Source organism: Pseudomonas sp. CFBP 13727, from assembly GCF_014841915.1.
GTDB lineage: Bacteria > Pseudomonadota > Gammaproteobacteria > Pseudomonadales > Pseudomonadaceae > Aquipseudomonas > Aquipseudomonas baltica.
In genome coordinates this window covers 282,937-340,607 of the sequence record NZ_JACYUT010000004.1, presented here as the reverse complement: position 1 = coordinate 340,607, position 57,671 = coordinate 282,937, and the positions used below count along the sequence as shown (strand labels likewise).

General features: G+C 63.4%; 48 protein-coding genes and 1 riboswitch (2 of these 49 only partly in view). Of the genes, 18 read left to right on the top strand and 30 right to left on the bottom strand.

Going from position 1 to position 57,671, the window contains the following annotated elements; genetic code table 11:
* Positions 1-26 carry the beginning of an NUDIX domain-containing protein gene (locus tag IFT76_RS14830; RefSeq protein WP_192059036.1) on the bottom strand. It extends 592 nt beyond the left edge of the window, so 26 of the gene's 618 nt are visible here — the first part of the coding sequence; its start codon is at positions 24-26; the stop codon falls past the left edge of the window.
* A 197-nt stretch (positions 27-223) separates the two neighbouring features.
* On the opposite strand from IFT76_RS14830, the gene IFT76_RS14825 reads away from it, so the two are divergent.
* Entirely contained in the window at positions 224-970 is a 747-nt protein-coding gene (locus IFT76_RS14825; RefSeq protein ID WP_185794968.1) for an RsiV family protein, read from the top strand.
* Here IFT76_RS14825 and cytX read toward each other — a convergent pair.
* Together cytX and thiC are read right to left on the bottom strand one after the other, a co-directional pair.
* Positions 939-2,222, bottom strand: coding sequence for a putative hydroxymethylpyrimidine transporter CytX (gene cytX, locus IFT76_RS14820; RefSeq protein WP_197976941.1), 1,284 nt, complete (start codon positions 2,220-2,222; stop codon positions 939-941). The genes IFT76_RS14825 and cytX overlap by 32 nt on opposite strands.
* 135 nt (positions 2,223-2,357) lie before the next feature.
* Entirely contained in the window at positions 2,358-4,262 is a 1,905-nt protein-coding gene (thiC, locus tag IFT76_RS14815; protein ID WP_192059034.1) for a phosphomethylpyrimidine synthase ThiC, read from the bottom strand.
* Between the two features lie 151 nt (positions 4,263-4,413).
* A riboswitch (TPP riboswitch) is annotated at positions 4,414-4,518 on the bottom strand.
* Positions 4,519-4,685: 167 nt separating this feature from the next.
* Here thiC and IFT76_RS14810 point away from each other — a divergent pair.
* Positions 4,686-6,143, top strand: coding sequence for a TolC family outer membrane protein (locus IFT76_RS14810; RefSeq protein ID WP_122480407.1), 1,458 nt, complete (start codon positions 4,686-4,688; stop codon positions 6,141-6,143).
* A gap of 701 nt (positions 6,144-6,844) precedes the next feature.
* Here IFT76_RS14810 and IFT76_RS14805 read toward each other — a convergent pair.
* From IFT76_RS14805 to IFT76_RS14790, 4 genes are all read right to left on the bottom strand, one after another.
* Positions 6,845-8,620: an acyl-CoA dehydrogenase C-terminal domain-containing protein gene (locus IFT76_RS14805; RefSeq protein WP_192059032.1), complete on the bottom strand. Its 1,776-nt coding sequence runs from the start codon at positions 8,618-8,620 to the stop codon at positions 6,845-6,847.
* Positions 8,621-8,710: 90 nt separating this feature from the next.
* Positions 8,711-10,516: a phenylacyl-CoA dehydrogenase gene (locus IFT76_RS14800; RefSeq protein WP_192059030.1), complete on the bottom strand. Its 1,806-nt coding sequence runs from the start codon at positions 10,514-10,516 to the stop codon at positions 8,711-8,713.
* A 194-nt stretch (positions 10,517-10,710) separates the two neighbouring features.
* The gene (locus tag IFT76_RS14795; protein WP_192059029.1) at positions 10,711-11,460 is read right to left on the bottom strand and encodes a TOBE domain-containing protein; all 750 of its coding nucleotides are present in this window, start codon (positions 11,458-11,460) and stop codon (positions 10,711-10,713) included.
* A gap of 9 nt (positions 11,461-11,469) precedes the next feature.
* Entirely contained in the window at positions 11,470-12,201 is a 732-nt protein-coding gene (locus tag IFT76_RS14790; RefSeq protein ID WP_192059027.1) for a ComF family protein, read from the bottom strand.
* Between the two features lie 102 nt (positions 12,202-12,303).
* On the opposite strand from IFT76_RS14790, the gene bioB reads away from it, so the two are divergent.
* The 5 genes from bioB to bioD are packed head-to-tail and all read left to right on the top strand — an operon-like array spanning position 12,304 to position 16,872.
* Positions 12,304-13,362 carry a biotin synthase BioB gene (bioB, locus tag IFT76_RS14785; protein ID WP_192059025.1) on the top strand — a complete coding sequence of 353 codons (1,059 nt, stop codon included), beginning with the start codon at positions 12,304-12,306 and terminating at the stop codon, positions 13,360-13,362.
* A gap of 56 nt (positions 13,363-13,418) precedes the next feature.
* Entirely contained in the window at positions 13,419-14,591 is a 1,173-nt protein-coding gene (bioF, locus tag IFT76_RS14780; RefSeq protein WP_192059023.1) for an 8-amino-7-oxononanoate synthase, read from the top strand.
* Positions 14,584-15,315, top strand: coding sequence for an alpha/beta fold hydrolase (locus IFT76_RS14775; RefSeq protein ID WP_192055795.1), 732 nt, complete (start codon positions 14,584-14,586; stop codon positions 15,313-15,315). The genes bioF and IFT76_RS14775 overlap by 8 nt, the downstream gene beginning before the upstream one ends.
* 34 nt (positions 15,316-15,349) lie before the next feature.
* Positions 15,350-16,198: a malonyl-ACP O-methyltransferase BioC gene (bioC, locus tag IFT76_RS14770; RefSeq protein WP_192059176.1), complete on the top strand. Its 849-nt coding sequence runs from the start codon at positions 15,350-15,352 to the stop codon at positions 16,196-16,198.
* Positions 16,195-16,872, top strand: a complete 678-nt coding sequence (gene bioD / locus IFT76_RS14765; protein WP_192059021.1) for a dethiobiotin synthase — start codon at positions 16,195-16,197, stop codon at positions 16,870-16,872. The genes bioC and bioD overlap by 4 nt, the downstream gene beginning before the upstream one ends.
* 6 nt (positions 16,873-16,878) lie before the next feature.
* On the opposite strand, the gene IFT76_RS14760 is transcribed toward bioD, so the two are convergent.
* A complete protein-coding gene (locus tag IFT76_RS14760) occupies positions 16,879-17,265 on the bottom strand; it encodes a type II toxin-antitoxin system VapC family toxin (protein WP_122480417.1) in 387 nt (128 codons plus the stop codon).
* A complete protein-coding gene (locus IFT76_RS14755; RefSeq protein WP_122480418.1) occupies positions 17,262-17,501 on the bottom strand; it encodes a type II toxin-antitoxin system Phd/YefM family antitoxin in 240 nt (79 codons plus the stop codon). Before IFT76_RS14755 ends, IFT76_RS14760 begins: the two co-directional genes overlap by 4 nt.
* A gap of 217 nt (positions 17,502-17,718) precedes the next feature.
* Between IFT76_RS14755 and IFT76_RS14750 the strand changes: the two genes are divergently transcribed.
* The 3 genes from IFT76_RS14750 to rarD all read left to right on the top strand — a co-directional run bounded on the left by IFT76_RS14750 (position 17,719) and on the right by rarD (position 21,668).
* Positions 17,719-19,620 (top strand): PhoX family protein, encoded by a 1,902-nt coding sequence (locus tag IFT76_RS14750; RefSeq protein WP_192059019.1) that lies wholly within the window; start codon positions 17,719-17,721, stop codon positions 19,618-19,620.
* A 76-nt stretch (positions 19,621-19,696) separates the two neighbouring features.
* On the top strand, positions 19,697-20,671 hold the full coding sequence (locus tag IFT76_RS14745) for a serine/threonine protein kinase (RefSeq protein ID WP_122714579.1): 975 nt from the start codon (positions 19,697-19,699) through the stop codon (positions 20,669-20,671).
* A 109-nt stretch (positions 20,672-20,780) separates the two neighbouring features.
* Positions 20,781-21,668, top strand: a complete 888-nt coding sequence (rarD, locus tag IFT76_RS14740; RefSeq protein WP_192059017.1) for an EamA family transporter RarD — start codon at positions 20,781-20,783, stop codon at positions 21,666-21,668.
* A gap of 224 nt (positions 21,669-21,892) precedes the next feature.
* On the opposite strand, the gene IFT76_RS14735 is transcribed toward rarD, so the two are convergent.
* Positions 21,893-22,339, bottom strand: coding sequence for a response regulator (locus tag IFT76_RS14735; protein ID WP_122480421.1), 447 nt, complete (start codon positions 22,337-22,339; stop codon positions 21,893-21,895).
* A 162-nt stretch (positions 22,340-22,501) separates the two neighbouring features.
* On the opposite strand from IFT76_RS14735, the gene IFT76_RS14730 reads away from it, so the two are divergent.
* From IFT76_RS14730 to IFT76_RS14705, 6 genes are all read left to right on the top strand, one after another.
* Entirely contained in the window at positions 22,502-24,445 is a 1,944-nt protein-coding gene (locus IFT76_RS14730) for a putative nucleotidyltransferase substrate binding domain-containing protein (RefSeq protein WP_192059015.1), read from the top strand.
* Positions 24,442-25,149: an exonuclease domain-containing protein gene (locus IFT76_RS14725; RefSeq protein ID WP_192059013.1), complete on the top strand. Its 708-nt coding sequence runs from the start codon at positions 24,442-24,444 to the stop codon at positions 25,147-25,149. Before IFT76_RS14730 ends, IFT76_RS14725 begins: the two co-directional genes overlap by 4 nt.
* A gap of 143 nt (positions 25,150-25,292) precedes the next feature.
* Complete coding sequence (locus IFT76_RS14720; RefSeq protein ID WP_185794953.1) at positions 25,293-26,417, top strand: PepSY-associated TM helix domain-containing protein; 1,125 nt, start codon at positions 25,293-25,295, stop codon at positions 26,415-26,417.
* Positions 26,414-26,596: a hypothetical protein gene (locus IFT76_RS14715; protein WP_192048076.1), complete on the top strand. Its 183-nt coding sequence runs from the start codon at positions 26,414-26,416 to the stop codon at positions 26,594-26,596. Before IFT76_RS14720 ends, IFT76_RS14715 begins: the two co-directional genes overlap by 4 nt.
* Before the next feature lie 329 nt (positions 26,597-26,925).
* Positions 26,926-28,620 carry an ATP-binding cassette domain-containing protein gene (locus IFT76_RS14710; RefSeq protein WP_192059011.1) on the top strand — a complete coding sequence of 565 codons (1,695 nt, stop codon included), beginning with the start codon at positions 26,926-26,928 and terminating at the stop codon, positions 28,618-28,620.
* A 160-nt stretch (positions 28,621-28,780) separates the two neighbouring features.
* The gene (locus IFT76_RS14705) at positions 28,781-29,395 is read left to right on the top strand and encodes a glutathione S-transferase (protein WP_122480662.1); all 615 of its coding nucleotides are present in this window, start codon (positions 28,781-28,783) and stop codon (positions 29,393-29,395) included.
* A 137-nt stretch (positions 29,396-29,532) separates the two neighbouring features.
* On the opposite strand, the gene rloA2 is transcribed toward IFT76_RS14705, so the two are convergent.
* The gene (rloA2, locus tag IFT76_RS14700; protein ID WP_192055815.1) at positions 29,533-30,036 is read right to left on the bottom strand and encodes a retropepsin-like aspartic peptidase RloA2; all 504 of its coding nucleotides are present in this window, start codon (positions 30,034-30,036) and stop codon (positions 29,533-29,535) included.
* Between the two features lie 143 nt (positions 30,037-30,179).
* On the opposite strand from rloA2, the gene IFT76_RS14695 reads away from it, so the two are divergent.
* Entirely contained in the window at positions 30,180-31,070 is an 891-nt protein-coding gene (locus tag IFT76_RS14695) for an acyltransferase (protein WP_185794947.1), read from the top strand.
* On the opposite strand, the gene IFT76_RS14690 is transcribed toward IFT76_RS14695, so the two are convergent.
* The 9 genes from IFT76_RS14690 to IFT76_RS14650 form a co-directional block, all read right to left on the bottom strand.
* The gene (locus IFT76_RS14690) at positions 31,071-31,643 is read right to left on the bottom strand and encodes a DUF2780 domain-containing protein (RefSeq protein WP_122480429.1); all 573 of its coding nucleotides are present in this window, start codon (positions 31,641-31,643) and stop codon (positions 31,071-31,073) included. It lies immediately after the preceding gene.
* A 229-nt stretch (positions 31,644-31,872) separates the two neighbouring features.
* Positions 31,873-33,072, bottom strand: coding sequence for a formaldehyde dehydrogenase, glutathione-independent (gene fdhA / locus IFT76_RS14685; protein ID WP_122480430.1), 1,200 nt, complete (start codon positions 33,070-33,072; stop codon positions 31,873-31,875).
* A gap of 205 nt (positions 33,073-33,277) precedes the next feature.
* Complete coding sequence (gene purU, locus IFT76_RS14680) at positions 33,278-34,135, bottom strand: formyltetrahydrofolate deformylase (RefSeq protein WP_185794946.1); 858 nt, start codon at positions 34,133-34,135, stop codon at positions 33,278-33,280.
* A 143-nt stretch (positions 34,136-34,278) separates the two neighbouring features.
* Positions 34,279-34,911, bottom strand: a complete 633-nt coding sequence (locus IFT76_RS14675; RefSeq protein WP_122480432.1) for a sarcosine oxidase subunit gamma — start codon at positions 34,909-34,911, stop codon at positions 34,279-34,281.
* A 155-nt stretch (positions 34,912-35,066) separates the two neighbouring features.
* Positions 35,067-38,084, bottom strand: coding sequence for a sarcosine oxidase subunit alpha (locus tag IFT76_RS14670; RefSeq protein ID WP_122480433.1), 3,018 nt, complete (start codon positions 38,082-38,084; stop codon positions 35,067-35,069).
* Complete coding sequence (locus IFT76_RS14665; protein ID WP_122480434.1) at positions 38,081-38,407, bottom strand: sarcosine oxidase subunit delta; 327 nt, start codon at positions 38,405-38,407, stop codon at positions 38,081-38,083. The genes IFT76_RS14670 and IFT76_RS14665 overlap by 4 nt, the downstream gene beginning before the upstream one ends.
* 14 nt (positions 38,408-38,421) lie before the next feature.
* Positions 38,422-39,672, bottom strand: a complete 1,251-nt coding sequence (locus IFT76_RS14660) for a sarcosine oxidase subunit beta family protein (RefSeq protein WP_122480435.1) — start codon at positions 39,670-39,672, stop codon at positions 38,422-38,424.
* A 16-nt stretch (positions 39,673-39,688) separates the two neighbouring features.
* A complete protein-coding gene (gene glyA, locus IFT76_RS14655) occupies positions 39,689-40,942 on the bottom strand; it encodes a serine hydroxymethyltransferase (protein ID WP_122480436.1) in 1,254 nt (417 codons plus the stop codon).
* A 161-nt stretch (positions 40,943-41,103) separates the two neighbouring features.
* Positions 41,104-41,814: a TraX family protein gene (locus IFT76_RS14650; protein WP_192059007.1), complete on the bottom strand. Its 711-nt coding sequence runs from the start codon at positions 41,812-41,814 to the stop codon at positions 41,104-41,106.
* A 211-nt stretch (positions 41,815-42,025) separates the two neighbouring features.
* On the opposite strand from IFT76_RS14650, the gene IFT76_RS14645 reads away from it, so the two are divergent.
* Positions 42,026-43,066: a threonine aldolase family protein gene (locus IFT76_RS14645; RefSeq protein WP_122480438.1), complete on the top strand. Its 1,041-nt coding sequence runs from the start codon at positions 42,026-42,028 to the stop codon at positions 43,064-43,066.
* Between the two features lie 177 nt (positions 43,067-43,243).
* Here the strand turns inward: IFT76_RS14645 and IFT76_RS14640 are convergent, their stop codons facing one another.
* The 10 genes from IFT76_RS14640 to IFT76_RS14595 form a co-directional block, all read right to left on the bottom strand.
* Positions 43,244-44,662 (bottom strand): FAD-dependent oxidoreductase, encoded by a 1,419-nt coding sequence (locus tag IFT76_RS14640; protein ID WP_192059005.1) that lies wholly within the window; start codon positions 44,660-44,662, stop codon positions 43,244-43,246.
* 33 nt (positions 44,663-44,695) lie between these two features.
* Entirely contained in the window at positions 44,696-49,144 is a 4,449-nt protein-coding gene (gltB, locus tag IFT76_RS14635) for a glutamate synthase large subunit (protein ID WP_185794942.1), read from the bottom strand.
* Positions 49,145-49,538: 394 nt separating this feature from the next.
* The gene (locus tag IFT76_RS14630; RefSeq protein WP_192059003.1) at positions 49,539-51,113 is read right to left on the bottom strand and encodes an SPOR domain-containing protein; all 1,575 of its coding nucleotides are present in this window, start codon (positions 51,111-51,113) and stop codon (positions 49,539-49,541) included.
* Positions 51,114-51,183: 70 nt separating this feature from the next.
* Positions 51,184-52,287, bottom strand: coding sequence for a 3-dehydroquinate synthase (aroB, locus tag IFT76_RS14625; protein ID WP_185794941.1), 1,104 nt, complete (start codon positions 52,285-52,287; stop codon positions 51,184-51,186).
* 83 nt (positions 52,288-52,370) lie between these two features.
* Positions 52,371-52,889 carry a shikimate kinase AroK gene (gene aroK / locus IFT76_RS14620; RefSeq protein WP_043191342.1) on the bottom strand — a complete coding sequence of 173 codons (519 nt, stop codon included), beginning with the start codon at positions 52,887-52,889 and terminating at the stop codon, positions 52,371-52,373.
* Between the two features lie 4 nt (positions 52,890-52,893).
* On the bottom strand, positions 52,894-54,996 hold the full coding sequence (gene pilQ / locus IFT76_RS14615; protein ID WP_192059001.1) for a type IV pilus secretin PilQ: 2,103 nt from the start codon (positions 54,994-54,996) through the stop codon (positions 52,894-52,896).
* A 36-nt stretch (positions 54,997-55,032) separates the two neighbouring features.
* Complete coding sequence (pilP, locus tag IFT76_RS14610) at positions 55,033-55,560, bottom strand: type 4a pilus biogenesis lipoprotein PilP (RefSeq protein WP_122480443.1); 528 nt, start codon at positions 55,558-55,560, stop codon at positions 55,033-55,035.
* A complete protein-coding gene (gene pilO / locus IFT76_RS14605; protein WP_122480444.1) occupies positions 55,557-56,216 on the bottom strand; it encodes a type 4a pilus biogenesis protein PilO in 660 nt (219 codons plus the stop codon). Before pilO ends, pilP begins: the two co-directional genes overlap by 4 nt.
* Positions 56,213-56,782, bottom strand: coding sequence for a PilN domain-containing protein (locus IFT76_RS14600; protein WP_122480445.1), 570 nt, complete (start codon positions 56,780-56,782; stop codon positions 56,213-56,215). Before IFT76_RS14600 ends, pilO begins: the two co-directional genes overlap by 4 nt.
* Positions 56,783-57,671, bottom strand: partial view of a pilus assembly protein PilM gene (locus IFT76_RS14595; RefSeq protein WP_122480446.1) — the 3' portion only. Its footprint extends 176 nt past the window's final position; the window shows 889 of its 1,065 coding nt (coding positions 177-1,065); its start codon lies beyond the right edge, outside the window — the gene reads right to left on this strand; it ends in the stop codon at positions 56,783-56,785.

Genomic DNA, 57,671 nt, shown 5'->3' with positions numbered 1-57,671 from the left:
GGCATTGATCGTGATGAATCTGGCATGGAAAAACCTCTTACTCGTGCATGCAGCATGGGGCCATCCTAACCGCGATGGGCCCGTATTGCAGCCCCTTTGAGGTGAAGCCGCGCGCCTCGGGATAGGCGGTTGGGCGAGCAGGCATTAAGATTGCGCAACTGGCGAACCGACGGTTCGACCGACAGTCCAACCACGATAATTCCATTACCCGCCAAGGACCCTCATGTCGTTTCTCAAGTTCGCCTCCGTGGCCTGCGTCGCCCTGACCCTGGGTGCCTGCTCCAGCCTCTTCCAGCCCAACTACCGGGCGCCGCTGGACACCAAGCGCGAGGCTTTCGAGCACCTCAAGCCTGGCTGCGACAATCAGGATTGCCCGCTGGTGAACATCGACGTGGTGCACTTTCCCGACGAGCCGGGCCTGGATGCAGCCATCGACAAACGCTTGCGCGAGATGACCGTCAATACCCCCGACGCCCGCGTGCCCGCAACCCTGAAGGCTTACGAAGAGCAGTTCATGCGCGAGGCCCAGCCACGCTACAGCAGCTACCTGCAAGCCAAGGTACGCGAACAGCATGACGGCATTGTTGTGGTTGAACTGTCCAGCTACGCCATGACGGGCGGCGCCCATGGCATGCCCGGGCGCGGCTTCATCAACTGGTCGCGCCGCGAACACCGCGAGCTGACCCTGCAGGACATGCTGGTCCCAGGCCAGGAGCGTGCGTTCTGGCAGGCCGCAGAAGAAGCCCACCGCGGCTGGCTGGTCGCCAGCAAACTGGACAAGGACGCCGAATTCATTCGCCAGTGGCCCTTCCAGCAAACGCCGAACATTGCCCTGACCTATGGGGGCGTGGTGCTCAAGTACAATGTGTACAGCATCGCCCCCTACGCCATGGGCCACCCGGAAGTGAAGATCGCCTACCCGCGCCTCAATGGCGTGATCAAGCCCGAGCTGTTCCCGGGTCGCGGTTGAGTACTCGCTCGATCAGGTAGTACAGCAACCCGGCCACCAGCAGCGCTGGCAGGGTTGCGCCGATCTGCGGGTACAGATTGGCCAGCACGTGGTACAGGCATACGCCGCCAAGCCAGGCCAGCAGCGCACTCCAGTGCACGGCGCGCGGTTCGACCTGCGCCGAGCGCTTGCGCAGCACGAAGTGGTCCATCAGCACCACGCCGAACAGCGGCGCGAATACCGAGCCAATCAGCAGCAGGAAGTTCTGGTACTGCGCCAGCGGTGCCAGGCAGGCGATCAGCGTGCAGACGATGCCGATGGCCAAGGCCAGGTGTTCGACCTTGAGCCCCGACAGCAAGCTGGTCGATACCGCCGCCGAATGGATATCGGCGAAGGCGTTCTCCGACTCGTCCAGCAGGATCAACAACAGCGGTATGCCCAGACCGGCCCCGGCCAACGCCAGCAGCAGCGCATTGACTTCGCCACTGGGCGCGAACGCCAGGGTGTAGGCGACGCCCAGGCTCATCAACCAGAAGTTGCCTATGAAAAACCCGACGGCCGTGCCGCCGAACACGCTTTTGGCGCGCTTGCCGAATCGCGAATAGTCGGCAATCAGCGGCAGCCACGACAAGGGCATGGCGATGGCGATGTCGAAGCCCGTGGCCAGGTCCATGGAACCGTCCCCAGCGGTGTTCCACAGGGTCGTCAGGTCGGCCTTGGCGAACAGGTTCCAGGTCAGCCATAGGCACGCTGCCAACAGCAGCCAGATGCCCCATTTGCGCAGCACCTTGCGCACGAAGGTCAGCGGTCCGGTGACCGCCAGCAGTGTCGCCAGGCCGCCGAAAAACACGGTCCACAGCCAGGGGTTGCTGCCTAGGCTGCCCTCACCGAACGCGCGCGTGCCCAGCAGGCTGGCCGCATCGCGCATCACGATGATCTCGAACGATCCCCAGCCGATCAGTTGCAACAGGTTGAGCAAGGCCGGAACGCTGCCGGCGCCGCGGCCCAGGGTCAGGCGCAGGGCGGCCATGGCGGACAGGCCGGTGTCGCTGCCGATGACGCCGACCGAGGCGAGCAGCAAAACACCCACCAGGGTGCCCAGGAAGATCGCCGCCAGTGCGCCGGCCAGGCCCAGGCCAGGCGCCAGTAGGGCGCCGGTCTGCAGCACCATGAGGCCCACGCCCAGGGAAAACCACAGGGAGAACAGGTCGCGCCCGCCCAGCACGCGCTGGGCGGCGGACACCGCAGTATCGGGAGAATAGGAGGTTTTCAATGGCTGGGCTCGAGTGGAAATGGGTCGAAGGTTGTTGGGGCATTGGCGGTGCCTGTTCGCGGCCGCTGACCGCTCCTGCGGAGGGATCGCAGGAGCGGTCAGCGGCCGCGAAAACCGCACCACCGAAGATACTGACTAGACCTTTTGGTACAGCTGGCTGCCTTCCTGCTTGAAGCGCTGCGCCTGTTCGCGCATGCCCTCCTCCACGCTCAGGTCGACGGCTTCGATCTTCTGGTTGGCCGCGTACTCGCGCACTTCCTGGGTGATTTTCATCGAGCAGAACTTCGGTCCGCACATCGAGCAGAAATGCGCGACCTTGGCCGAATCCTTGGGCAGGGTTTCGTCGTGGTAGGCGCGCGCGGTGTCTGGGTCCAGCCCCAGGTTGAACTGGTCTTCCCAGCGAAACTCGAAGCGCGCCTTGCTCAAGGCGTTGTCGCGGATCTGCGCGCCCGGGTGTCCCTTGGCCAGGTCGGCGGCATGGGCGGCAATCTTGTAGGTGATGATGCCGGTCTTCACGTCATCCTTGTTCGGCAACCCGAGGTGCTCCTTGGGCGTCACGTAGCAGAGCATGGCGCAGCCGAACCAGCCGATCATCGCCGCACCGATACCCGAGGTGATGTGGTCGTAACCCGGCGCGATGTCGGTGGTCAGTGGGCCCAGGGTGTAGAACGGCGCTTCGTCGCAGCACTCCAGCTGCTTGTCCATGTTCTCCTTGATCAACTGCATCGGCACATGCCCCGGACCTTCGATCATGCACTGCACGTCGTGCTTCCAGGCGATCTTGGTCAGCTCGCCGAGGGTTTCCAGCTCACCGAACTGGGCTTCGTCGTTGGCGTCGGCGATCGACCCGGGACGCAGGCCGTCGCCCAGGGAAAAGCTGACGTCGTAGGCCTTCATGATCTCGCAGATCTCGTCGAAGTGCGTGTACAGGAAGTTTTCCTTGTGATGCGCCAGGCACCACTTGGCCATGATCGACCCGCCGCGACTGACGATGCCGGTGACCCGCTTGGCCGTCAGCGGTACGTAGCGCAAGAGCACGCCGGCATGGATGGTGAAGTAGTCGACGCCCTGCTCGGCCTGCTCGATCAGGGTGTCGCGGAACAGCTCCCAGGTCAGGTCCTCAGCCGCGCCGCCGACTTTTTCCAGGGCCTGATAGATGGGTACGGTGCCGATCGGCACGGGCGAGTTGCGGATGATCCACTCGCGGGTTTCGTGGATGTGCTTGCCGGTGGACAGGTCCATTACCGTGTCAGAGCCCCAGCGAATGCCCCAGGTGAGCTTGGCCACTTCTTCCTCGATGGAAGAACCCAGCGCGCTGTTGCCGATGTTGCCGTTGATCTTCACCAGGAAGTTGCGGCCGATGATCATCGGCTCGAGTTCGGTGTGGTTGATGTTGGCCGGAATGATGGCGCGGCCGCGGGCGATCTCGTCGCGCACGAATTCGGCGGTGATCTCCCGGGGAATGCTGGCGCCGAAGCTGTGGCCCTTGTGCTGGTCCTTGAGCAGGCCGGCAGCGCGCGCCTCGGCCAGCTTCATGTTCTCGCGGATGGCGACGTATTCCATTTCGGCGGTAATGATGCCCTGGCGGGCATAGTGCATCTGGCTGACGTTGGCGCCGGCCTTGGCGCGGCGCGGGTTGCGCACATGGGCGAAGCGCAGTTTGGTCAGTTCGTCGTCGCTCAGGCGTTGCTGGCCGAAGTTCGAGCTCAGGCCGGCCAGGCGCTCGGTGTCGCCGCGGTCGTCGATCCAGGCCGAACGTATATCAGCCAGGCCCTTGCGTACGTCGATGACGACGCTGGGGTCGGTGTAGGGGCCCGACGTGTCGTAGACGGTCACCGGCGGATTGATCTCGCCCGCGCCGTTGCCGGTCGAGAAGTCGGTGGGCGTGACATCCAGGCTGATCTCGCGCATCGGCACGCGGATGTCCGCACGCGAGCCTTGGACGTAGATCTTGCGTGAACGGGTGAAGGGCTGCACGGAGCCGGAATCGACTTGGGCCGATTCGCTCAAATGCACGGTGTTTTTTGCTTTTGTATTCATCACAGGCTCTCCAGACGGCATCCAGCACGGGAATGTCGGAGCGAACCTGAAAGGCACGGATGCACCCTGTGAACGGATGCTGTGCTTGTACGCGAGGTGCTGTGCAGAAAATGCGCGAGACCCCGGACGAAGCACAAGAGGACTCGCCGAAAGGACGAGAAATCTTGTTCCCTACGCAGGCGTTAACCTGATCAGGTTCAACGGGATCCGGATTATCCGATCTCAGCCTCATAGCAAGGCACCCCGACAAGAACGTGCACAGCATAGACGGCCCGCACACGGAACGCCAACTCCGCCTGCAGGTCTTGATATTGGCCGTTGCGCCGGATTGTTGTGCGGCGCGCCGCGCTCTACACTCGCCCTGCCCCACGCCTATTTTCACAGCTGATGCCCAGACCCAGCTTTCAGACCAAGGATTGCCCCATGCTGCGCAGTAGATTTCCCTCGGCAACGGCCCTCGCCCTGGCCGTGTCCGGTGCCATTCCAGGCATGGCCCTGGCGCAGCAGGCACCGCTGGCGAGCATGACCGACCTGGTCAGCGTCTATCAGGAAGCGGTGCTGAACAACGCCGACCTGGCCGCGTCGCGGGCCGACTACGCCGCGCAAAGCGAAATCGTGCCGCAGGCGCGGGCCGGCTTGCTGCCCAACCTGTCGGCGGGCTACGACATCAACGATACCCGCACGGCGCTGGACCAACCGTCGGCGGTGTACAACCGCAGCGGCAATTCCTACCGGGCGCAGTTGAGCCAGCCGCTGTTCCGCGCCGACCGCTGGTTTCAGCTCAAGGCCGCCAAAGCGGTCGACGAGCAGGCGGCCGTGCAGCTGTCGGCCACCGAGCAGAACCTGATTCTGCAGAGTGCCCAGGCCTATTTCTCGGTGCTGCGCGCGCAGGACAACCTGGCCACCGCGCGTGCCGAAGAGAATGCTTTCCGGCGCCAGCTCGATCAGTCGCAGGAGCGTTTCAACGTCGGTCTGTCCGACAAGACCGACACCCTGCAATCCCAGGCCAGCTACGACACCGCCCGGGCCAATCGAATCATCGCCCAGCGTCAGGTCGACGACGCCTTCCAGGCCCTGATCACGCTGACCAACCGCGAATACAACTCGATCCAGGGCATCGTTCACACCTTGCCGGTGCTGGCGCCGATGCCCAACGACGCGAGTGCGTGGGTCGACACCGCTTCCCGGCAGAACCTCGATCTGCTGGCCAGCAACTACGCCGTGGAAGCTGCCGAGCAGACCTTGCGCCAGCGCAAGGCCGGGCATGCGCCCACGGTGGATGCGGTGGCGCAATACCAGAAGGGTGACAACGACAATCTGGGTTTCAGCAATCCCTCCAATCTGCCGGGCGTGAGCTATGGCAGCGACGTGTCGCAGCGCAGCATTGGGGTGCAGTTGAACATTCCAATCTACAGCGGCGGTTTGACCAGTTCGCAGGTCCGTGAGGCCTATGCGCGGCTCACGCAAAGTGAGCAGCAGCGTGAAAGCCTGCGCCGACAGGTGGTGGAGAACACCCGCAACCTGCACCGTGCGGTGAACACCGATGTCGAGCAGGTGCAGGCGCGCAAGCAGTCGATCATCTCCAACCAGAGCTCGGTGCTGGCCACGGAAATCGGCTATCAGGTGGGAACGCGCAACATCGTCGACGTGCTCGATGCGCAGCGCCAGCTGTACAGCTCGGTGCGCGACTACAACAACACCCGCTATGACTACATTCTCGACAACCTGCGGCTCAAGCAGGCGGCGGGCATTCTGAGCCCCGGCGACCTGCAGGACCTGACACGATTCCTCAAGGCCGATTACAACCCGGACCGGGATTTCCTCCCGCCAGACCTGGCCAAAGCGGCCGAAGCGCTGCTCAAGCCGCCAGCGAAACCATGACCTGACGCGCCGCTGCTACAGGGGGTGGGTGAGCCGCGTCCGGCGTCGAAGCGGGGTGTCAGGTGTATCGCGTCGCCAGTGACGCGGCTTGCGCCGCTGCTACACGGGTCGCGCAGCCCGTAATGAGCCCCACGCGTTCCTGTAGCAGCGGCGCGAGCCGCGTCCGACGTCGATGCGGAGTGTCAGGTGTATCGCGTCGCCAGTGACGCGGCTTGCGCCGCTGCTACAGGGGTCGCGCAGCCCGTAATGAGCCCCACGCGTTCCTGTAGCAGCGGCGCGAGCCGCGTCCGACGTCGATGCGGAGTGTCAGGTGTATCGCGTCGCCAGTGACGCGGCTTGCGCCGCTGCTACAGGGCGCGCGCAGCCCGTAATGAGCCCCACGCGTTCCTGTAGCAGCGGCGCGAGCCGCGTCCGGCCTTGATGCAGTGGGTCAGGTGTACCGCGCAGTGGGTGACGCGGCTTGCGCCGCTGCTACAGGGGAAATTATTCGGGAGCGGAAAAAGAAAACCCCGCCGAAGCGGGGTTTTGCAGACTGTTTCCCATGACATCCATTTCCGTCCGCCGTCCTGGCAGAAATCCTACGTGTCCCTGTTATATCTAGGCGCATCCTGCGCAACGTCCTTGGAGTGAAGATTAACTGTGGATCCAATCCGTGGATATAGCTCAAAGACACCACGTGATGTAAGCCAAAGCTTACATCGTCAGAATTGCTCCTCATCCAACAGAAACAGTGACGCGCTGCCGGCATCGACGGCAGCCGCCAGCGAGTGGATCCGCGGCAACAACCGGGCGAAATAAAAGCGCGCCGTGCCCAGTTTGCTGGCATAGAACGCCTCGTCCTGCCTGCCCAGCGCGGCCGCCGCCATTCTCGTCCACATGTAGGCGTAGGCGGTGTAACCAAAGGCCTGCAGGTACTCGACCGATGCGGCGCCGATCTCGCGCGGATCGTTCGCGGCGCGGTCCAGAACCCCTGCCGTCAAGGCGTCCAAGCGATCCAGCGCGTGAATCAGCGGCTGGGCGAACTCCTGCAACGCGGCATCGGCCTGGGCGGCGTAGGCACGCACTTCGTCGGAAAACAGCTGATAGAACGCACCACCGTTGCCCACCACCTTGCGGCCCATCAGGTCCAGTGCCTGGATGCCGTTGGTGCCCTCGTAGATCTGGGTAATGCGCACATCGCGGACCAACTGCTCCTGGCCCCATTCGCGGATATAGCCGTGGCCACCGAATACCTGCTGGCCATGCACCGTGGTTTCCAGGCCCAGGTCGGTCAGGAAGGCCTTGGCCACCGGAGTCAGCAAAGCCACCATGTCTTCGGCGCGCTTGCGCGTGGCCGGCTCTTCGCTGTACTTGGCGGTGTCCAACTGCAGCGCCACGTAGGTGGAGAACGCCCGCCCGCCTTCATTGCAGGCTTTCATGGTCAGCAGCATGCGCCGCACGTCCGGGTGGACGATGATCGGGTCGGCCATCTTGTCGGCCTGCATGGCCCCGGTGGGCGAACGGCTCTGCAGCCGGTCACGGGCGTACTCCACAGCGTTCTGATAGGAGCGCTCGGCCGACGCCAGGCCCTGAATGCCTACGCCCAGACGCTCGTAGTTCATCATGGTGAACATGGCCGCCAGGCCCTTGTTGGCCTCGCCGACCAGGTAACCGGTGGCGCCATCGAAGTTCATCACGCAGGTGGCCGACGCCTGGATGCCCATCTTGTGTTCGATGGAACCGCAGGACACGGCGTTGCGCGCGCCCAGGTTACCGTCGGCATCGACCATGAACTTGGGCACCAGCAGCAGCGAGATGCCCTTGGGGCCGGGCGGTGCGTCGGGAAGCTTGGCCAACACCAGATGGATGATGTTCTCGGTCAGGTCGTGTTCGCCGCCGGTGATGAAGATCTTCGTCCCGCTGACCTTGTAGCTGCCGTCTGCCTGCGGTTCGGCACGTGTGCGGATCAGGCCCAGATCGGTACCCGCATGGGCTTCGGTCAGGCACATGGAGCCGGCCCAGGTTCCGGCATACATCTTGGGCAGGTAGGTGCGTTTCAGCTCTTCACTGGCATGGGCGTTGATGGACAGGCAGGCACCTGCAGTCAGCATCGGGTACAGGCCGAACGCCAGGCTGGCCGAGTTGACCATCTCCTCGACCTGCGCCGAAATCACCTTGGGCATGCCCATGCCACCGTGGGCAGGCTCGCCGCCCACGCCGACCCAGCCACCCTCGGCGTAGGTCCGGTAGGCCTGAATGAACCCGGCCGGAGTCGTCACCGCGGTATCGCGCCAGTGGCAGCCCTCTTCATCGGCCGCACGGCTCAAGGGCGCGATGGCCTGGGCGGTGACCTTGCCGGCCTCCTCGAGAATGGCCTCCATGGTGTCGACATCGACGCTGTCGGCCAGGCCCGGCAGCTGCGCCCAGTGGCTGGCAACGTCGAATACTTCGTTCAGGACAAAGCGCATATCGCGCAGGGGAGCTTTGTAATCCGCCATGGCTGACTCGCAGAAATTCGAGGGCTGAGGTTCGAAAGCCGGGCGGCGCGCTCGGCAAGACGCGCGCCGCCCGGCTGGTTGGCGTACCTGTCAGTAGGACAGGCCGAAGTGCGCTTCGTCCATGTCCATCAGGTTGGCCGCGCCCGAGAGCATGGCGGCAACGTGAGTGCGGGTGCGCGGCAGGATGCGCTGGAAGTAGAAGCGCGCCGTTTGCAGCTTGGCCGTGTAGAACGCGGCATCGCCCGTGCCTTCAGCCAGTTTCTGCGCCGCCACACGAGCCATGTCGGCCCAGAAATAGGCCAGGCAGGCGTAACCCGAATACATCACGTAATCGACCGAGGCTGCGCCGACTTCTTCGCGATCCTTCATGGCGGCCATGCCAACCTTCATGGTCAGCTCGCCCCACTCCTTGTTCAACTGCGCCAAGGGTGTAACGAACTCGGCAACGGCTTCGTTGCCTTCGTTGGCCTGGCAGAACTTGTGCACGATCCGGGTGAAGCCCTTGAGTGCCTCGCCCTGGGTCATGAGCACCTTGCGGCCCAGCAGGTCGAGTGCCTGGATGCCGGTGGTGCCTTCGTACAGCATGGAAATGCGGCTGTCGCGCACGTTCTGCTCCATGCCCCACTCGGCAATGAAACCGTGCCCGCCGTAGATCTGCACGCCGTGGTTGGCGGCCTCGAAACCGACTTCGGTCATGAATGCCTTGGCGATCGGCGTCATGAAGGCAAGCAGGGCGTCGGCACGCTTGCGCTCTTCCTCGTCCTGGCTGAACTTGAGCACGTCCACCAGCTTGGCAGTGAAATAGACCATGGCCCGTGTGCCTTCGGCGAAGGCCTTGATGGTCAACAGCATGCGCCGTACGTCCGGGTGCACGATGATCGGGTCGGCAGCCTTTTCGGGCGCCTTGGGACCGGTCAGCGAGCGCATCTGCAGGCGATCGCGGGCATAGCGCAGGCCACCCTGGAACGCGACTTCGGCATGGGCCAGACCCTGTAGGGCAGTGCCCAGACGTGCCGTGTTCATGAAGGTGAACATGCAGTTCAGGCCCTTGTTGGCGGGGCCGATCAGGTAGCCGGTGGCGCTGTCGAAGTTCATCACGCAGGTGGCGTTGCCGTGAATGCCCATCTTGTGTTCCAGCGAGCCACAGCTCACCGCATTGCGCGCGCCGATCGCGCCATCGCTGTCAGGCAGGAACTTGGGCACGATGAACAGCGAGATGCCCTTGGTGCCGGCCGGTGCATCGGGCAGGCGTGCCAGCACGATGTGCACGATGTTGTCGGCCATGTCGTGTTCGCCGGCAGAAATGAAGATCTTCGTGCCGCTGATTGCATAGCTGCCGTCGGCCTGGGGTTCGGCCTTGGTGCGCAGCATGCCCAGGTCGGTGCCGCAGTGTGGTTCGGTCAGGCACATGGTGCCGGTCCACTCGCCGGACACCAGCTTGGTCAGGTAAGCCTCTTGCTGTTCGGGCGTGCCGTGGGCGGAAATGGTGTTCATGGCGCCGTGGGACAGGCCGGGGTACATGCCCCACGACCAGTTGGCGCTGCCGATCATCTCGCTCACCGCCAGACCGAGGGATTCGGGCAGGCCCTGGCCACCGTGTTCGACGTCGTGGGCCAGGCTTGGCCAGCCGCCTTCGACGAACTGTTTGTAGGCCTGCTTGAAGCCGGTCGGCGTCTTCACGCCGTCTTCGCTCCAGGTGCAGCCTTCGATGTCGCCCACACGGTTCAGCGGCGCCAGTACCTGTTCGCAGAACTTGGCGCCTTCTTCGAGGATGGCATCGACCATGTCCGGGGTCGCATCCTGGCAGCCGGGCAGGCTTTGATAGTGCGCTTCGTAGCCGAGCAACTCGTCGCGGACGAAGCGAATATCACGCAAGGGGGCCTTGTACTCAGGCATAGCGATAAACCTCTGCTGATGAATTCCGATGGGTTCGACCTGCGACAGGTTGTCGCTATCAAACGGCTGTTTGAAACATACGTTTACGCCTGCGCAAAGTCAATACCCGCCCGGCGGCCGTCACGGTGCCGTGGCGGCTGCGGGCTGGCTCGCTGAAAAGGGGGATCGACAGGGTTCGGCGGGTATGGCGCGGGTTAGAGCGGAGTACCGAGTAGAACGTTGGCAGGATCGAGCCACACATTGACCGAGTCGCCCTCACGGATCGAGCAGTGCTCGGAAAGTGCGCACAGGGTCTGCCCATTCGCCAGGCCGATACGCATTTCGCAAGGCCCTCGAGCGTCCTTCAGGACCTGCTCCAGCACACCCTGCAGGCAGCTGTGACCTGGCATGGCGGGAGCATCCAGTGGCAACACGCACAACCAACCCGCCTTGATCAAGGCCACCACACCAGCGCCGGGCACCAGCGTCAGGGTTTGCGTGCTGTCATGGGTGATCTGCGCGCGCAGGCTCAACCCCGCGCCCAGGTCCAAAGTGATTTCGTCGTTGCGCCCTTGAGCGTCGATGGCAGTCACGCGGCCGTGCAGTTGATTGCGGGCACTGGTACGCAGCATGAGTCGGCCCAGCAGGTCGAGGTCGCCGACGTCCTCGGCGGCTTCGAGCACCTGCGCCTGCAAGGCCTGGAGCTTCTGGTAAAGGCGCAGCATGCGCTGCCCTTCCGCGGACAAGCACGCGCCACCACCGCCCTTGCCGCCCACGACCCGTTCGACCAGCGGCGTTTGGGCCAGGTTGTTGAGTTCGTCGATGGCGTCCCAGGCGCCCTTGTAGCTCAGGCCAGCCGCCTTGGCGGCACGGGTGATCGAACCCTGCTCGGCGATATGACGCAGCAGTTCGATGCGTTGCGGACGACGGGCGATGTACTGGGCCAGCAAAGGAGGCAAGGTCATGGCCCAAGGCTACTCGGGCTTGGCCGTGCGCGCCAGACAGTAGACGTCGACCCGCGCGGCGCCGCCCTCGCGAAGCAGCGTGGCCAGGGCCTGCGCGGTGGCGCCGGTGGTCATCACATCGTCGACCAAGGCGACGTGCACTCCGTCGAGCACCGCACCGGGCATCAAGGCAAAGGCTCGTTCCAGGTTGTGCAGCCGCGCCTTGGCGCCCAGTTCCTGCTGCGCCTGGGTCTCGCGCGGTCGTTGCACCAGGGTCGAATCGCAGTCGATGTGCAGTGCCTCGGACAACCACCGAGCGAGCATTTCAGCCTGGTTGAAACCGCGTCTGCGCAGGCGTTTGCGCCCCATGGGCACCGGGATCAGCAACTGCGGGCGTGGCAACCCTTCGTTGAAACGATGATCGAGCCAGTGACTGGTCAACTCGGCCAGCAAACGTCCATAGGGCCACTGGCTGTTGTGCTTGAAGCGGGTGATCAGGCTGTCGAGGGGAAAACCATAGTGCCAGGGGGTTTCCACCTTGCCGAATGCGGGTGGCCGACGCCGACAGGGCGCGCAGGTGAACCCACTCATCGCCAAGGGCAATGCGCACACCGTGCACTGCTCCTCCAGCCAGGGAAGGTCGCATTCGCAGGCCTCGCACAGGGCATAGGGATTGCCCGACGCTTCGTCGCACAGCAGGCAAATCTGATCATTTTCTAGCCACTTGTAGACCCTGGCAGCCGCAGAAGGTTGACAGTGCATGGAGCTTCCTTAATCATGCCCGCATTCAACTCAATAGCCGCGTTGCGCCCATGGACATTCCAGCGTCCCTGCGCGCGCCCAAGCATAAACAAGGAATCGCCGATGAGCGCCAGTACAACTGCAACCGTTCGTCACGACTGGACCCTGGCCGAGGTCAAGGCGCTGTTCGTGCAGCCGTTCAACGACCTGCTGTTCCAGGCGCAAAGCGTGCACCGGGTGCATTTCGACCCCAATCGGGTCCAGGTCTCGACCCTGCTGTCGATCAAGACCGGCGCCTGTCCCGAGGACTGCAAGTACTGCCCGCAATCGGGGCACTACAACACCGGGCTGGAAAAAGAAAAGCTGATGGAAGTGCAGAAGGTGCTCGAGGAAGCCGCCCGCGCCAAGGCGATCGGTTCGACGCGATTCTGCATGGGCGCGGCCTGGAAACACCCCTCGGCCAAGGACATGCCGTACGTGTTGCAAATGGTTGCCGGGGTCAAGGCGCTGGGCCTGGAAACCTGCATGACCCTGGGGCGCCTGGACGAAGACCAGACCAAGGCGCTGGCCCAGGCCGGCCTCGACTACTACAACCACAACCTGGACACCTCGCCGGAGTTCTACGCCAGCATCATCACCACCCGCACCTACAGCGAACGCCTGCAGACCCTGGCCCACGTGCGCGACGCCGGCATGAAGATCTGCTCCGGCGGCATCCTGGGCATGGGCGAGTCGCTGGACGACCGCGCCGGGCTGCTGATCCAGTTGGCCAACCTGCCCGAGCATCCCGAGTCGGTGCCGATCAACATGCTGGTGAAAGTGGCCGGTACGCCGCTGGAAAACGCCGAGGATATCGACCCGTTCGATTTCATCCGCATGCTCGCCGTGGCGCGCATTCTCATGCCCCAGTCCCATGTGCGCCTTTCCGCCGGGCGCGAAGCGATGAACGAACAGATGCAGGCACTGGCTTTCCTGGCCGGGGCCAACTCGATCTTCTATGGCGACAAGCTGTTGACCACGGCCAACCCGCAGGCAGACAAGGACATGCAGTTGTTCGCCCGCCTGGGGATCGCTCCCGAAGCTCGTGAAGAACACGCCGACGAGGTCCATCAAGCGGCCATCGAACATGCCCTGGTCGAGCAGAAGAGCAGCGACCTGTTCTACGACGCCGCGTCCGCCTGACCCTGCGCCGGCCCCAGCGGCCGGCGTTCACCTCCCCCCTGCCATTCGAGGCCTGCATGCCCTTCGACCTCAGCGCGCGCCTGGCCGAGCGCCGCGCCGCCGACCTCTATCGTCAGCGTCCATTGCTGCAAAGCCCGCAGGGGCCATGCGTGGTGGTCGATGGCCAACCGCTGCTGGCTTTCTGCAGCAACGACTACCTGGGCCTGGCCAACCACCCCGAAGTGATCAAGGCCTGGCGCGAGGGCGCCGAGCGCTGGGGCGTGGGCGGTGGAGCATCGCATCTGGTGGTCGGTCACAGCAGCCCTCACCACGCGCTGGAAGAGGCCTTGGCCGAATTCACCGGGCGTCCGCGGGCGTTGCTGTTTTCCACCGGCTACATGGCTAACCTGGGGGCGGTCACCGCCCTGGTGGGGCAAGGCGATACCGTGCTGCAGGACCGGCTCAACCACGCCTCGCTACTGGACGCCGGCTTGCTCAGCGGCGCACGCTTCAGCCGTTACCTGCACAACGATGCCGCCAGCCTGGAAACGCGCCTCGACAAAGCCACCGGCAATACGCTGGTGGTGACCGATGGCGTCTTCAGCATGGACGGTGACCTTGCCGAGCTGCCGCAACTGGCCGCTTCGGCCCGCGCCAAGGGTGCCTGGCTGATGGTCGACGATGCCCACGGGTTCGGTGCCCTGGGCGCCACCGGTGGCGGTATCGTCGAACACTTCGGGTTGGGGTTGGACGATGTGCAGGTGCTGGTCGGGACCTTGGGCAAGGGCTTCGGCACTGCGGGCGCCTTCGTAGCCGGCAGCGAGGAACTGATCGAGACGCTGGTGCAGTTCGCCCGGCCCTACATCTACACCACCAGCCAGCCACCGGCGCTGGCCTGCGCCACGTTGCGCAGCCTGCAGCTGCTGCGCAGCGAGCACTGGCGGCGCGAGCACCTGGCGACCCTGATCGCGCAGTTCAGACGGGGCGCTGCCCGGTTGGGCCTGACCTTGATGGATAGCTTCACGCCCATTCAACCCATTCTCATCGGCGACGCCGGGCGAGCCCTGCATTTGTCGCGGCTGTTGCGCGAGCGCGGAGTGCTGGTGACGGCCATTCGCCCGCCAACGGTGTCTGTCGGCAGTGCGCGATTGCGGGTCACGCTTTCGGCCGCTCACAGCAGTGCCCAGGTGCAGCGACTGCTCGATGCGCTGGCTGAGTGCTACCCGCTGCTGGGAGCTGAACATGCTTGATCGCTTGATCCTGCTACCTGGCTGGGGCCTGGGCAACGGTGCTTTGGATCCCCTGGTCGCCGCCTTGCGAGGGCTCGCTGAACCCGTGCAGGCGCGGATCGAAGCCTTGCCCGAGCCCGGTTCCATCCAGCTTTCCGACTGGCTCGACGCGCTCGACGAACGCCTGCCGGACGGTGTCTGGCTGGGCGGCTGGTCGCTGGGAGGCATGCTTGCTGCCGAACTGGCGGCGCGCCGTGGCGAGCGCTGTCGTGGCTTGCTGACGCTGGCCAGCAACCCCTGTTTCGTGGCCCGCGCCGACTGGCCGGATGCAATGCCCGCTAAGACGTTCGAAGCGTTTCTGGCCGCTTGCGAGGCGGATCCGAAAAACCTGCTGAAGCGCTTCGCGTCGCTCTGTGCGCAAGGCGCTGCTGATCCGCGCGGGCTTTCTCGGCGACTGGCGGTTGCTGAGCCGACTTCGACACAGACGTTGGTGGAGGGCCTGCATGTGCTGGCGGAGCTGGATACCCGGGCCGCGTTGCAGGCGTTTGCCGGGCCGCAACTGCACCTGTTTGCCGGGAACGATTCGCTGGTGCCTGTTGGTGCAGTAAGCGCGTTGCGGGAGCTGCTGCCAGAGGCGGAGATCGGCCTGGTCGAGCAGACCAGCCATGCGTTCATGCTGGAGGACTCGCAAAGGGTCGCCGGTGCAATTCAGGCCTTCCTGCGTGAGCGAGGTTTTGATGAATAACGGCAAGGGTTTTGCGTTTGACGCACGTTTGGCGATGGTAGATGACGCGGCTTGCGCCGCTGCTACAGGGGCCGAGGCGGGGTCTGCGTTGCCGGACAAGCGGCGGGTGGCGGCTTCCTTTTCCAAGGCAGCGGCGAGTTACGACAGCGTCGCGCAGTTGCAACGCGACGTTGGGCACGCGCTGCTCGCACGCCTGCCGACCGGTCTGCAACCCTCGCAATGGCTCGACTTGGGCAGCGGCACGGGCTATTTCAGCCGCGCCCTGGCCCAGAGTTTTCCGGAAGTCGGCGGCGTGGCGCTGGACATCGCCGAAGGCATGCTGACCCACGCGCGCGCCCAGGGCGGCGCCACCTGGCATGTGGCCGGCGATGCCGAGCAGCTGCCGTTGCGCAGTGGCTGCTGTGGCCTGATCTATTCGAGCCTGGCAGTGCAATGGTGCAGCGACTTCGCCGCGGTGCTTGCCGAGGCCCACCGAACACTGCAGCCCGGTGGCGTGCTGGCATTCGCCAGCCTGTGCGCGGGCACGCTGCACGAGCTGCGCCAGAGCTGGCGCGCAGTGGATGGCCGGGTGCACGTCAACCGCTTCCGTGAGTTCGCCGACTACCAGCGCCTGTGCGCCGACAGCGGCCTGGAGGTGCTGGGCCTGGATAACGTGCCCCATGTGCTGCACTACGCCGACGTGCGTGGCCTGACCCATGAACTCAAGGCGCTGGGCGCACATAATCTCAACCCCGGCCGACCTGACGGCCTGACTGGCCGCACGCGCATGCTTGGCCTGCTGCACGCCTATGAAACCTTCCGCACACCGCTGGGGCTGCCCGCCACCTACCAGGTGGTCTACGCTGTGTTGCGCAAACCTGTCGAGCAAGGACAATCCCGATGAGCGCCTATTTCATCGCCGGTACCGACACGGACATCGGCAAGACCACGATCGCGGCCGGCCTGTTGCACGCCGCTATGCTCAGGGGCCTCAGCACGCTGGGTGCCAAGCCCGTTGCCTCGGGCTGCGATGTCACACCCAAGGGCCTGCGCAACAGTGATGCGCTGGCCTTGATGGCGCAGAGTTCGATCAGCCTGGAATATGCGCAGGTCAATCCAGTGGCCTTCGAACCGGCGATCGCTCCACACATTGCCGCTCGCGAGGCTGGCGTGGCGCTGACGGTTGGATCGTTGCTGGCGCCCATGCGCCACGTGCTGGCCCAGCAGGCAGACTTCACCCTGATCGAAGGCGCCGGCGGTTGGCGCGTGCCGCTGTCCGACCAGGCCAACCTGTCGGACTTGGCCATTGCCCTGAAACTGCCGGTGATTCTGGTGGTGGGCGTGCGCCTGGGCGCCATCAGCCATGCGCTGCTCAGTGCGGAAGCGATCGCCCGCGACGGCCTGCAGCTGGCCGGCTGGGTGGCCAACATCATCGAACCGAAAACCTCACGCCTGGAAGATAACCTCGCCACCCTGGCCGAACGCATGCCAGCGCCCTGCCTGGGTCGCGTGCCCTACCTGAAGGACGCCAGTGCCCAAAGCGTTGCCGAGCATCTGCATCTGGAGCTTATTGGGTAGGACGATTCAAACGTGCAATGCGGGTGCGCCGTATTGGCTCAACAATGCGTCGGCCGTCAGTAACTGCATGCTCTCGAGGGTAGCCTGGGCGAATAGCAGGCGATCGAACGGATCGCGATGAATGGGCGGCAGTTTTTCCACGGCCATGCCATGGGCTGCAGTGATGGGTAGCTCGCTGTAGCCATTGAGCAATAGCTGCCGGCGCAGACGCGCCGTATCGATGACCGTGGCGCTGCGGCTCAGACCGTTCTTGATGGCCACTTCCCACAGGCTCGCTGCGCTGAAGTACACCTCGTGATCCATATTGCCGATCAACGATCGAGCACTTGCTGAAAGCATCGGGCTGTCCTTGGCAACCCAGATCAGGATATGCGTGTCGAGCAGTAACTTCACACCTTGCCCTCGAAGAGATTGGCGACCTCAATGTCCAGCTCATCAAAGTCTTCGGGTACCTCCAGGTCAAGCATGAAACCGATACGCTTTGCTTCACCCGCTAGTGGCGTGTCATAAGCCACCAGCCGGGCAACCGGCTTGCCGGCTTTGGCAATGACGACCACTTCACCGGCCGCAGCTTGATCCAGTAGCCGGGACAGATTGCTTTTGGCATCGTGAACATTGTGAATGGCCATCGGTGGCGACTCCTTTGTACAGGTGACTACAGTGTATCTTAGCCCATCTGGTTAGCTAATTCTCTTGTGCGCATTTATGCTGGCTTTGCACCGTGGTTCCCCCCGTATTGCTGTATTCGGAAACATTTCTGCACGCACGCATCGGCACACCCCCTGCCTGCAACCTGTTCGTCATAATCCCTCCTTAAGGTACTCGCTGACCTGAAGGGAGATGATCATGAGCCTATTAGAAGAACATCAAGCCACCGACCTGGAAAAGATCACCGGCCTGAGCCGTCGTCGCTTCATCGGTGCTGGCGCATTGTGCGGTGCCGCAATGTTCATGGGCGGTAACCTGCTGACCCGCACGGCCGTGGCCAGCGCCGTGAGCGCCGGTAACAGCGGCCTGCTCGGTTTCACCGGCATTGCGGCTGCCACCAGCGACACCATCAGCCTGCCGCCAGGCTATCGGGCCAGCGTGCTGATCAGCTGGGGGCAACCCCTGCAAGCCGGCGGCCCTGCGTTCGACCCCAGCGGCAACGGCAGCGCCGAAGCCCAGGAGGTGCAGTTCGGCGACAACAACGATGGCATGAGTCTGTTCCCCTTCCCCAACGACGCCAATCGCGCGTTGATGGCCATCAACAACGAATACACCAACTACCGTTATCTCTACGCCCATGGCGGTAGCCCGCAGTCGGCCGACGAGGTGCGCAAGGCCCTGGCCTGCGAAGGCCTGTCGGTGATCGAGATCCAGCGCAAGGCCGGCCACTGGCACTTCGTCCAGGGTTCGCAGTACAACCGACGTGTTCACGGCAACACGCCGATCCGTGTCAGCGGCCCGGCGGCCGGTGATGCCCTGCTCAAAACTGCGGCCGACAGCACCGGGCAACTGGTGCATGGCACGTTCCAGAACTGTGCCAATGGCAAGACGCCCTGGGGCACCTACCTCACGTGCGAAGAAAACTTTACCGACTGCTTCGGCAGCACCGACGCAACGCTGGCGTTCACCCCGGCGCAGAAACGCTACGGCGTGGTCGCGGCCAGCAAGGAAATCAATTGGCACCCCCACGATCCGCGCTTCGACATGGCGCGCAACCCCAACGAACTCAACCGTCATGGCTGGGTCGTGGAAGTGGACCCGTTCGACCCCACCGCCATGCCGGTCAAGCGCACCGCACTGGGTCGCTTCAAGCATGAGAACGCAGCCCTGGCCGAAACCCGCGACGGGCATGCCGTGGTGTACATGGGCGACGACGAGCGCGGCGAATTCATCTACAAATTCATCAGCCGCGATCGCATCGACCACCACAACCCCAAGGCCAATCGTGACCTGCTCGACCACGGCACACTGTACGTTGCGCGTTTCGACGACGGCGACGGCAACCCCGACCACCCCAAGGGCCGTGGCCAATGGCTGGAGCTGACCCATGGCAAGCACGGCCTGGATGCCAGCAAAGGCTTTGCCAGCCAGGCCGAGGTACTGATCCACGCGCGACTGGCTGCCACCGTCATGCAGGCCACGCGCATGGACCGTCCCGAGTGGATCGTGGTCAGCCCGAAAGATGGCCTGGTCTATTGCACCCTGACCAACAACGTCAAGCGCGGTGACGACGGCCAACCGGTCGGCGGCCCCAACCCGCGCGCGAAGAACGTCTACGGTCAGATCCTGCGCTGGCGCGAAAGCGGCGACGAGCACGGCGCCATGGACTTCGAGTGGGACCTGTTCCTGGTGGCCGGCAACCCCGGCGTGCACCCTGGCCAGGCCAAGGGCGGCTCGTCCAACATCAATCCGCAGAACATGTTCAACAGCCCCGATGGCCTGGCGTTCGACGATGCCGGTCGACTGTGGGTACAGACCGATGGCGATACCACCAACGTGGGCGACTTCGCCGGCATGGGCAACAACCAGATGCTCTGCGCCGACCCTGCCAGCGGCGAGATCCGCCGGTTCATGGTCGGCCCGGTCGGTTGCGAAGTCACCGGCGTCAGCTTCGCTGCCGATCAACGCACCCTGTTCATCGGCATCCAGCATCCGGGCGAAAACGGCGGTTCGACCTTCCCCGAACATCTGCCCAACGGCAAGCCACGCTCGTCGGTGATTGCCATCAGCCGCGAGGATGGCGGGGTGATCGGCGCGTAACCCGGCCACCGCTGTTGCCGCGTCTGCGCTACCATGGCGAGCCGGACGCGGCAGCCTGCCGCGCGCAGGAGTTCGCATGGCCCACCCTTTTGAAACACTCACCCCAGACCTGGTGCTCGACGCCGTGGAAAGCATCGGCTTTCTGAGCGATGCACGGGTGCTGGCACTCAACAGCTACGAGAACCGCGTCTATCAGGTGGGCATCGAAGATGGCCAACCGCTGATTGCCAAGTTCTATCGCCCCGACCGCTGGACCAACGCTGCCATTCTGGAAGAACACGCGTTCACGGCCGAGCTGGCCGATTGCGAAGTGCCCGTGGTTGCACCGATGGTGCACGAGGGCGAAACGCTGTTCGAACACGCCGGGTTCCGTTTCACCCTGTTTCCTCGCCGGGGCGGCCGGGCGCCCGAGCCGGGCAATCTCGATCAGCTCTATCGCCTGGGCCAGCTGCTGGGCCGCCTGCATGCCGTGGGCGCCACACGCCCGTTCGAGCACCGCGAAGCGTTGGGGGTGCAGAATTTCGGCCACGATTCGCTGCAGACCTTGCTCGAAGGCAACCATGTACCGCGCAGCCTGCTGCCCGCCTACGAGTCGGTCGCCCGTGACCTGCTCAAGCGCGTGGAAGAGGTGTACAAGGCCACGCCGCACCAGAACATCCGCATGCACGGCGATTGTCACCCCGGCAACATGATGTGCCGCGACGAGGTGTTCCATATCGTCGACCTCGACGATTGCCGCATGGGCCCGGCGGTGCAGGATCTGTGGATGATGCTCGCCGGCGACCGCCAGGAATGCCTCGGCCAGCTGTCCGAGCTGATGGACGGCTACCGCGAATTCCACGACTTCGATCCGCGCGAGCTGGCGCTGATCGAACCCCTGCGGGCGCTGCGCCTGATGCACTACAGCGCCTGGCTGGCACGGCGCTGGGAAGACCCGGCCTTTCCGCGCAGTTTTCCCTGGTTCGGCACCGAGCGGTATTGGGGTGACCAGGTGCTGGCGTTGCGCGAGCAGCTGGCAGCACTCAACGAAGAACCGCTGAAGCTGTTCTAGCCGGGCGCCGGACCTGAAAGCAGCGTTCGCCTTTTTGTTTCCAATGGTTTGATGTGTAACAGTTACCGACCAGCGATTCGATTTCGAAACCGTGCCAGCAGGGAGCTCCATGCAAGTCGCCAATCCCCGTCGGGGGTACATCCTGGGCCTGAGCGCCTACATCTGTTGGGGGTTCATCCCTCTCTACTTCAAGACCCTTGCGCACTACCCGGCCGTGGAGATCATCGCCCAGCGGGTGCTCTGGTCGGCGCTGCTCGGCTCGTTGCTGCTGCTGGTGTGGAAGCACCCCGGCTGGCTGCGCGAATTGCGCGACAACCCTGTGCGCCTGGCGATCCTGGTGGGCAGCGGTTGCCTGATCGCCGCCAACTGGCTGGTCTATGTGTGGGCGGTGAACAACGGTCGACTGCTCGAGGCCAGCCTGGGCTACTACATCAACCCGCTGCTCAACGTCGTGCTCGGCTTGCTGATCCTGCGCGAGCGGCTGCGCCCGCTGCAATGGATCGCCGTGGCGCTGGCGGCGACGGGGGTGGCGCAGCAGGTCTGGCAGGTGGGCAGCCTGCCATGGGTCTCGTTGGCACTGGCCTTGACGTTCAGTTTCTACGGACTGATCCGCAAGCGGGCACCGGTGGCCGCGTTGCCAGGGTTGGTGATCGAAACCTGGTTGCTGGTACCGCTGGCCGCGGGCTGGCTGCTTTGGCACGGCGATGCCGTCAGTATCCAGCCGGCCTTCTGGACTACCAGCGACGCGCTCTGGTTGATGGCTGCTGGGCCGATCACACTGGTGCCGCTGCTGTGCTTCAATGCCGCGGCGCGCCATTTGCCGTATACCACGCTGGGCTTCTTGCAGTACATCGCACCAACGCTCGTGTTGCTGCTGGCCGTTCAGGTGTTCGGCGAACACTTGGCTCCGGCGACCTTGATGACGTTCATCTTCATCTGGGCGGGGCTGGCTATCTACAGTGTGGATATCTGGTGGAATCGACGCAAACGCGACTGATCAGAAAACGATCAACTGGCTGCAGGCCGCGCCGAGCTTGGTGTACAGCGATCTACGCCAAGGTTATCCACAGCCTGGTCCCCGTGGATTGTGCACAACATGCCGTAAACTGGCTGTTTTTTGAACGATTGCCTGTGGGCCTTGCAGGACGCGGCCTGCAGAGGGGTCGACACAGGTTATCCACAGGCAGGCGCAGGATAACCTTGGATAACCTTGAAGAGGCTTCAGATCAAGCCGAGCTCTTCGCGCGCCAGTTTTACCAGCAGGTCCAGGTCGATCGGCTTGAGGAGAAAATCCACCACGCTCAGGTGCATGGCAGTAATCGCATCCTTCACGCTGGCATCGCCTGAAATGATGATGATCGGCAGCGCCGCACGCTCCGACTCGCGCACTTCACGGATGAGGTCCAGGCCCGACTCGGGCCCCATGCGCAGGTCGGTGATCAACAGCCCGATGCCCCTGTTGGCGCGCAACTGCAGCATTGCGCCCATGGCGCTGTCGGCCTGCAGGCATTCGATGCCATGCAGCGCCAGAATCTGCGCAAGGACGTCCCGCGTGTCGTCGTCATCATCCACTATCAGCACCAGCTGCGGCGGCAGTGCCTGCACCTGGCCCAGTTCGCTGAGCGCTTCACGCTCGGCATCGCTCAACAACAATTCGTGATCGGACATACGCTTCCCGTCATCCAGAACCTATCCATCTGGCCATTGCGCTCGATCCCGCCTTTTAGACTTACGTCCAATGGGCACCTTCGCCCATGCAGTCGACCATGGCCGAACGATAAAGACAAATCTCCCATAACAACAACTTCCGATTCGACCTATCGAGCGGTAATGGCCATGAGCAAAACCGACGCCTTCACCCAGGCGGGCAAGACCGCGGTGCTGCAGAACATCCACGGCACCGTGCAGTTCCTGCAACGTTTCCCACCGTTCAACCAGATGGAAAACGCCCACCTGGCGTACCTGGTCGAGCAGTGCCAGCTGCGCTTCTATGCCGGCGGTGAAAGCATCATCAAACCGGCCGATGGCGCTGTCGAGCATTTCTACATCGTCAAGCAGGGGCAGGTGGTGGGCGAGCGGCCGCACAGTGCGCGTCGCGGCACCGAAACCACGTTCGAGATCACTGCCGGCGAGTGCTTCCCGCTGGCCGCCCTGCTCGGCGAACGGGCCACGCGCACCGAGCATCTGGCAGCCGAAGACACCTTCTGCCTGCAATTGAACAAGCCGGCCTTCATCAAGCTGTTCGCGCTGTCGACGGTGTTCCGCGACTTCGCCCTGCGCGGGGTGAGCAGCCTGCTCGACCAGGTCAACCAGCAAGTGCAGCGCCAGGCCGTGGAAACCCTGGGCACCCAGTATTCGCTGAACACCCGACTGGGGGACCTTGCCATGCGCCACCCGGTGACTTGCTCAGGCTCTCTGCCGCTGCGCGACGCCGTGCGGCTGATGCACGAGCAGCAAGTGGGCAGCATCGTCATCGTCGATGACCTGAAGGCCCCCCAGGGCATTTTCACCCTGCGCGACCTGCGCCAGGCCGTGGCTGACGCGGCCACCGATTTCGGTGCGGGCATCGAGCGCTACATGATCCCGCGGCCCTTCCATCTCAGCCCTGAAGCCAGCGCCTTCGATGCTGCCGTGGCCATGACCGAACGGCACATCGCCCATGTCTGTCTGGTGAAAGACCAGCGCCTGTGTGGCGTGGTCTCCGAGCGCGACCTGTTTTCCCTGCAGCGGGTGGATCTGGTGCACCTGGCACGCACCATTCGCCATGCCTCGCGCCTAGAACAACTGATTGCCTTGCGTGGGGAGATCAGCGCTCTGGTCGAGCGCATGCTGGCCCATGGCGCATCGTCGACGCAGATCACCCAGCTCATTACCTTGCTCAACGATCACACCGTCTGCCGGGTGATCGAGCTGGTGCTGGAAGAGCGCGGTGATCCGGGCGTGCCTTTCAGTTGGCTGTGTTTCGGCAGTGAGGGCCGCCGCGAGCAGACCCTGCACACCGATCAGGACAACGGCATCGTCTTCGAAGCCCGCGACGCTGCCCACGCTGCCGAAATCCGCGGCAAGCTGCTGCCACTGGCGCACCAGATCAACCTGGCCCTGGCGCAGTGCGGCTTCAGCCTGTGCTCGGGCAACGTCATGGCCAGCAACCCCGAGCTGTGCCTGTCGCGTCTGGAATGGGCACGGCGTTTCGCCGGTTTCATTCGCGAAGCGAGCCCGGAGAACCTGCTCAATTCGAGCATCTACTTCGACCTGCGCACGGTATGGGGCGATGATTCGGCGTGTGCGCAGTTGCGCCGCAGCGTGCTGGAGCAGGTGGCCGACAATCGACTGTTCCAGCGCATGCTGGCGCAGAACGCCTTGCGCCAACGCCCGCCGGTGGGGCGCTTTCGCGACTTCGTGCTGACCCGTCAAGGCAGCGACAAGGCAGCCACCCTGGACCTCAAGGTGCAAGGCCTGACGCCCTTCGTCGACGGCGCGCGCCTGCTGGCCCTGGCCAACGGCATCGACACCGGCAATACCCTGGAGCGCCTGCGCCAACTGGTGGCCAAGGAGGTCATCGACGCGCAGGACGGCGCCGCGTACGAAGAGGCGTACCATTTCATCCAGCAGACGCGCATGCAGCAGCATCAGGCCCAGGCTCGGCAGCACTTGCCCTACTCCAATCGCATCGACCCCGCCGAACTCAACCACCTGGACCGGCGCATCCTGCGCGAGTCGCTGCGCCAGGCCCAACGTCTGCAGGCCAGCCTGAGCCTGAGGTATCAACTGTGAATTTGTTCCGGTGGCGACGGCCACGCCCCACCCCGCTGGCAGTCGAGCTGCAGCAGCGCCTGCAAGGGTTGCCAGGCCCGCAGCCTTTGGCTGACTGCAGCCTGCGCGAACAGCGCTGGGTGGTGCTGGACCTGGAAACCAGTGGCTTGAACCTGAACAAGGACCAGGTGCTGTCGATCGGCGCGGTGGTCATCGAAGACGGCGCGGTGGACTTCTCCCAGCAGTTCGAACGCACATTGCTGCGTGAGCAACCGCGGCTGGGCGCCAGTGTGTTGATCCATGGCCTGGGGCCGGAAGCGATCGCCGCCGGCCAGGCGCCGGCAGACGCCCTGCTCGATTTCATGACCTTCGTCGGCGACAGCCCGCTGCTGGCGTTCCATGCACCGTTCGACGAGCACATGCTGGGCCGCGCGCTCAAGGACAGTCTGGGCTACACGTTGCAACACCCCTTCATCGATGTCGCCGAGCTGGCGCCGATGCTCTGCCCCGATGCGCTGCTGCGCGCAGCTGGACTGGACGACTGGACCATGCATTTCGGCCTGCAGGTCGGCGAGCGTCATCACGCCAGTGCCGATGCGCTGGTCACCGCGGAATTGGCCATGCTGCTGTTCAGCCGTGCGCGCCGCCAAGACCTGGACAGCCCCCGCGCCTTGGCCGAGAAAGTGAGCCAGTGGCGGCGGCGCCAGCAGAACCAGGTGTTCTGACCAGCGCAAAGGCGTGTAAGCACATGATCGCTACCCGACAGCGGTCGCCAGTGTCGACTACAGGTGATAACGTCCTGGCACTCAACGCGCCATGACCCAGCCATCCCTGTGGGGACGGCTGGGTTCTTTTTGCAGGCCCTGAAATGAAAAGCACCACCATCCGCCGCTGGTCCTTCATCCACACCTGGACCAGCCTGATCTGCACCCTTTTCCTGCTGATGCTGGCCATCACTGGCCTGCCCCTGGTGTTCCATCACGAGATCGAACACCTGCTGGGCGATGCGCCACAGTTCCGCGAAATGCCTGCCAATACGCCGCAACTGGATCTGCAACAACTGGTGGAAGCCGCCCAGGCCCATCGTGCGGGTGAAGTGGTGCAATACTTCGGCTGGGACGAGGACGAGCCCCACGGTGTGCTGGCGATTACCGCTGCCACCGCCGACACCGAGCCCAATTCGTCGCACACCTTCATGCTCGATGCGCGTACCGGCGAAGCCGTGGAAACGCCCTCGGCCAACGGTGGCTTCATGATGGTCATGCTGCGCTTGCATGTGGACATGTATGCCGGCCTGCCCGGCAAGCTGCTGCTGGCATTCATGGGTCTGCTGTTCGTGCTGGCGATCGTTTCCGGAGTGGTGCTGTATGCGCCGTTCATGCGCAAACTCACGTTTGGCACCGTGCGCAATCAGAAATCCACCCGCACCCGCTGGCTCGACCTGCACAACCTGATCGGCGTGGTCACCTTGACCTGGGCGCTGGTGGTGGGCGTGACGGGGGTGATCAGCGCCTGCGCCGACCTGCTGATCGGTGCCTGGCGGGCAGAAACCCTCAGCGCCTTGATCGAACCCTACCGCGACGCGCCACCGCTCAAACAACTGGCGCCCGCCACCCGCCTGTTGGACATCGCCCACGGCGCTGCGCCAGGCATGACACCCGACTTCATCGCCTTTCCCGGGACGCGTTTTTCCAGCGAACACCATTACGCGGTGTTCATGCAGGGCGGTACCCACCTGACTTCGCACCTGCTGACGCCGGTGCTGATCGACGCCACCACGCTGGACGTCACTGCCGTGGTCGAACGGCCTTGGTACATGGACGCCATGGGCCTGTCGCAGCCGCTGCACTTCGGCGATTACGGCGGCATGCCGATGCAGATCCTTTGGGCGGCGCTGGATGTATTGACCATCATCGTGCTGGGCAGTGGCGTATACCTGTGGTGGGTCCGCCGCCGCGCCGCCAAGGCCTCTGGCGCAGAGGCCACTGCGTGACGAAAAGGAAGAAGTCGACGTTCTGGCCGGTGTTCCGCATTCCGCTGTTGGTCGGCGTGCTCGGCACCACCGGATTGTTCGCCGCCCTGTTGGGGGATGGCGGATGGGATGCCCTGGCGTGGGTGGGGTTGGGGGTTCCTGCGGTGCTGGGGGTGTGGGGATTGGTGAGGAAGGGCTGAGCTGGGAGGAAGGAAGTTACCCCTGGTTAACTAGGCGGTAATGTTTTGTTTAACTTTATCATCCGAGCAACCGAAGTTTCCAAATCCTACACATCAAACCGTTCTACATCAAACAATCGAAGATCACGCCCTACTTTGAAGCTAATTACTCTGATAGCTCACTGTTAAATATCCTACAATTTTTCAGGACGCAGCACTGTGCGTTAACGTTGTATCGAATCAAACATAATGATATCTCTATCTGCCTCGCACTACGCCCACTGGTTTGCTCGGGCTAATTGTGCATTCAGCTCGTGAACAAACCAACATTGAAATGAGGCCCCATCGGTATGAGGCGTTTCCTGGCGCATGCAGTAACGCAAAGGCCAGCCCTGTTCGGGGCTACCTTGATCACGATATTCATCCTCAAGCTTTCGTTGTTTGCGCCTCCACTCTTGCTGGGTTCCATTATTGACAACCTGTCACTCGACAACAGCGCTGAAAACCTGACGATACCTTATCTGCTCGGTGGTTATGCGTTGGTCATACTGGTGACAGCTGCGGTTGCACCCATCCAGACGTATGTCCTGACTCGACTGGTGCAGCAGACGGTCAAGGATCGATCCATCAGCTGGATGGCGGAGATATTCAGAAAAGAATTCAGCATCTTCAATAATCTGAGAATCGGCCATTTGATCAAAGCGACGGATCGAGGCATTACCGCTCATGAGCAGATACTGAATTTCTTTGTCACCGTTGGGCTGCCCCTGATCATCGAAATCCTTGTCGTCAGCGTTCTGTTTGTGCACTTTGGCGGCGCGCAACTCTTTGCAGCGCTGTTGACGGCGTCATGCATCTATTTATATGTGTGCCACAGAATCATCCAGTGGCGGACTCGACATATCAACGACGTCAACGACAGCGAAGACGAAGTCTCTGAACGTCTGTTCAGCACGCTGCGCGCCGCACGGTCGATCAAGCTGGAAGGCGCGGCAGAACAAACGCTATCCCCGCTCAACCTCGCATTCGAGCGCTACGCGCGTTGCGCTACCACCGTCGCCAGTTCTGCCGCAGCGCTGGGGTCCGCGAAAATGCTCTTCATCGGGCTCGCCACCTGTGGACTTCTGGTGTGGGGCGTTCGAAACCAGGGGATGACAAACCCGACATTGACCATCGGCGAGTTGGTTGCCCTGTGCTCGATTGCGGGTGGATTTCTCACCAACATATCGGGCATTGCCGAAGCCTATCGTTCGGCCCACCAGTTCATGGCTGACAGAGTGAAACTGCAGCAGACCCTCAGCCTTCCGCGATTCGATGGACCGGACCGATCACTGGAACCTGGGACACCCCTCATCTACTCCTTGGAGTTGGCAGCATGGGAGGTGTCAGGCCGACATCTGACGCTCGACGCTTCCCTGCGATTCAAGTCCGATGAGAGCGTGGCCATCACGGGCCCCAGTGGTGCAGGCAAGTCAACACTGCTCGAGTTGCTGGCGGGTATGGATGCGGCGTATCGACAATATCTCTCTTTGAATGGTATCTGCGTCCAGCGTATCTGCGGCGCCTTGCAGCTGCGCGCGCTGCGCTACTGCCCGCAAAGTGCGGTATTTCTGCCGGGCGATCTGGAATCGGGCGTGATGTATGGCCATGCCGCTGAACCTGAACTGCTGGAGCACGCCCGAGAGTTGTCATTGGACGCACTCCTGAGCCAACTAAATCTCAACGATACCGCGTCCAACCTCTCCGGCGGACAGGCCAAGCGCCTTAGCCTGCTTCGGCTGCTCAACAGACCTGGGCGCTTCAATCTTTTTGACGAGCCAACCGCTTCACTCGATCAGGAGCTGGCCATGGCTACGTGGGACACCTTGATGCATGCATTCAAAGGTAAAGGGTTGATCTGCGTTACTCACGATATCGAAGCGTTGGCGCGTTTCGACCAGGTTCTGGTTATTCAGCAGGGCAAGATCGTTGCCGATGGGCCATGGCAGCTGTTGAGAAAGGAGGCAGGTCTGCTCAACGGCATAGCGGAAATGGCAGAACGCTGAGCGTCAGCCCTGTGCGTAACTCGAGCTACGCGCCTGCATTCCTGGCCAAGACAATCCAGGTCCGAGAGCTTTGGATCACAATCAAGTTGGGACGGCTTGACCCCGTCTCCACGCTGATACAGGGTGTTTCCTTATCCAAGGAGAACACCTCATGGCCGTCATGACGCTCTACCACAACCCCGCCTCCCCCTTTGCTCGCAAGGTCATGGTGCTGCTGCATGAGACCGGTCAGTTGGAGCGGGTAGCGCTGAAGACGGTGGCGTTGAGCCCTGTCAGTCCGGATGCGTCAGTGAACCAGGACAACCCGGCCGGGAAGATTCCGGCGTTGGTGCTCGAAGACGGCACTACGCTGCATGACAGTCGGGTGATCCTGGAGTATCTGGATCACCAGCATGTGGGCAACCCGCTGATCCCTCGGGAAGGGGCGTCGCGCTGGCGGCGGTTGACGGTGGCGTCATTGGCGGATGCGATGCTCGACGCGGCCGTGCTGATTCGCTACGAGAAGGCCCTGCGGCCGCCTGAGCTGCACTGGCCGTTGTGGCTGGATAATCAGGCGGAAAAGATCGAACGGGGACTGGCGTATCTGGAGGCCACGGCGGTCGCGGAGTTGAGCGCAGCGTTCGATATCGCAGCGATCGGGGTGGCCTGTGCGCTGGGGTATGTTGATTTTCGCATGCCGGAGTCTGGCTGGCGGCAGCGCTATCCGGGGTTGGCAGGGTGGTATGCCGAGGTGAGTGAGCGCGAGTCGCTGCGCTCGACTGTGCCGTCGGCCTGACAGGCCGGGGTGCTCACGCGACCTCGCACCAGTCCTGTACCTCGAGTCCCTCGACAAAACGAAACGCCTTGTCACTGGCGACCAGTGTCATCCCGGTGGCAAGACTATGGGATGTGCCTCGCAAGCCACGCCCCGAATCAGCAGTCGGGCTTGTCGGCGACGAAGCGGCGGGCAGGGTTTACCGCGGCCTTGAATTCACGCAGGCCCTTGGCGCCGATCAGCAGGGGGTAGTTGAAGCTGCTGCGGTCTACCAGGTTGACCTCGATGGTGCGCTTGACGTCGCCCAGGCACAGCTCCAGGTCGACCACGGGGCGTTGCGAGACTTCGGTACCTTCACCATCGTCGTCTTCTTCGGCGCGGTTCTTGATCTTGCTCATGCGCGAGATCTTGTGCTCGTAAATCTTGTTGTCGGCATCCTTGGTGGCCAGGCGAAAGCGTACCCAGTCGTCGCCGTCGCGGGTGAACGTCTGGATGTCCTTGGCCGACAGCGACGCTGTCAGTGCGCCGGTGTCCATCTTGGCCTTGAGCGTCTGCCCGCCAATTTCGGGCAGCTTGATGTATTCATAGCGACCATACAGGGTCGGCTCTGCTGCCAGCGCGGGCAGGGCCAGTATGGACAACAGGGCGAGTACGTTCTTCACCTGGAATTCCTTCGGGGCAGTGTGCAATGCGCGCAGCATACCCAGATAAAAGTGAAACATTTGTTGACGAAACCCTCGGGCAGAATTGGTTACAGGCGCGCTTGTGCTTATCATTGCCTGCTTCATGAAGCCAGAGTAGCCCTATGCGCCGCCTTCTCACCGGCTGTCTCGCGACCGCCCTTCTGCTGCTCAATACGCTGGTGTTGATCGGCCCCTTGCTGGTGTTCGCCTTGGTCAAGCTGGTGGTACGTGGTCGCTGGCGCGACCATGCCTCGGCGGCGGTCATGTGGATTGCCGAGACCTGGTCGGAGATCGACAAACTGATCTTCAAGGTCTGCACCCGTACCGAGTGGGATATTCGCGGAGCACGCGACCTGCGCAAGGGCACGTCCTACCTGGTGGTAAGCAATCACCAGTCGTGGATCGACATTGCCGCCTTGATCCAGGCACTCAACGGTCGCGCGCCGTTCTTCAAGTTCTTTCTGAAGAAGGAGCTGATCTGGGTACCGTTCCTGGGGCTGGCCTGGTGGGCGCTGGACTATCCGTTCATGAAGCGCTACAGCAAGGCGTTTCTGGACAAGCACCCACACCTCAAGGGCCAGGACCTGGAAATCACCAAGGCGGCGTGCGAGCTGTACAAGCGTCAGCCGGTGACCATCGTCAATTATCTGGAAGGGACTCGCTTCACCCAGGCCAAGCGCGAGCAGCAGGCCTCCCCTTTCCGCTATCTGCTCAAGCCCAAGGCAGGCGGCGTGGCCTTCGTACTGGCCGCGATGGGGCCGCAACTGGATCGCTTGCTGGACGTCACGGTGGTGTATCCGCACGGGCGTATCCCGGGTTTCTGGAACCTGTTGTGCGGGGATGTGCGCAAGGTGATCGTGGATATCAAGTCGCGCAGCATCGATCCGGGCCTGATCGATGGCGATTATGAAAACGATGCGGTATTTCGGCTCAAGGTCCAGAACTGGGTCAACCAGCTATGGACCGAGAAAGACCAACTGATCGGCACGTTGCGCACCGAATCGGGACGTTGATCAGCTGCCGGTGGCGCCCCAGATGCTGCCCAGGCTTTGCAGCAACGGGCCGCCGACACCCTGCTGGCCCAGGTACTGAAGAATGACTGGCGCGAACTGACCGACCATGCCGCTGTTCATGCCCAGCGCGCTGAAGGCGCTGTTCATGTCGCTGGTGGTTTTCACGTCGCCAAGGGCGTTGTTCAGTGCGCTGATGTTTTTCTGGTCGGACTTGCCGAGCAGGCCGCTCAGGCCTCCCAATCCACCCAAGGCGTTGTTGCCCGAAAGCTTGTCGATGCCGGGAACGGATTTGCTCAGTTGCGAATAGTCGGCGGTGCTGAGTTGATTCTTGGCCAGGCCCAGCATGGCGCCGGTGCCGCCGATGGCCTGGGTCGGAGTGATGTTCAGGGTCGAACCCAAGGTGTTCAGCAGGCCTGCGGCTTCCGGGGCTGCAGCGACGGCAGCGTTGTTGCCTTGCTTGCCGTTCTGCAGGGTGGAGGCGGCATTGACCGCGTCGTTCAAATTGAAGGCGAAGGCGGGACTGGTGGCAACGGCCATCAGGGAAGCCAGGGCCATGGCGCGAGTGATGTTCATTGTGCAGCAACCTCGGGGACAGATAGACGGACCGTCGTCAAACGGCAGTTCGGTCCCATTATGTTCCTCGGGGGTGAAAATTGTGTAATGGCAAAGATGAAGCCACGTAGGAGCGGCCCATGGCCGCGAAGGGCGCGCTGCGGTCGTGCAGATACACCGCGGTGGCCTCTTCGCGGCCGATGGCCGCTCCTACAGGGGAGTTGTATGCTCGTTGCAGGAGCGGGTCTGGTCAGGCGGCGCTGAACAGCTTGTGCGGGTCGATGACGAATTTCTTCGGTACGCCCGCGTCGAATTCGCCGTAGCCGCGCGGGGCCTCGTCCAGCGAGATGACTTCCACGCCGACGATATCGGCGATCTTGATGCGGTCCCACATGATGGCCTGCATCAGCTGCCGGTTGTACTTCATCACCGGGGTCTGGCCGGTATGGAAGCTGTGTGACTTGGCCCAACCCAGTCCGAAGCGAATGCTCAGGCTGCCCATCTTCGCCGCCGCGTCCACCGCGCCCGGATCTTCGGTAACGTACAGGCCGGGAATGCCGATCTTGCCTGCCACACGCACCACGCCCATCAATGAGTTGAGCACGGTAGCCGGTGCTTCTGCCTTGGCCCCGCTGTGACCGTGACCGCGTGCTTCGAAGCCTACCGCATCGACTGCGCAATCCACTTCCGGCTCGCCCAGCAAGGCGGCGATCTGCTCGTGCAACGGTGTGTCCTGGGACAGGTCGGCAATCTCGAAGCCCTGGGCCTTGGCATGCGCCAGACGTACCGGGTTGACGTCACCGATGATCACCACTGCCGCACCCAGCAGGCGCGCGGAAGCCGCGGCAGCGAGCCCGACAGGGCCTGCACCGGCCACGTAGACGGTACTGCCAGGGCCAACGCCTGCGGTCACGGCACCGTGATAGCCGGTCGGCAGAATGTCGGAGAGGCACGTCAGGTCGCGGATCTTCTCCATGGCGGCATCGCGGTCCGGCAGCTTCAGCAGGTTGAAGTCCGCATAGGGCACCAGCACGAACTCGGCCTGGCCACCGACCCAGTCGCCCATGTCGACGTAACCATAGGCGCCGCCGGGGCGCGCCGGGTTGACGGTCAGGCAGACGCCGGTGTTCTGCTCCTTGCAGGAGCGGCAGCGGCCGCAGGCGACGTTGAACGGTACCGAAACCAGATCGCCGACTTTCAGGTGTTCTACGTCGCGACCGGCTTCGATGACTTCGCCCGTGATCTCATGGCCCAGCACCAGGCCGACCTGAGCGGTGGTACGGCCACGGACCATGTGCTGGTCGGAGCCGCAGATGTTGGTCGAGACCACGCGCAGGATCACGCCATGCTCGATGCGTTTGCCCCTGGGGTCCTGCAATTTGGGGAAATCGATATTCTGCACTTCGACTTTGCCGGAGCCCAGATACACCACTCCACGATTACCAGACATGCTTTCACCTCGCTGTTTGTTGTTTTTGAGCTTGGGTTTTGCGTGCTGCGGTCATGCGTTTGTTCGTGCGATGCCCTGACGCGGCTCGCGCCGCTGCTACAGGAATGCGCGGTCGTCCGTAGCAGCGGCGCGAGCCGCGTCAATGACGGCGCGGTACATCTGACACATCACATCACATCAGGGCCGAACGCGGCTCGCGCCGCTGCTACAGAACTACCGTGCGGTTGGCGTTGAGGAACACGCGGCGCTCGATGTGGTAGCCAATGGCTCGGGCCAGGGTCAGGCATTCGATGTCGCGGCCCTTGGCGATGAGGTCTTCGGGGTAGTGACTGTGATCGACCACTTCTACACCCTGGGTGATGATCGGGCCTTCGTCCAGATCGTTGTTGATGTAGTGCGCCGTTGCCCCGACCAGTTTGACGCCTTTGTTGTAGGCCTGATGATAGGGTTTGGCGCCCTTGAAACCAGGCAGCAACGAGTGATGTATGTTGATCGCCCACCCGTCCAGACGCCGACACAGCTCTGGCGACAACACCTGCATGTAGCGGGCGAGGATCACCAGTTCGGCGCCGGCCTGCTCGATCACCTGCAACACCTTGCGCTCCTGGGAGGGTTTGTCCTTGGGGTCGAGCGGAAAATGGTAATAGGGAATGTCGTGCCAGCGCGCCAGCGGCTCGAGGTCCGGGTGGTTGGAGATCACCGCGACCACGTCCATCGGCAACTGGCCGATGCGCTGGCGGTAGAGCAAGTCGTTGAGGCAGTGATCGGCCTTGGAAACCATGATCACCACCTTGGGCCGGTATTGCGGCGCGGTCAACTCGAAGATCATGCCGAAGCTGGCTCCGCGCTCGGCGAGGCCTTCGCGAAAGGCAACTTCATCGAAGCCGTCGGGCTGACGAAACTCGACCCTGATGAAGAAGCGCGACGACAGTCGGTCGTCGAACGAGTGGTGCTCGGTGACATAGCAGCCCTGCTCGAACAGGTAGCGCGTAACCGCATCCACCGTGCCCAATACGCTGGGGCAATCGGCGGTGAGGATCCAGGTGTCAGGGGCGCGGCTCATGGGTAGTCCTTTGGTGTCGAGGTCGAAACAACTGTAGGAGCGGTCATCGGCCGCGAACGGCGCACGGTGGTATGTCCGATGCACCGCGGCGCCTGGTTCGCGGCCGATGACCGCTCCCACAGGGCTGTGCAATCCCTGCACTGTCAGGCCTGGATGCTCAGCCCATACTCGGCCGAGGCATCCTGCAACCACAGCCACCAGTAATCGGCGAAGCTGCGGCGGATCAACAGCTCCCAGGTGTCCTCGTCGGTGCGGCGGATCACCAGCTGAGACTTGGCGAACACCGTACCCACCGCCTTGCCTACCGGAAAATTGTTCGGGTGCACATCGTAGCTCGTGGACTTCATCAGCACGTCGCGCACGTTCGGCCCGCTGAGTTCGATCAGCGACTGGCCGCCGCTGACGTTGACCACCGCGACATGCAGCCCGGCCAGCGCTTCGCGCAGGCGTTGCTCGGTGGCCAGTTCCTCGCCACCGGGAACGATCAGCAGCCACTCGTCCGGGCCCAGCCACTGCAGCGACGTGTCGCCGCTGCTGACCAGGCTCAAGGCGCCGGGCAATTCCAGGCCGGTTGCCTTGTGCACGGCGCCGGCAAAGATCGGGTCATGGCCGTCGCCGCGCAGGGTCAGGTGACCCAGCAGCTTTTTCTCGCGCAGGGTCACACCGGCGCCCTGGCGACCCTTGCCCACCAGGCTGGCGAGGTCGGCATGGTGGAGCGGGTCTTCGGCCTTGGCGCCCGAAGCGGGGCGTTGCTGGTATACGTTGACTGTGGTCATTTTGCTGCACCTGTCAGTGAATGCTGTTCAAGCCTGGAAGAAGGTGGTGAGCTCCCGCAGGAGCGGTCATCGGCCGCGAAGGGCTTGCTGCGGTAGGCCTAGCACGCCGCAGCGTGCCTTTCGCGGCCACTGGCCGCTCCTACAGGCGCCTTGTGCTAGATGTTCTGCCGCTCGCCCTTCGGATCGAAGAACACCGAGGAGACGATTTCGGCTTCGATCACGCTGCCATCGGCCTGCGGCGAGAACACCCGTTCGCCCATGCGCTTGAGACCGCCCTTGACCACACCCATCGCGAACGAATAACCCAGCGAGTTGCTGGCATAGCTCGACGTTACGTGGCCGACCATGCTCATGGGGATCGCCTGCTTGGGGTCGAACACCAGCTGGGCACCCTCGGGCAACCACTTGTTCGGATCGACCGGCTTGAGGCCGACCAGCTGTTTGCGCTCGTGGCGCACGGTGTCTTCGCGGTTCATGCCGCGCCAGCCGATCCACGAGAAGGGCTTGGTCCGCCCGACACACCAGCCCATGTTCAGGTCGTCGGGGGTCATCGACCCGTCGGTGTCCTGGCCGACGATGATGAAGCCCTTTTCGGCACGCAGCACGTGCATGGTTTCTGTGCCGTAGGGGGTCAGGTTGTACTGCTTGCCGGCCTCGATGATCTTCTCCAGCACGCCCATGGCGTAGTCGGCCTGGACGTTGACCTCGTACGACAGCTCGCCGGTGAAGGAGATGCGGAACACGCGCGCCGGCACACCCCCCACCTGCCCTTCTTTCCAGGTCATGAAGCCGAAAGCGTCCTTGTCCAGGTCGATGTCGGTCACTTCACTCAGCAGCTTGCGGCTGTTGGGGCCGGACAGGGTCAGGGTCGCCCAATGGTCGGTGACCGAAGTGAAGTACACCTTCAGGTCTGGCCATTCGGTCTGCTGGTAGATTTCCAGCCATTGCAGGACCCGCGCGGCACCGCCGGTGGTGGTGGTCATCAGGAAGTGGTTGTCGGCCAGACAAGCGGTGACACCGTCGTCGAAGACCATCCCGTCTTCCTTGCACATCAGGCCGTAGCGCGCCTTGCCCACGTCCAGCTTGGTCCAGGCGTTGGTGTAGATGCGGTTGAGGAATTCGCGTGCGTCCGGGCCCTGGATGTCGATCTTGCCCAGGGTCGAGGCGTCCAGCAGACCGACGCTGTCGCGCACCGCCTTGCACTCGCGGGCGACGGCAGCATGGATGTCCTCGCCACGCTTGGGGAAGTACCAGGGGCGCTTCCATTGGCCGACGTCTTCGAACTCGGCACCGTTCTTCACATGCCAGGCATGCAGCGCGGTGAAACGCACCGGCTCGAACAGGTGGCCACAGTGACGCCCGGCCACCGCACCGAAGGTGATCGGCGTGTAGTTGGGGCGGAACATGGTCGTGCCCATTTCCGGAATGGTGACGTTCAACGAGCGGGCGGCGATAGCCAGGCCGTTGACGTTGCCCAGCTTGCCCTGATCGGTGCCGAACCCCAGCGCGGTGTAGCGCTTGACGTGCTCGACCGACTCGAAACCCTCGCGGGTAGCCAGTTCGATGGCGGCCGCAGTGACGTCGTTCTGCAGGTCGACGAATTGCTTCGGCGCGCGCGCCGTGTCTTTGTCGTGGGGCACCTGGAACAGCGCCAGGGTCGGCTCTTCGACGCGGGTCAAGACATTGGGCAAGGTCCCTTCGACGACGCCGAAGCCTGTTTCCGAGGCCGCTCGGGCACCGCCTTCGAAACCGTCGGCCATGGCATCGGCCAAGGCATACACGCCGTTCACGCCGCCCACGCACAGGCGTTTCTGCGGTGCTTCGCCCGGCACGAAGCCGAGGATGTCTTCACGCCAGACGGGCTTGCCGCCCAGGTGCGAGGCCAGGTGCACCACCGGGCTGTAACCGCCCGAGCTGCCGACCAGGTCGCAATCGAGCCATTCGCCGGGGCTGACTACCCTGTGCGCCTTGACATCGATGGCAGCGACGCGGGCAGCGGTGACATGCTTGCTGCCGCGAGCTTCGATCACCGCGCTCGCGGTGAGGATGCGAATACCCTTGGCCCGTGCTTCCTCGACCAGCGCGCCGCGCGGGTTGTGGCGGGCATCGGCCACGGCGACCACCTTGAGGCCGGCGTCGTGCCAGTCCAGGGCTACGCGGTAGGCGTGGTCGTTGTTGGTCGACAGCACCAGTTTCTTGCCCGGTGCCACGCCGTATCGACGTACATAGGTGGAGATGGCGCCGGCCAGCATGTTGCCCGGCACGTCGTTGTTGCCGTACACCAGTGGCCGCTCGTGGGTACCGGTTGCCAGCACCACGCGCCCGGCGCGAACCCGGTGCATGCGTTGGCGGACCTGGCCCATCGGCGCACGGTCGCCAAGGTGATCGGTGAGGCGCTGGTGAATGGTCAGGAAATTATGGTCGTGGTAGCCGTTGACCGTGGCGCGGGGCAACAGCACCACTTCAGGCATGCCTGCAAGCTCGCTGATCACTGCGGCGACCCATTCGCCGGCAGGCTTGCCATCGAGGCTTTCACGGGTGTCGAGCAGCGAGCCGCCGAACTCTTCCTGCTCGTCGGCCAGGATCACCCGGGCGCCACTGCGCGCGGCGGCCAGGGCAGCGGCCAGGCCGGCAGGGCCGGCGCCGACCACCAGCACGTCGCAGGTGCGGCTCATGTAGTCGTAGGAATCCGGGTCCACCTCGGTCGGCGAGCGACCCAGGCCGGCAGCCTTGCGGATGTACTTCTCGTAGGTCATCCAGAAGGACTGCGGGTACATGAAGGTCTTGTAGTAGAACCCCGGCGGCATCAGCTTGCCACCGACCTTGCCGAGGATACCCATCATGTCGGTATTAACGTTCGGCCAGCCGTTGGTGCTGGTGGCAACCAGGCCCTGGTACAGCGCCTGCTGGGTCGCCCGCACGTTGGGGATCTGAGTGGCTTCGGTGGCGCCGATCTGCAGCACCGCGTTGGGCTCCTCGGCACCGGCTGCGACGATGCCGCGCGGACGCGAATACTTGAAGCTGCGGCCGATCACGTCGACGCCATTGGCCAGCAGGGCCGAGGCCAGGGTGTCGCCTTCATAGCCGATGTAGGTCGTGCCATTGAAGGTGAAGGTCAGCTTCTTGCTGCGCTCCAGACGTCCGCCGGTGGAGAGGCGATTGACCTGGCTCATGGCTTGTCTCCCGAGGCGATCTGCGGCGCCTCATCAATGGTCTTTTCGACGAACTGCGGCTGGCTGCCGATGCGATAGGTTTCCAGGATCTCGTAGGTCACCGTGTTGCGGGTCGCATTGAAATACTGGCGGCAACCGGCGGCATGGATCCACAGCTCGTGCTGCAGGCCGCGCGGGTTGTTGCGGAAGAACATGTACTCGCCCCATTGCGCGTCGGTGCACGCACCCGGGTCGAGCGGGCGGGCAATGTGCGCCTGGCCCGAGCAGTGGAATTCTTCTTCGCTGCGCAGCTCGCCACAGTGTGGACAGAAGATGTTGAGCATGGTGGTTTCTCCTGTCAGTGGGCGACGGCGGCGGCGCCGTGTTCGTCGATCAACGCGCCGTTGTGGAAGCGCTCGATGGAAAACGGCTTGGCCAGCGGGTGCATCTCGCCCGTGGCCAGGCTGGCCGCGAACACATGGCCCGAGCCCGGCGTGGCCTTGAAGCCACCGGTGCCCCAGCCGCAATTGAAGAACATGTTCGGCACCGGGGTCTTGGAGATGATCGGGCAGGCGTCCGGCGTGGTGTCGACGATGCCGCCCCACTGGCGGTTCATGCGCACCCGCGAGAGCACCGGGAACATTTCGACGATGGCCTGCAGGGTGTGTTCGATGATCGGGTACGAACCGCGCTGGCCGTAGCCGACCCAGCTGTCGATACCGGCACCGATCACCAGGTCGCCCTTGTCCGACTGGCTGATGTAACCGTGGACGGCGTTGGACATGATCACGCTGTCGATGATGGGCTTGATCGGCTCGGACACCAGCGCCTGCAGCGGATGGGATTCGACCGGCAGGCGGAAACCGGCCAGCTTGGCCATGTGCCCGGAGTTGCCGGCGGTAACCACACCGACGCGCTTGGCACCGATGAAACCCTTGTTGGTTTCGACACCGATGCACACGCCGTTTTCCTTGCGAAAGCCGGTCACTTCGGTCTGCTGGATCAGGTCCACGCCCAGGGCATCGGCGGCACGGGCATAGCCCCAGGCCACGGCGTCGTGACGGGCCACGCCGCCACGGCGCTGGACGGTGGCGCCGATGATCGGGTAACGGGTGTTCTTGGTGCAGTCCAGGTAGGGGATCTCTTCGGCCACCTGCTTGTTGTTCAACAGCTCGCCGTCCACGCCGTTGAGGCGGTTGGCGCTGACGCGGCGTTCGGAGTCGCGCATGTCCTGCAGGGTGTGGCACAGGTTGTACACGCCGCGCTGGGAAAACATCACGTTGTAGTTGATGTCCTGGGACAAGCCTTCCCACAGTTTCATGGCATGTTCGTACAGGTGGGCCGACTCATCCCACAGGTAGTTGGAGCGCACGATGGTGGTGTTGCGCGCGGTATTGCCGCCGCCCAGCCAGCCCTTCTCGACCACGGCCACATTGGTGATGCCGTGGACCTTGGCCAGGTAATAGGCGGTCGCCAGGCCGTGCCCGCCGCCGCCGACGATGACGACGTCGTAGACCTTCTTGGGGGTCGGTGTGCGCCACATGCGCTGCCAGTTTTCGTGGTGGCTGAGCGAGTGCTTGAAAAGGCCGAAGCCAGAATAACGTTGCATGGTGTTCACTCCACTCTCAGCGGTAGACCGGGAAGTCGCTGCACAGGGCCGTCACGTGACGGGCCACGTTGGCCTCGACGTCGGCATCGCCCAAATTGTCGAGGATGTCGCAGATCCAGCCGGCCAGATCAAGGCACTGGGCCACTTTGAAACCACGGCTGGTGACCGCTGGGGTACCGATGCGCAGGCCCGAGGTCACGAACGGTGACTGCGGGTCATTCGGCACGGCGTTCTTGTTCACGGTGATGTGCGCACGGCCCAGGGCGGCGTCGGCGTCTTTGCCGGTGAGGCCCTGGCGAATCAGGCTGACCAGGAACAGGTGGTTGTCGGTACCGCCGGACACCACGTCGAAGCCACGCTCGATGAACACGCCGGCCATGGCCTGGGCGTTGTCGATGACCTGCTGCTGGTAGGTCTTGAACTCGGGCTCCAGCGCTTCCTTGAAGCACACCGCCTTGGCAGCGATCACATGCATCAGCGGGCCGCCCTGGCCGCCGGGGAATACCGCGGCGTTGAATTTCTTTTCCAGGGCTTCGTTGGCACGGGCCAGGATCAGCCCGCCACGCGGACCGCGCAGGGTCTTGTGGGTGGTGGTGGTGACCACGTCGGCGAACGGGATCGGGTTGGGGTACAGGCCAGCGGCAACCAGCCCGGCGACGTGGGCCATGTCGACGAACAGGTAGGCTCCGACCTTGTCGGCGATTTCACGGAAGCGAGGGAAGTCGAGGGTCTTGGAGTAGGCCGAAAAGCCTGCAATGATCATCTTCGGCTGGTGCTCGACCGCCAGGCGCTCGACTTCGTCGTAGTCGATCAGGCCGGTGTCGGTGTCGATGCCGTACTGCACGGCGTTGTAGAGCTTGCCGGAGAAGCTGACCTTGGCACCGTGGGTCAGGTGACCGCCATGGGCCAGGCTCATGCCCAAGACCGTATCGCCGGCCTGCAACAGTGCCAGGTAGACCGCGGCGTTGGCCTGGGAACCCGAGTGCGGCTGGACGTTGGCATAGTCGGCACCGAACAGTTGCTTGGCGCGATCGATGGCCAGTTGCTCGACCTTGTCCACGTGCTCGCAGCCACCGTAGTAGCGCTTGCCCGGATAGCCTTCGGCGTACTTGTTGGTGAGGCCGCTGCCCTGGGCTTCCATCACGCGCTTGCTGGTGTAGTTTTCCGAGGCGATCAGTTCGATGTGGTCTTCCTGACGCTGGTCCTCGGCGTTCATGGCAGCCAGCAGGACGTCGTCATAACCTTGGATCTGATCTTGTTTGCTGAACATCGCGGTCTCCCCAGCGGCGGCGTGGCGCCTGGCATGTTGGACGAAGGCGACCGGCAACGGCTGCCTCCCTTGATTGCGATGGTAGGGCCGGCGCGATCCGACCAAATGCCTGCGCGCGCCTTGCAGAGGTTCGTTTACGACATGGCGCGATCAGGCCAGCGTCAGAGTGCCCGCAACAGCAGGCGCAGGCCCAGCAGGGCGAGGAAATGCAGGGGGTAGATGGCGTACGCCCAACGGCGCATGGGGACAACTGCCTGGTGTATCCCGACGCGCAGCACCAGCAGGCCCAGCCCTGGTGCCAGCAGACAGGCAACGATGCCGCCGATTGCCGGCCAGTAGAAGTGCCGCGCGGATTCGAACAGGTTGGCCCAGGCGTTGGCGGCCAGGCACAGCACGCCCAGGGGCAACGCCCAGTACAGCGGGCGCTGCCAGGCCAGGACAAACCCCAATGGCAGCAGCACGCCCGCCAGACCGAACATCAGCTGGTGGTCGAACAACGCCGCCACGGCACCCACCGCGCAGCCAAGTGCGGCCATGGCGGGTTGTCGGCGTTGCTGCCAGGCCTTGGCCACGATCAAGCCCAGAGCGAGGGTGGGCAGCACGTTGAGAGTGTCGGCCGGGTAGACGAACAGGCGGTAGGGAATTTCAGACAGAGCGGCGAAGCTCAGCAACCAGGCCAGGTAGCGGCCGCCCAGGGGAGCCTCAGGGCGGCGCGTCAGGTTGGCGGCAATCGCCAGGCAGAACCAGGGGAAAGCCAGGCGGCCCGGCACGTAGAGGAAGTCCAGCGACCAGCCGACATAGCGCAGGTGGTCGAGGACCATGCACAGCATGGCCAGCCATTTGAGCAGATCCAGTGCATGATTTCGGGTCATCCGAGAAAAAGCTCCAGTTTTTGGGTTGTCATACCGGCCTCTTCGCGGCGACAGACCGCTTCCACGCGAGCCTCACACAGCGCAGGAGCTGTCCGCATGGACGACACGTTTCCCGTAGGAGCGGCCAGTGGCCGCGAAGAGGCCCGCCTAGACGACACATCTTTCACAGTTGGTTTACAGTGCCCCCATACCTAACACCAAGGACCCGCCCATGAACGACCAAACCCAACAGTTCGCCAGCGACAATTATTCGGGCATCTGCTCCGAGGCCTGGGCGGCCATGGAGCAGGCCAACCAGGGCCATCAGCGCGCCTATGGCGACGATCAATGGACCGCACGCGCCGCCGATGAATTCCGCCGCCTGTTCGAAACCGACTGTGAAGTGTTTTTCGCCTTCAACGGCACTGCGGCCAACTCCCTGGCCCTGTCGTCGCTGTGCCAGAGCTACCACAGCGTCATCTGCTCGGAAACCGCGCACGTCGAAACCGATGAGTGCGGTGCCCCGGAATTCTTCTCCAACGGTTCCAAACTGCTGACAGCGCGCACCGAGCTGGGCAAGCTGACCCCTCAGGCCATTCGCGAAGTCGCGCTCAAGCGCCAGGACATCCACTACCCCAAGCCTCGCGTGGTCACCCTGACCCAGGCCACCGAAGTGGGCAGCGTGTACCGCCCCGAAGAACTCAAGGCCATCAGCGCCACCTGCAAGGAACTGAACCTGAACCTGCACATGGACGGCGCGCGCTTTGCCAACGCCTGTGCGTTTCTGGGCTGTACACCGGCCGAGCTGACCTGGAAAGCGGGAGTGGATGTGTTGTGCTTCGGCGGCACCAAGAACGGCATGGCCGTGGGCGAGGCCATTCTGTTCTTCAACCACCGGCTGGCCGAAGATTTCGACTATCGCTGCAAGCAGGCGGGGCAGCTGGCGTCGAAGATGCGTTTCCTGTCGGCGCCTTGGGTAGGGTTGCTGGAGAACGATGCCTGGCTCAAGCATGCCGGACACGCCAACCATTGCGCGCAACTGCTCAAGGCGTTGGTCGAGGGTATACCGGGGGTGGAGTTGATGTTTCCAGTAGAGGCCAACGGGGTGTTTCTGCAGATGCCGGAACCGGCCCTGGAAGCCCTGCGCGCCAAGGGCTGGCGCTTCTACACCTTCATCGGCAGCGGCGGCGCTCGCTTCATGTGCTCATGGGACACCGAGGAAGCCCGCGTGCGCGAGCTGGCCCGCGACATTCAGGCCGTAATGGCCGCCTGAGCACCGGGTCGTCCCGTTCGCGGCCACGGACCGCTCCTACATCTCGCTCATGCCACCGCAGTTCCACCGTAGGAGCGGTCATCGGCCGCGAAGGGTGCGCTGCGGTATGGCTGAACACCCCGCGGTGCGCTTTTCGCGGCCGATGACCGCTCCTAGCTCACCACCGCCCAGTCTGACTCAGACTTCCAGGTAATCCAGGATCCCTTCGGCAGCGTTGCGGCCTTCGAAGATGGCGGTCACCACCAGGTCCGAACCGCGGACCATGTCGCCGCCGGCGAAGATCTTCGGGTTGCTGGTCTGGTGCTTGAACTGACCTTGCTCCGGCGCCACCACGCGGCCCTGGCTGTCGGTCTGGATGCTGTGGTCCTGGAACCACGCCGCCGGGCTTGGGCGGAAACCGAAGGCGATGACCACGGCATCGGCCGGGATGATCTCCTCGGAACCCGGAATCGGCTCGGGACTGCGACGGCCACGGGCATCGGGTTCGCCCAGACGGGTTTCGACCACCTTCACCCCTTCGACCTTGTCTTCACCGACGATGGCGATCGGCTGGCGGTTGTAGAGGAATCTGACCCCCTCTTCCTTGGCGTTCTTCACCTCTTTGCGCGAGCCCGGCATGTTCGCCTCGTCACGCCGATAGGCACAGGTCACCGCCTTGGCACCCTGGCGAATGGAGGTACGGTTGCAGTCCATGGCCGTATCGCCGCCGCCCAGCACCACGACCTTCTTGCCCTTCATGTCGACGAAATCTTCCGGCGACTTTTCAAAGCCCAGGTTGCGGTTGACGTTGGCGATCAGGAAATCCAGGGCGTCATGCACGCCAGGCAGGTCTTCACCGGGGAAGCCGCCCTTCATGTAGGTGTAGGTACCCATGCCCATGAACACCGCATCGTATTCCTGCAGCAACTGCTCGACGCTGATGTCCTTGCCCACCTCGGTGTTCAGGCGGAATTCGATGCCCATGCCGGTGAAGACTTCGCGTCGATTGCTCAACACGCTCTTCTCCAGCTTGAACTCGGGGATACCGAAGGTCAGCAGGCCACCGATTTCCGGGTTCTTGTCGAACACCACCGGGGTCACGCCACCGCGCACCAGCACATCGGCGCAGCCCAGACCGGCCGGGCCGGCGCCGATGATGGCGACGCGCTTGCCGGTCGGCTTGACCTTGGACATGTCCGGGCGCCAGCCCATGGCGAACGCGGTGTCGGTGATGTACTTCTCCACCGAACCGATGGTCACCGCGCCGAAGCCGTCATTGAGGGTGCAGGCACCCTCGCACAGACGATCCTGCGGGCACACCCGGCCGCACACTTCGGGCAGGGTGTTGGTCTGGTGCGACAGCTCGGCGGCGGCGAGGATGTTGCCCTCGGCCACCAGTTTCAACCAGTTGGGAATGAAGTTGTGCACCGGGCACTTCCACTCGCAGTACGGGTTGCCACAGCCCAGGCAGCGGTGGGCCTGATCGGCCGACTGCGCGGGTTTGAAGGGCTCGTAGATCTCCACGAACTCTTTCTTGCGTTGACGCAACAGTTTCTTCTTCGGATCTTTGCGCCCGACCTCGATGAACTGGAAGTCATTACTCAGACGTTCAGCCATTGTTAAAACCTCATCAAACTGTTCAGGCGCATATCACTGCGGGTTGGCACGGGTGCTGGACAGCAGCGATTTCAGGTTGGCGGCCTTGGGCTTGACCAACCAGAAGCGACGCAGATAGTCGTCCAGGTTTTCCCAAAGGTTGCGGCCCCATTCGCTGTCGGTTTCGGCGACGTATTCGGCCAGCACGCGCTCCAGGTGAGTACGGTAGGCCTCCATGGCTTCGCCACTGATGCGCTGGATTTCCACCAGCTCGTGGTTGACCCGGTCGACGAAGCTGTTGTCCTGGTCGAGCACGTAGGCGAAACCGCCGGTCATGCCCGAGCCGAAGTTGTAGCCGGTCTTGCCGAGCACGCAGACGAAACCGCCGGTCATGTATTCGCAGCAGTGATCACCCGTGCCTTCCACGACCGTGTGGGCACCGGAGTTGCGCACCGCGAAACGCTCGCCTGCGGTACCGGCGGCGAACAGCTTGCCACCGGTGGCGCCGTACAGACAGGTATTGCCGATGATGGCACTGTCCTGGGTCTTGAACGGGCTGCCCTTGGGCGGCACGATCACCAGCTTGCCAGCGGTCATGCCCTTGCCGACGTAGTCGTTGGCATCACCCTCCAGGTACATGTTCAAGCCACCGGCATTCCAGACGCCGAAGCTCTGGCCCGCAGTGCCCTTGAAACGGAAGGTCAGCGGATTGGCGTTCATGCCCTGGTTGCCATGCAGCTTGGCGATTTCCCCGGAGATGCGCGCGCCGATGGAGCGGTCGCAGTTGCAGATGTCCATCGCGTATTCGCCACCGGTCTTGCCCTGAATCGCCGGCAAGGCCATTTCCACCATCTTCTCGGCCAGCAGGCCCTTGTCGAACGGCGGGTTGCGCTCCACCTGGCAGAACTGCGGCTTGTCGGCTGGAATATGGTCGCTGCCCAACAAAGGGGTCAGGTCCAGGTGCTGCTGCTTGGCGGTTTCACCCGGCAGCATTTCCAGCAGATCGGTGCGCCCGATCAGCTCGCCCAGGCTGCGTACGCCCAGCTTGGCCAGCCACTCACGGGTTTCCTCGGCCACGTAGGTGAAGAAGTTGATCACCATGTCGACCGTGCCGATGTAGTGATCCTTGCGCAGCTTCTCGTTCTGCGTGGCCACGCCGGTGGCGCAGTTGTTCAGGTGGCAGATGCGCAGGTATTTGCAGCCCAGGGCAATCATTGGCGCGGTGCCGAAGCCGAAGCTCTCGGCACCCAGGATCGCCGCCTTGATCACGTCCAGGCCGGTCTTCAGGCCGCCGTCGGTCTGTACCCGCACCTTGCCGCGCAGGTCGTTGCCGCGCAGGGTCTGGTGGGTTTCGGCCAGGCCCAGTTCCCACGGTGCACCGGCATACTTGATCGAGCTCAGCGGCGATGCACCGGTGCCACCGTCGTAGCCGGAAATGGTGATCAGGTCGGCATAGGCCTTGGCCACGCCGGCGGCGATGGTGCCCACACCTGCCTCGGCCACCAGTTTGACCGACACCAGCGCGGCCGGGTTGACCTGCTTGAGGTCGAAGATCAGCTGCGACAAGTCCTCGATGGAGTAGATGTCGTGGTGCGGCGGCGGCGAGATCAGCGTCACGCCAGGCACGGCATAGCGCAGCTTGGCGATCAGGCCGTTGACCTTGCCGCCGGGCAGCTGGCCGCCCTCGCCGGGCTTGGCGCCCTGGGCCACCTTGATCTGCAGCACTTCGGCGTTGACCAGGTATTCGGGAGTGACACCGAAGCGGCCGGTTGCGATCTGCTTGATCTTCGAACTGCGCACGGTGCCGTAGCGCGAAGGGTCTTCGCCGCCTTCACCGGAGTTGGAACGCGCACCCAGGCGGTTCATTGCCTCGGCCAGCGCTTCGTGGGCTTCGGGCGACAATGCACCCAGGGAAATGCCCGCCGAGTCGAAACGCTTGAGAATCGCTTCCAGCGGTTCGATCTGGTCCATGCCCAGCGGCTCGTCGAGCGTCTTGACCTTGAGCAGGTCGCGGATCATCGACACCGGACGGTTGTCGACGATCGCGGTGTATTCCTTGAACTTGCTGTAGTCGCCCTGCTGCACGGCGGCCTGCAGGGTGTTGACCACGTCCGGGTTGTAGGCGTGGTACTCGCCGCCGTACACGAACTTCAGCAGACCGCCTTGCTGGATCGGCTTGCGCGGGCTCCAGGCCTCGGCGGCAAGGGCTTTCTGCTCGGCTTCCAGGTCGACGAAGCGCGCGCCCTTGATGCGACTCGGCACACCACGGAAGCTCAGCTCGCAGACTTCCTCGGACAGACCGATGGCCTCGAACAGCTGGGCGCCGCGGTACGACGCCACGGTGGAGATGCCCATCTTCGAGAGAATCTTGAGCAAACCCTTGGTGATGCCCTTGCGGTAGTTCTTGAACACCTCGTAGAGGTCGCCCAACACTTCACCGGTACGGATCAGGTCGCCCAGCACTTCATAGGCCAGGAACGGATAGACCGCCGAAGCGCCAAAGCCGATCAGCACGGCGAAGTGATGCGGATCGCGGGCGGTAGCGGTTTCCACGAGGATGTTGCTGTCGCAGCGCAGGCCCTTCTCGGTCAGGCGATGGTGCACCGCACCGGTGGCCAGCGACGCATGCACCGGCAGCTTGCCCGCAGCGATGTTGCGGTCACTGAGCACCAGCAAGGTACGTCCGGCGCGCACCGCTTCTTCGGCCTGATCGGCGATGTTGCGCACGGCGGCTTCAAGGCCCATGGCTTCATCGTAGTTCAGTTCGATGACCTGCCGATCGAAGCCCGGCCGATCCAGGTTCATCAGCGAGCGCCACTTGGCGGGCGAGATGACCGGCGAGCTGAGGATCACCCGCGAAGCATGCTCCGGGGATTCCTGGAAGATGTTGCGCTCGGCACCCAGGCAGATTTCCAGGGACATCACGATCGCTTCGCGCAGCGGGTCGATCGGCGGGTTGGTCACCTGCGCGAACTGCTGGCGGAAATAGTCGTAAGGCGTGCGCACGCGACGCGACAGCACGGCCATCGGCGTGTCGTCGCCCATCGAACCCACGGCTTCCTGGCCTTGTTCACCCAGTGGGCGCAACACCTGGTCGCGCTCTTCGAAGGTCACCTGGTACATCTTCATGTACTGCTTGAGCTGGTCGCTGCTGTAGAAGGCCGAACCGTGGTCGTTGTCTTCCATGGTCGACTGGATACGCAGCGCACTCTTGCGCAGCCACTGCTTGTAAGGGTGGCGCGACTTCAGGCGGTTGTCGATGTCATCGGTGTGCAGCACCTGGCCGGTTTCGGTGTCGACGGCCAGGATCTGGCCCGGGCCCACACGCCCCTTGGCGATGACGTCCTCGGGCTGGTAGTTCCACACGCCGATTTCCGAGGCCAGGGTGATGTAGCCATTCTTGGTGGTGACCCAGCGCGCCGGACGCAGGCCGTTGCGGTCGAGCAGGCACACGGCATGGCGGCCGTCGGTCATGACCACGCCGGCCGGCCCATCCCAGGGCTCCATGTGCATCGAGTTGTATTCGTAGAACGCCCGCAGGTCCGGGTCCATGGTCTCGACGTTCTGCCAGGCCGGCGGAATCAGCATGCGCACGCCACGGAACAGATCGATACCACCGGTGACCATCAGTTCGAGCATGTTGTCCATGCTCGAAGAGTCGGAACCCACGCGGTTGACCAGCGGGCCGAGCTCTTCCAAATCCGGGATCAGATCGTTGGCGAACTTGGCGCGACGGGCCAGCGCCCAGTTGCGGTTGCCGGTGATGGTGTTGATCTCGCCGTTGTGGGCGAGAAAGCGGAATGGCTGGGCCAGCGGCCATTTCGGCAGGGTATTGGTGGAGAAGCGCTGGTGGAACACGCAGATGGCGGTCTGCAGACGCTCGTCGGACAGGTCTGGATAGAAGGCCGTGAGATCGGCCGGCATCATCAGGCCTTTGTAGATGATGGTCTTGTGCGAAAAACTGCAGATGTAGTGATCGGTGTCGGCGGCATTGGCCACGGAGGACCGGCGGCGGGCACTGAACAACTTGATCGCGAACTGCTGATCGCTCAGGCCTTCGCCCCCGACGAACACTTGCTGGATTTTTGGCAGGCGCTCAAGGGCCAGGCGGCCCAGCACGCTGGTGTCGATCGGTACGTCGCGCCAGCCGACCAACTGCAGGCCGGCAGCCTCGATTTCGCGGTTCATGTTTTCGCGGGCCGCTTGGGCGCGTACCGGGTCTTGATTGAAGAAGACCATGCCCACGGCATATTGCTTGGGCAGTTCGTTGCCGAAGTGCTGTTGGGCGATGGCACGCAGAAACAGGTCGGGCTTCTGGATCAGCAAGCCGCACCCGTCGCCGGTCTTGCCATCGGCGTTGATCCCACCGCGGTGGGTCATGCAGGTCAGGGCCTCGATGGCCGTTTGCAACAGGTTATGGCTGGGCTCACCCGACATATGGGCAATCAGGCCAAAACCGCAGTTATCCTTGAATTCATCCGGACGATACAGACCTGTTTTCATAGACACATTCTCACCAGGCTGCCTCTTGTTCGAGGCAATTTCTTTTCGATTCAACTAGTTACCACACGCGCCGAACGTTCGCCGGCTTTGCGGGGGCAAAAGGGAGGTCATTGTACACAGCGCTACGGGTGGTCACAAATTCAGCGACGAAATCAATAACTCATTTGTCGCAAATGTGAACGTTTCCAGCAGGCTATTGTGATAGCGACTTGAGCTGGATTCTGAATCCCGCAGCCTGACAGTGCAAGCCCGCATGCCTGCAGGGCCCGTGCTTGAGCCTTTCAGAGCAAACCAGGGAACAGGGACGGCGAAGCCTGCCTCGCAGTGCGGGGCAGGCTCGGGATTCAGATGACGCCGGAGGGTGGGGCGGCGGGGATAGGGTGCCGCCCGACAATCAGCGAGCTGTCGCGAGGTCCTGTTGGACGCTGGCGACAGTGCGTGGCCAAGGTTTACCAGCCTGGACCTTGGCTGGCAAGTTCTTGATGGCGGCAACGGCGGCATCACGGCTGGCGAAACTGCCATAGGTGATCACGTAGAGCGGTTTGCCTTGCAGGATTTTCTTGAAGTAGCGGAACTCGCCACCCTGTTCCTTGACGTAGGCCTGCGCAGCGCCTTCGTTGCTGGTCCCCAGAATCTGCACCACATAATTGCTTGGCGACTGCCCGGCATACCAGCTGCCGCCGGCGGCAGCTTTGCCGGCCGCTGCAGGGGCCGCCGGAGCTGGCTTGGCCGCCACGGTGGGCGCAGGCGCAGGCTTGACGGCAGTGGTCGGCGCAGGTTTGGTGGTTGCTGCCGGAGCTGTCTGACGCGCAGGCGCTGGGCTCGGCGCGACCGCTGCAGGCGAACCTGCAGGCACACCGGCTGGCGGTGCAATGGTGGTCACGGTAGGCGGCTGCGGCGACGTATTCACCGCGTCGCCCGTCTCTTCTCCGTCGCCCATGCCGGTGGACTCGGCCAGCGGGCCACGCATGACCGGCTGCTGCCCATTCATCGGCAACGACTGCGAACTGCCATTGAATTCGACCGATGGATTGCCGTTGTTGGACTGAGCTGCACTTGGCTGCCCCTGCCCCATCGGCAACTGCGCCTGTTCTGTCGTGCTCGGTGCCTTGCCGTCGCGGCTGGGGATCAGCCAGGCGGCAGCCACAGCGACGACGACAACGGCGGAAATCGCCAATACGTGTTTCTTAGGCATCTTAAACCCCATAGCAGGACGCTTCACCGACGAGCGGCTAGCGATCATGGCCTCGATCAGCGCGTCACGAGCAACCTGGTTGATGGCTCCTGGCCAACCATCCGAGTTCTCGTGAATGTCGGCGATCTGATCATTGGTGAGCAACTGGATTCCCTTACCGGCACCCTCCAGACGCAGGGCCAGGTATTCGCGGGTTTCCTCGAGGCTGTACGGTTGCAGCTCGATCACGTGGAACAATTCCTGCCCGGCGCTGAACTGCTCCAGGCCCGCGATCAATGAAGGCTCGCCGAACAGGAACACATGTGGGCGCCCGTCCGCGGTGCCCGCCGCCAACGCCAGCAGGGCTTCGAGTGCGGATTCGTCGAGTTGTTCCGCGTCGTCCACCAGCAGGTAGACTTCCTGCCCGGTCAGCCCCAGCTGGACGATCTGCGCCAGCAGGGCCGGCACTTCCAGAGTATTGAGGTTGAGCGATTGGGCGACCTGGGTCAGCACGCTGGCGGCATCGCCGGCCCCGCGCGCCGACACCACGATGCTTTGCACCGACTGCTTGTTGGTACTGGCGACCAGGGCCTGGCGCAGCAGGGTCTTGCCACTGCCATGGGGGCCGGTAACCACCAGCAACAGCTGGCTATAGCGCGCCAGATGGTGCAATTGGCCCAGTACCGGCTTGCGCTGGGCCGGGAAGAATTTGAAGCCAGGCACCCTTGCGGCGAAGGGGTCATGATCCAATTGGTAGTGGCCGAGAAAGGCCTCATCGGCATGCAGACTTGTCATCGAACTCTCGTAGAACAAAGGTGGATCGTTGATGGGTTGCTGGAAACACGTCCTGCTGGAACAGGCTCCACTAGGCTTCCAGCCCGGCGACGATGGCGCGGTAATCCGCTTCCAGGGTCGCCTGAAGCACATCGTGCGGGTAGTCGGCGGTGATCACTGCTTCGCCGATGCTGCGCAGCAGCACCAGGCGCAGACTGCCATCCAGCACTTTCTTGTCGATTGCCATGTGCTCGAGGAAATCGGTCGGCGTCATTTCCGCCGGCGGCACCACCGGCAGGCCGGCGCGCTGCAGCAGACGAATGCCGCGATCCCGCTCGGCCTGGGTGATCCAGCCAAGGCGCATGGACATCTCCAGCGCCATCACCGTACCGGCCCCCACGGCCTCACCGTGAAGCCACACACCATACCCCATATGGGTCTCGATGGCGTGGCCGAAAGTATGCCCCAGGTTCAGCGTGGCGCGCACACCGGACTCGCGTTCGTCCGCACCCACCACTCGTGCCTTGGCCTCGCAGGAACGGGCAATGGCCAGCGTGAGGGCCGCCTGATCGAGCGCCCGGAGGGCATCGACGTTATCTTCCAGCCAGCCCAGGAACGGTTCGTCGCAGATGAATCCGTACTTGATCACCTCCGCCAGCCCCGCCGACAGCTCGCGCGGCGGCAAGGTGGCCAGGGTGGTGGTGTCGATCACCACCGCCTGCGGCTGATAGAACGCACCGACCATGTTCTTGCCCAGCGGATGGTTGATGCCGGTCTTGCCGCCCACCGACGAGTCGACCTGGGACAGCAGCGTGGTCGGCACCTGGATGAAATCGACACCGCGCTGGTAGCAGGCAGCAGCGAACCCGGCCATGTCACCAATGACACCGCCGCCCAAGGCAATGACCGTAACGCGCCGATCCAGCCGTGCCGTGAGCATGGCATCGAAAATGGTCTGCAGGGTTTCCCAGTTCTTGAACGCTTCGCCGTCCGGAAGCACCACGGGCACCACCGAATAGGCGCCCAGGGTCTGGGTCAGGCGATCCAGGTAGAGCGGCGCCACCGTGGCGTTGGAGATGACCGCCACCTTTCGCCCGGCAATGTGCGGGGCCAGCAGCCCAGCCTGATCTAGCAGCCCTTCGCCAATGTAGATCGGATAGCTGCGTTCGCCGAGGTCAACCTTGAGTGTCTGCATGTGTCCCCACTATTGTTCTGTGAATCGAATGCCGTCAAACGGCGCCCTGCGCCGGTAGCGGATAGCCGCGCGTACGGCCGCCTTCAGCGCGGCGGCAGGCGTTGCAGGCGTTCGAGGATATCGAGGACCACCATGCGCGGTGGGCGCTCGTCGGTCTGCACCACCAGGTCGGCGATCTCGCGGTACAGCGGATCGCGGATTGCCAGCAAGGCCCGCAGCGTGGCCTCCGGGTTGGCGGTGCGCAATAGAGGCCGATTGCGATCGCGTGCCGTGCGACCGACTTGCTGTTCGACCGAGGCGTGCAGGTAGACCACGCGCCCGCCGGCGTGCAATGCCTGGCGGTTTTCATCACGCATGACCGCGCCACCGCCGGTAGCCAGCACCAGGCCGTCGAACTCGCACAGCTCGGCCAGCATGGCCTGCTCGCGGTCGCGAAAGCCGGCCTCGCCTTCCTGATCGAAGATCCACGGGATATTCGCTCCGGTACGGGTCTCGATTTCCTTGTCGGAATCCTTGAACGGCAACCGAAGCTCTTTGGCCAGCAAACGGCCAATGGTGCTCTTGCCTGCACCCATTGGCCCAACAAGTATCAAATTTCGCACAGAATCAACGACTCACAGCAATCGCCTGGTTATTCATGATACGCGGTGTCAAGAATACCAGCAGCTCGGATTTGGCTTCCGACACGACATCCCGACGGAAAAGGCGCCCAACATACGGCACGTCGCCCAAAAAGGGCACCTTGTCCACGGTTTTACTTTGCGTGTTGGAGAAAACCCCACCGATGACGATGGTCTCGCCGTCGTTGACCAGCACCTTGGCGTTGACCTCGTTCTTGCTGATCGGCGGTACACCCAGCACCGCGTTCAGGTAGTCGGGCTCATCCTTGGTGACCTTCACTTCCATGATGATGCGGCTGTCCGGGGTGATCTGCGGCGTCACCTCGAGTGACAGCGAAGCCTCCTTGAACGACACCGTGGTGGCGCCGCTGGAGCTGGCCTCCTGGTACGGCACCTCGGTACCCTTGAGGATCTTCGCGGTTTCCTTGTCCGAGGTCACCACCTTGGGCTGGGAGACGATCTCGCCATTGCCGGTGCTTTCCATGGCACTGAGCTCAAGGTCCAGCAGAACGTTGTTGGTCACGAAGCCCAGGCCGATGCCGGAGGTTGCATCGGCGGCCCCCAGGTCGATGAAGGGCGTGTTGCTGCCGACGTCGGCGCCGGTGTTGCCGGCTTCGTCGCCATTGTTGTCCAGCCCGTAGGCCGTCCAGTTGTTCTTGCCCCTCAGGTTGGTCGAACCGCCCCAACGCACGCCCAGCGCCTTGTTGTAGCCGACGTTGGCTTCGACGATGCGCGCCTCGATCATGACCTGACGCACCGGAATGTCCAGCTGGGTGACGATGCGACGCAGTTCGTCGAGGCGATCCTGGGTCTGGTAGGCAATGATGTTGTTGGTACGTTCGTCGACGGTGATCGAGCCGCGCTCGGTCTCGACGTTCTCGCCACGGGTCACCGACTGGAACAGCTTGGCGATGTCGGCAGCCTTGGCATAGTTGACCTGCATCAGCTCGCGGCGCAGGGGCGCCAGCTCCTGGATCTGCCGCTGCGACTCCAGCTCCTGGCGCTCGCGGGCGGCAATCTCGTCGGCCGGGGCCACCAGCAGCACGTTGCCGACCTTGCGCTTGTCCAGGCCCTTGGTCTTGAGCACCAGGTCCAGCGCCTGGTCCCAGGGAACGTTCTGCAGGCGCAGGGTGATGCCACCCTGCACCGTGTCACTGGCCACCAGGTTGAGGTTGGTGAAATCGGCGATCAGCTGCAGCACCGAACGCACGTCGATGTCCTGGAAGTTCAGCGAGAGCTTCTCGCCGGTATAGACATTGCGCTCGACATTTCGCCGCGCGACGTCCTCGTTGGTCAGCGGCCGCACACTGATGGTCAGGCGGTTTTCGGTCTGGTACGAAGAGTAGTCGAAGCTGCCGCTGGGCTCGATGGTCACGGTCGCGCCAGTGGCGCTCACCGAGGAGTTGACGAACTGCACCGGAGTCGCGAAATCCTTCACGTCCAAACGCACGCGCAACGGGTCGGGCAGCTGGGTCTTGGCGAAAGTGAGCAGGATCTTGCCGCCCTGCTCCTGGATATCGGGGCTGATGGTCGGGTCGCTGAGGTCGATGATGACATTGCCCTCACCCAGCTCGCCGCGCTGGAAATCGACGTTGCGAATGGCCCGGCCGGCGGGCACCGCCGCCCGCGCAGGAGCAGGCACGGCTGCGGGTCGCGGGGCGGGCCGGGCTGCCGTCGGAGCCGGTATCGCCGTGCCCTGCAGGGCCGCGGCACCCTCGCCCACCAGCACGAACAGGTCGTTGCCCTGCACGCGGGTGCTGTAGGGCGCCAGCTTGGTCAGGTTGACGATGATCCGCGTGCGGTCGGTGGCCTCGACCACCACCACACTGCGGGCATTGCCCACGCCCAGGTCGCGACTGCGGGCGCCCAGTTGACTGGTCACACCCGGCAGGTCGAGGGCGATCCGGGCCGGTTGCTCGGTGGTATAGCCGCGTGGCGCCGTGACCGGGCCGTCGAACGAAAGCTTGAGCTCGACGCGATCACCGGGCAGGGAAGCAACGTCGAGCGTCTTCAAGTTCGCGGCCATGACGATCGGTGAAAGCATCGCTATCCCTAGCGAAATACCGAAGGCTGAGAGAATCCTGTTCATTTTCGAGTTCCACTAGACATGCTTGACCCAAGCCCTTTACGAGCGCTCTTTGAGCGGGATGGTGCGAGGCCGCTCCAACCAACCACCATCCCCATCGGGAACGATTTCAACGACATCGACCTGGGCATCGCTGATGGCGATGATCCGCCCGTCGTTGCGACCCAGGTAATCGCCTACCTTCAGGCGGTGCACGCCACCGGCGCCGCGCATCAGGGCAAAGCGCCCACCGGCATTGCCCAGGGTGCCGACCATTTCGAAATCCTCGATGTTGAAACCCTCCAGGAATTGCTTGACCCGCGTCGTGTCGGGCTTGATGAGCCGGGAGCCCTTCTGCCTGTTCACCAGTTCGATCTTGATCGGTGGCTGGAACGGACTGCGCAACGACGCAGCCTCGTAACTGAACGCCTGATAGGGCGCAAAGCGCGGTATCGGTTCGATCTTGCCCTTGGGCCTGGCCTTGACCTCGGCCATGAATGCGTCGAGGTCGGCGAAATCGCCGTTGCCACCGCAACCTGCCAGCACCAGCATGCACGCGGCCAGGCCTGCAACGAATACTGCTTTCATTTCGCTTGCCCCTGTGTCGGTGCCGCGTCCGCGCCAGGCAGGCCTTGATCGTTGTAACGGTAGGTCTTGGCCAGGATACTCATGCGCAGCTGGCTGTTGCTGGCCTTCGGATCCACGGGTTTCACTTCGAAATCGTGCAGGGTGACGATCCGTGGCAGGCTGGCCACGCCACTGACGAAGGTGGCCAGGTCGTGGTAGGTGCCGGTCACGCTGATCTGTATCGGCAGCTCGATATAAAACTGCTGGGTCACCTCAGGCAACAATTTTATTTCTTCGAACTCCAACCCCGAACCCAGACCGGTGCGCGTGATGTCCTCGAGCAGGCCCGGCACTTCGGTGTCGCTGGGCAACTGGCGCAGCATCGCGCCGAACGACGTTTCCATTTCCTGCATCTGTTCGGTGTAGGTTTCCAGGTTCGCCGCCTGGAAGGCTTTGGTGGAGAACTGCTCCTTGAGCGCAGTTTCCTGATCGGCCTGTTGCTGCAATTGCGCCTCGAGGTCCGAGATGTGGAAGTTGTAGCCCAGGCCCAGGATGAGCGCCATCAGCAACACGCCGGCAATCACCTTGACTGCAGTCGGCCACGAACCGATGTTGTTCAGGTCAAGCTCGCTGAGCTCGACCTTGCGCAGGCTGTCCATCCAACTCGAAGGGTTCATTTGTCGTCCCCTTCGGCCTGGACCGGAGCGGTCTGGCGCACGGTCAGCTGGAAACTGTTGGCGCCGTTGACGTCGGCACTGGTGTTGGCCTTGACTTCGTTGAGGGCGGGCGCTTCCAGCCAGGGCGAAGCGTCGAGGTTGCGCAGCAGGTCGGACACGCGGTTGTTGGTCTCGGCGGCGCCGGCAATGGCAATGCTCTTGTCGGTCATTTTCACGTCGGTGAAGTACACTCCGTCGGGCAGCGTGCGCGCCATCTGGTCGAAGATGCGCCCGATGATCGGGCGGTTGCCCTGCAGGTCCTGGATGGTTTTCATGCGCTCGAGCAATTGCTTGCGCCGCGCCTTGAGCTCACTGATCGACTTGATGCGCTGATCGAGCAGGACGATCTCGGACTGCAGGTGGGCATTGCGCGCCGTCTGGGTGTCGATGGCATTGCCGATGAATCGGTCCGCCAGAAAAATGACCGCGATGGCGCCGACCAGCACGCCGGCCATGGCAATCAGGAATTGTCGCTTGCGCTCTTCTCGCAGCTGCTCGCGCCACGGCAGCAGGTTGATCCTTGCCATCTAGTCGAAGCTCCTCAGCGCCAGGCCACAGGCGATCATCAAGGCCGGTGCATCGCTGGCCAGCGCACCGGCGTTGACCTTGCTGCTCAGGGCCATGTCGGCGAACGGGTTGGCCACCAGGGTCGGGGTGCCCAGGCGTTGCTGGATCAGCCGATCCAGGCCGGAAATCGAAGCGGTGCCACCGGCGAGCATGATGTAGTCGACATCGTTGAACTGGCCGGCGGCAAAGAAAAACTGCAGCGAACGCGATACCTGCTGTACCACGGCATCCTTGAACGGTTGCAGCACTTCGGCCACATAGTCGTCGGGCAGCCCGCCCTGCTTCTTGGCCAGGCCGGCTTCCTCGTTGGACAGGCCATAACGGCGCTGGATTTCCTCGGTCAGCTGGCGCCCCCCGAACAACTGCTCGCGGGTATAGATGATGCGGCCGTTGTGCAGCACGCTGAGGGTGGTCATGGTCGCGCCGATGTCCACCACGGCCACGGTCAGGGCCTGGTTGCCACCGGCCAGCTGCGCGGTGAGCAGGCCAAAGGCACGCTCCAGCGCATACGCCTCGACATCCACCACCTTGGCGCTCAGCCCGGCCAGGGCCAGGGCAGCCTCGCGGACCTCGACGTTTTCCTTGCGGCAGGCAGCCAGCAATACCTCGACCCGCTCGGGGTTGCGCGCCGAATAGCCCTGCACTTCGAAGTCGATGGCGACTTCTTCGAGGGGGTAGGGAATGTACTGGTCGGCCTCGACCTTGAGCTGGGTTTCCAGCTCGTCGTCCGACAGGCCGGCGTCCATCTCGATGGTCTTGGTGATCACCGCCGAACCGGCCACGGCCACCGCGACGATGCGGGTACCGGTGCGCGCCTTGACCAGCACGCGGCTCAGGGCATGGCCGACG

Bases quoted from the DNA above. Each gene is read 5' to 3' on its own strand.
- IFT76_RS14695 (WP_185794947.1), top strand. From the start codon at position 30,180: ATGCGCCGCCTTCTCACCGGCTGTCTCGCGACCGCCCTTCTGCTGCTC.
- IFT76_RS14720 (WP_185794953.1), top strand. From the start codon at position 25,293: ATGAAAAGCACCACCATCCGCCGCTGGTCCTTCATCCACACCTGGACC.
- bioD (WP_192059021.1), top strand. From the start codon at position 16,195: ATGAGCGCCTATTTCATCGCCGGTACCGACACGGACATCGGCAAGACC.
- IFT76_RS14690 (WP_122480429.1), bottom strand. From the start codon at position 31,643: ATGAACATCACTCGCGCCATGGCCCTGGCTTCCCTGATGGCCGTTGCC.
- purU (WP_185794946.1), bottom strand. From the start codon at position 34,135: ATGAGCCGCGCCCCTGACACCTGGATCCTCACCGCCGATTGCCCCAGC.
- bioB (WP_192059025.1), top strand. From the start codon at position 12,304: ATGAGCGCCAGTACAACTGCAACCGTTCGTCACGACTGGACCCTGGCC.
- IFT76_RS14775 (WP_192055795.1), top strand. From the start codon at position 14,584: ATGCTTGATCGCTTGATCCTGCTACCTGGCTGGGGCCTGGGCAACGGT.
- IFT76_RS14645 (WP_122480438.1), top strand. From the start codon at position 42,026: ATGAACGACCAAACCCAACAGTTCGCCAGCGACAATTATTCGGGCATC.
- bioC (WP_192059176.1), top strand. From the start codon at position 15,350: ATGGTAGATGACGCGGCTTGCGCCGCTGCTACAGGGGCCGAGGCGGGG.
- pilP (WP_122480443.1), bottom strand. From the start codon at position 55,560: ATGAAAGCAGTATTCGTTGCAGGCCTGGCCGCGTGCATGCTGGTGCTG.
- fdhA (WP_122480430.1), bottom strand. From the start codon at position 33,072: ATGTCTGGTAATCGTGGAGTGGTGTATCTGGGCTCCGGCAAAGTCGAA.
- IFT76_RS14755 (WP_122480418.1), bottom strand. From the start codon at position 17,501: ATGGCCATTCACAATGTTCACGATGCCAAAAGCAATCTGTCCCGGCTA.
- IFT76_RS14825 (WP_185794968.1), top strand. From the start codon at position 224: ATGTCGTTTCTCAAGTTCGCCTCCGTGGCCTGCGTCGCCCTGACCCTG.
- IFT76_RS14750 (WP_192059019.1), top strand. From the start codon at position 17,719: ATGAGCCTATTAGAAGAACATCAAGCCACCGACCTGGAAAAGATCACC.
- IFT76_RS14800 (WP_192059030.1), bottom strand. From the start codon at position 10,516: ATGCCTGAGTACAAGGCCCCCTTGCGTGATATTCGCTTCGTCCGCGAC.
- IFT76_RS14730 (WP_192059015.1), top strand. From the start codon at position 22,502: ATGGCCATGAGCAAAACCGACGCCTTCACCCAGGCGGGCAAGACCGCG.
- IFT76_RS14665 (WP_122480434.1), bottom strand. From the start codon at position 38,407: ATGCTCAACATCTTCTGTCCACACTGTGGCGAGCTGCGCAGCGAAGAA.
- IFT76_RS14670 (WP_122480433.1), bottom strand. From the start codon at position 38,084: ATGAGCCAGGTCAATCGCCTCTCCACCGGCGGACGTCTGGAGCGCAGC.
- aroB (WP_185794941.1), bottom strand. From the start codon at position 52,287: ATGCAGACACTCAAGGTTGACCTCGGCGAACGCAGCTATCCGATCTAC.
- IFT76_RS14640 (WP_192059005.1), bottom strand. From the start codon at position 44,662: ATGGCTGAACGTCTGAGTAATGACTTCCAGTTCATCGAGGTCGGGCGC.
- IFT76_RS14735 (WP_122480421.1), bottom strand. From the start codon at position 22,339: ATGTCCGATCACGAATTGTTGTTGAGCGATGCCGAGCGTGAAGCGCTC.
- IFT76_RS14630 (WP_192059003.1), bottom strand. From the start codon at position 51,113: ATGACAAGTCTGCATGCCGATGAGGCCTTTCTCGGCCACTACCAATTG.
- IFT76_RS14705 (WP_122480662.1), top strand. From the start codon at position 28,781: ATGACGCTCTACCACAACCCCGCCTCCCCCTTTGCTCGCAAGGTCATG.
- IFT76_RS14650 (WP_192059007.1), bottom strand. From the start codon at position 41,814: ATGACCCGAAATCATGCACTGGATCTGCTCAAATGGCTGGCCATGCTG.
- bioF (WP_192059023.1), top strand. From the start codon at position 13,419: ATGCCCTTCGACCTCAGCGCGCGCCTGGCCGAGCGCCGCGCCGCCGAC.
- IFT76_RS14660 (WP_122480435.1), bottom strand. From the start codon at position 39,672: ATGCAACGTTATTCTGGCTTCGGCCTTTTCAAGCACTCGCTCAGCCAC.
- pilO (WP_122480444.1), bottom strand. From the start codon at position 56,216: ATGAACCCTTCGAGTTGGATGGACAGCCTGCGCAAGGTCGAGCTCAGC.
- IFT76_RS14790 (WP_192059027.1), bottom strand. From the start codon at position 12,201: ATGCACTGTCAACCTTCTGCGGCTGCCAGGGTCTACAAGTGGCTAGAA.
- IFT76_RS14600 (WP_122480445.1), bottom strand. From the start codon at position 56,782: ATGGCAAGGATCAACCTGCTGCCGTGGCGCGAGCAGCTGCGAGAAGAG.
- glyA (WP_122480436.1), bottom strand. From the start codon at position 40,942: ATGTTCAGCAAACAAGATCAGATCCAAGGTTATGACGACGTCCTGCTG.
- IFT76_RS14675 (WP_122480432.1), bottom strand. From the start codon at position 34,911: ATGACCACAGTCAACGTATACCAGCAACGCCCCGCTTCGGGCGCCAAG.
- IFT76_RS14805 (WP_192059032.1), bottom strand. From the start codon at position 8,620: ATGGCGGATTACAAAGCTCCCCTGCGCGATATGCGCTTTGTCCTGAAC.
- pilQ (WP_192059001.1), bottom strand. From the start codon at position 54,996: ATGAACAGGATTCTCTCAGCCTTCGGTATTTCGCTAGGGATAGCGATG.
- IFT76_RS14710 (WP_192059011.1), top strand. From the start codon at position 26,926: ATGAGGCGTTTCCTGGCGCATGCAGTAACGCAAAGGCCAGCCCTGTTC.
- IFT76_RS14795 (WP_192059029.1), bottom strand. From the start codon at position 11,460: ATGACCTTGCCTCCTTTGCTGGCCCAGTACATCGCCCGTCGTCCGCAA.
- IFT76_RS14810 (WP_122480407.1), top strand. From the start codon at position 4,686: ATGCTGCGCAGTAGATTTCCCTCGGCAACGGCCCTCGCCCTGGCCGTG.
- thiC (WP_192059034.1), bottom strand. From the start codon at position 4,262: ATGAATACAAAAGCAAAAAACACCGTGCATTTGAGCGAATCGGCCCAA.
- gltB (WP_185794942.1), bottom strand. From the start codon at position 49,144: ATGAAAACAGGTCTGTATCGTCCGGATGAATTCAAGGATAACTGCGGT.
- IFT76_RS14745 (WP_122714579.1), top strand. From the start codon at position 19,697: ATGGCCCACCCTTTTGAAACACTCACCCCAGACCTGGTGCTCGACGCC.
- rarD (WP_192059017.1), top strand. From the start codon at position 20,781: ATGCAAGTCGCCAATCCCCGTCGGGGGTACATCCTGGGCCTGAGCGCC.